Annotated in this window: 54 protein-coding genes; 43 read left to right on the plus strand and 11 right to left on the minus strand. The window is 51.2% G+C overall.

Annotation, left to right across the window (positions count from 1 at the left end):
* Positions 1-470: 470 nt before the first annotated feature.
* The 3 genes from FYJ62_RS04740 to FYJ62_RS04750 all read right to left on the minus strand — a co-directional run bounded on the left by FYJ62_RS04740 (position 471) and on the right by FYJ62_RS04750 (position 4,030).
* Entirely contained in the window at positions 471-1,328 is an 858-nt protein-coding gene (locus FYJ62_RS04740; protein WP_154548251.1) for a GRP family sugar transporter, read from the minus strand.
* Between the two features lie 236 nt (positions 1,329-1,564).
* Positions 1,565-3,028: a cardiolipin synthase gene (gene cls / locus FYJ62_RS04745; protein WP_154548253.1), complete on the minus strand. Its 1,464-nt coding sequence runs from the start codon at positions 3,026-3,028 to the stop codon at positions 1,565-1,567.
* 72 nt (positions 3,029-3,100) lie between these two features.
* Positions 3,101-4,030, minus strand: coding sequence for an alpha/beta hydrolase (locus FYJ62_RS04750; RefSeq protein WP_154548255.1), 930 nt, complete (start codon positions 4,028-4,030; stop codon positions 3,101-3,103).
* Positions 4,031-4,141: 111 nt separating this feature from the next.
* Between FYJ62_RS04750 and FYJ62_RS04755 the strand changes: the two genes are divergently transcribed.
* Positions 4,142-4,942: a ribonuclease H family protein gene (locus FYJ62_RS04755; RefSeq protein WP_154548257.1), complete on the plus strand. Its 801-nt coding sequence runs from the start codon at positions 4,142-4,144 to the stop codon at positions 4,940-4,942.
* A 200-nt stretch (positions 4,943-5,142) separates the two neighbouring features.
* Here FYJ62_RS04755 and FYJ62_RS04760 read toward each other — a convergent pair whose 3' ends face one another.
* Positions 5,143-6,099 carry a DUF1002 domain-containing protein gene (locus tag FYJ62_RS04760; RefSeq protein WP_154548259.1) on the minus strand — a complete coding sequence of 319 codons (957 nt, stop codon included), beginning with the start codon at positions 6,097-6,099 and terminating at the stop codon, positions 5,143-5,145.
* Between the two features lie 208 nt (positions 6,100-6,307).
* On the opposite strand from FYJ62_RS04760, the gene FYJ62_RS04765 reads away from it, so the two are divergent.
* The 5 genes from FYJ62_RS04765 to FYJ62_RS04785 all read left to right on the plus strand — a co-directional run bounded on the left by FYJ62_RS04765 (position 6,308) and on the right by FYJ62_RS04785 (position 10,591).
* Positions 6,308-7,162, plus strand: a complete 855-nt coding sequence (locus FYJ62_RS04765; RefSeq protein ID WP_154548261.1) for a glycosyltransferase family 2 protein — start codon at positions 6,308-6,310, stop codon at positions 7,160-7,162.
* Entirely contained in the window at positions 7,146-7,805 is a 660-nt protein-coding gene (locus FYJ62_RS04770) for an alpha/beta fold hydrolase (protein WP_154548263.1), read from the plus strand. The genes FYJ62_RS04765 and FYJ62_RS04770 overlap by 17 nt, the downstream gene beginning before the upstream one ends.
* A gap of 95 nt (positions 7,806-7,900) precedes the next feature.
* Positions 7,901-8,902 carry a ribose-phosphate diphosphokinase gene (locus FYJ62_RS04775; protein WP_154548265.1) on the plus strand — a complete coding sequence of 334 codons (1,002 nt, stop codon included), beginning with the start codon at positions 7,901-7,903 and terminating at the stop codon, positions 8,900-8,902.
* 153 nt (positions 8,903-9,055) lie between these two features.
* Positions 9,056-9,736, plus strand: a complete 681-nt coding sequence (locus FYJ62_RS04780; RefSeq protein ID WP_154548267.1) for a TetR/AcrR family transcriptional regulator — start codon at positions 9,056-9,058, stop codon at positions 9,734-9,736.
* A gap of 12 nt (positions 9,737-9,748) precedes the next feature.
* Positions 9,749-10,591 (plus strand): hypothetical protein, encoded by an 843-nt coding sequence (locus tag FYJ62_RS04785; protein ID WP_154548269.1) that lies wholly within the window; start codon positions 9,749-9,751, stop codon positions 10,589-10,591.
* Between the two features lie 144 nt (positions 10,592-10,735).
* Here the strand turns inward: FYJ62_RS04785 and FYJ62_RS04790 are convergent, their stop codons facing one another.
* Positions 10,736-11,389 carry a Crp/Fnr family transcriptional regulator gene (locus tag FYJ62_RS04790; protein ID WP_154548271.1) on the minus strand — a complete coding sequence of 218 codons (654 nt, stop codon included), beginning with the start codon at positions 11,387-11,389 and terminating at the stop codon, positions 10,736-10,738.
* Positions 11,390-11,427: 38 nt separating this feature from the next.
* Complete coding sequence (locus FYJ62_RS04795; protein WP_154548273.1) at positions 11,428-12,759, minus strand: CAP domain-containing protein; 1,332 nt, start codon at positions 12,757-12,759, stop codon at positions 11,428-11,430.
* Between the two features lie 164 nt (positions 12,760-12,923).
* On the opposite strand from FYJ62_RS04795, the gene FYJ62_RS04800 reads away from it, so the two are divergent.
* From FYJ62_RS04800 to FYJ62_RS04855, 12 genes are all read left to right on the plus strand, one after another.
* Complete coding sequence (locus FYJ62_RS04800) at positions 12,924-14,012, plus strand: D-alanine--D-alanine ligase family protein (protein WP_154548275.1); 1,089 nt, start codon at positions 12,924-12,926, stop codon at positions 14,010-14,012.
* 30 nt (positions 14,013-14,042) lie between these two features.
* On the plus strand, positions 14,043-14,681 hold the full coding sequence (locus FYJ62_RS04805) for a MerR family transcriptional regulator (protein WP_154548277.1): 639 nt from the start codon (positions 14,043-14,045) through the stop codon (positions 14,679-14,681).
* Positions 14,682-14,814: 133 nt separating this feature from the next.
* Positions 14,815-15,954, plus strand: coding sequence for a YibE/F family protein (locus FYJ62_RS04810; RefSeq protein ID WP_154548279.1), 1,140 nt, complete (start codon positions 14,815-14,817; stop codon positions 15,952-15,954).
* Complete coding sequence (locus FYJ62_RS04815; RefSeq protein WP_154548281.1) at positions 15,951-16,754, plus strand: YibE/F family protein; 804 nt, start codon at positions 15,951-15,953, stop codon at positions 16,752-16,754. The genes FYJ62_RS04810 and FYJ62_RS04815 overlap by 4 nt, the downstream gene beginning before the upstream one ends.
* Entirely contained in the window at positions 16,720-17,625 is a 906-nt protein-coding gene (locus tag FYJ62_RS04820; RefSeq protein ID WP_154548283.1) for an alpha/beta hydrolase, read from the plus strand. Before FYJ62_RS04815 ends, FYJ62_RS04820 begins: the two co-directional genes overlap by 35 nt.
* 176 nt (positions 17,626-17,801) lie before the next feature.
* Entirely contained in the window at positions 17,802-19,430 is a 1,629-nt protein-coding gene (locus FYJ62_RS04825; RefSeq protein ID WP_154548285.1) for a glycoside hydrolase family 13 protein, read from the plus strand.
* A gap of 27 nt (positions 19,431-19,457) precedes the next feature.
* Positions 19,458-20,417: a LacI family DNA-binding transcriptional regulator gene (locus tag FYJ62_RS04830; protein ID WP_206987999.1), complete on the plus strand. Its 960-nt coding sequence runs from the start codon at positions 19,458-19,460 to the stop codon at positions 20,415-20,417.
* A 201-nt stretch (positions 20,418-20,618) separates the two neighbouring features.
* The gene (locus FYJ62_RS04835) at positions 20,619-22,283 is read left to right on the plus strand and encodes an alpha-glucosidase (protein ID WP_154548287.1); all 1,665 of its coding nucleotides are present in this window, start codon (positions 20,619-20,621) and stop codon (positions 22,281-22,283) included.
* Between the two features lie 68 nt (positions 22,284-22,351).
* The gene (locus FYJ62_RS04840; protein ID WP_154548289.1) at positions 22,352-24,055 is read left to right on the plus strand and encodes a glycoside hydrolase family 13 protein; all 1,704 of its coding nucleotides are present in this window, start codon (positions 22,352-22,354) and stop codon (positions 24,053-24,055) included.
* A gap of 96 nt (positions 24,056-24,151) precedes the next feature.
* Complete coding sequence (locus FYJ62_RS04845) at positions 24,152-26,422, plus strand: glycoside hydrolase family 65 protein (RefSeq protein WP_154548291.1); 2,271 nt, start codon at positions 24,152-24,154, stop codon at positions 26,420-26,422.
* Positions 26,407-27,075: a beta-phosphoglucomutase gene (pgmB, locus tag FYJ62_RS04850; RefSeq protein ID WP_154548293.1), complete on the plus strand. Its 669-nt coding sequence runs from the start codon at positions 26,407-26,409 to the stop codon at positions 27,073-27,075. Before FYJ62_RS04845 ends, pgmB begins: the two co-directional genes overlap by 16 nt.
* Positions 27,076-27,101: 26 nt before the next feature.
* A complete protein-coding gene (locus FYJ62_RS04855) occupies positions 27,102-28,208 on the plus strand; it encodes an ABC transporter ATP-binding protein (RefSeq protein WP_154548296.1) in 1,107 nt (368 codons plus the stop codon).
* A gap of 31 nt (positions 28,209-28,239) precedes the next feature.
* Here FYJ62_RS04855 and FYJ62_RS10755 read toward each other — a convergent pair whose 3' ends face one another.
* A complete protein-coding gene (locus FYJ62_RS10755) occupies positions 28,240-28,422 on the minus strand; it encodes a hypothetical protein (protein ID WP_206987989.1) in 183 nt (60 codons plus the stop codon).
* On the opposite strand from FYJ62_RS10755, the gene FYJ62_RS04860 reads away from it, so the two are divergent.
* From FYJ62_RS04860 to FYJ62_RS04875, 4 genes are all read left to right on the plus strand, one after another.
* Complete coding sequence (locus FYJ62_RS04860; RefSeq protein ID WP_229771840.1) at positions 28,334-29,533, plus strand: extracellular solute-binding protein; 1,200 nt, start codon at positions 28,334-28,336, stop codon at positions 29,531-29,533. The genes FYJ62_RS10755 and FYJ62_RS04860 overlap by 89 nt on opposite strands.
* Before the next feature lie 86 nt (positions 29,534-29,619).
* A complete protein-coding gene (locus FYJ62_RS04865; protein ID WP_154548300.1) occupies positions 29,620-30,978 on the plus strand; it encodes a carbohydrate ABC transporter permease in 1,359 nt (452 codons plus the stop codon).
* A 2-nt stretch (positions 30,979-30,980) separates the two neighbouring features.
* Positions 30,981-31,838, plus strand: coding sequence for a sugar ABC transporter permease (locus FYJ62_RS04870; RefSeq protein ID WP_154548302.1), 858 nt, complete (start codon positions 30,981-30,983; stop codon positions 31,836-31,838).
* 229 nt (positions 31,839-32,067) lie between these two features.
* Positions 32,068-32,433: a hypothetical protein gene (locus FYJ62_RS04875; protein WP_154548304.1), complete on the plus strand. Its 366-nt coding sequence runs from the start codon at positions 32,068-32,070 to the stop codon at positions 32,431-32,433.
* 77 nt (positions 32,434-32,510) lie between these two features.
* Here FYJ62_RS04875 and FYJ62_RS04880 read toward each other — a convergent pair whose 3' ends face one another.
* On the minus strand, positions 32,511-35,525 hold the full coding sequence (locus tag FYJ62_RS04880) for a TIM-barrel domain-containing protein (RefSeq protein ID WP_154548306.1): 3,015 nt from the start codon (positions 35,523-35,525) through the stop codon (positions 32,511-32,513).
* Positions 35,526-35,858: 333 nt separating this feature from the next.
* Between FYJ62_RS04880 and FYJ62_RS04885 the strand changes: the two genes are divergently transcribed.
* The 14 genes from FYJ62_RS04885 (at position 35,859) to FYJ62_RS04950 (ending at position 47,932) form a co-directional block, all read left to right on the plus strand.
* Positions 35,859-36,356: a hypothetical protein gene (locus FYJ62_RS04885; protein ID WP_195837393.1), complete on the plus strand. Its 498-nt coding sequence runs from the start codon at positions 35,859-35,861 to the stop codon at positions 36,354-36,356.
* A gap of 119 nt (positions 36,357-36,475) precedes the next feature.
* A complete protein-coding gene (gene nagA / locus FYJ62_RS04890) occupies positions 36,476-37,624 on the plus strand; it encodes an N-acetylglucosamine-6-phosphate deacetylase (RefSeq protein WP_154548310.1) in 1,149 nt (382 codons plus the stop codon).
* A 641-nt stretch (positions 37,625-38,265) separates the two neighbouring features.
* Positions 38,266-39,150, plus strand: a complete 885-nt coding sequence (locus tag FYJ62_RS10760) for a hypothetical protein (RefSeq protein ID WP_229771835.1) — start codon at positions 38,266-38,268, stop codon at positions 39,148-39,150.
* A gap of 8 nt (positions 39,151-39,158) precedes the next feature.
* Positions 39,159-39,539 carry a hypothetical protein gene (locus FYJ62_RS04900; RefSeq protein WP_154548312.1) on the plus strand — a complete coding sequence of 127 codons (381 nt, stop codon included), beginning with the start codon at positions 39,159-39,161 and terminating at the stop codon, positions 39,537-39,539.
* Between the two features lie 271 nt (positions 39,540-39,810).
* Complete coding sequence (locus FYJ62_RS04905; protein WP_229771836.1) at positions 39,811-40,266, plus strand: lactococcin 972 family bacteriocin; 456 nt, start codon at positions 39,811-39,813, stop codon at positions 40,264-40,266.
* A gap of 70 nt (positions 40,267-40,336) precedes the next feature.
* Entirely contained in the window at positions 40,337-40,963 is a 627-nt protein-coding gene (locus FYJ62_RS04910) for an ATP-binding cassette domain-containing protein (RefSeq protein ID WP_154548314.1), read from the plus strand.
* Positions 40,964-41,103: 140 nt separating this feature from the next.
* Positions 41,104-42,474, plus strand: coding sequence for a hypothetical protein (locus FYJ62_RS04915; protein WP_229771837.1), 1,371 nt, complete (start codon positions 41,104-41,106; stop codon positions 42,472-42,474).
* Positions 42,475-42,480: 6 nt separating this feature from the next.
* Positions 42,481-43,200 (plus strand): LytR/AlgR family response regulator transcription factor, encoded by a 720-nt coding sequence (locus FYJ62_RS04920; protein ID WP_154548318.1) that lies wholly within the window; start codon positions 42,481-42,483, stop codon positions 43,198-43,200.
* Between the two features lie 16 nt (positions 43,201-43,216).
* Positions 43,217-44,485: a GHKL domain-containing protein gene (locus FYJ62_RS04925; protein ID WP_229771838.1), complete on the plus strand. Its 1,269-nt coding sequence runs from the start codon at positions 43,217-43,219 to the stop codon at positions 44,483-44,485.
* 282 nt (positions 44,486-44,767) lie between these two features.
* Positions 44,768-45,184 carry a hypothetical protein gene (locus tag FYJ62_RS04930; RefSeq protein WP_195837391.1) on the plus strand — a complete coding sequence of 139 codons (417 nt, stop codon included), beginning with the start codon at positions 44,768-44,770 and terminating at the stop codon, positions 45,182-45,184.
* A gap of 39 nt (positions 45,185-45,223) precedes the next feature.
* A complete protein-coding gene (locus FYJ62_RS04935) occupies positions 45,224-46,006 on the plus strand; it encodes a hypothetical protein (protein WP_154548320.1) in 783 nt (260 codons plus the stop codon).
* Positions 45,993-46,652, plus strand: a complete 660-nt coding sequence (locus tag FYJ62_RS04940; protein WP_154548322.1) for a hypothetical protein — start codon at positions 45,993-45,995, stop codon at positions 46,650-46,652. Before FYJ62_RS04935 ends, FYJ62_RS04940 begins: the two co-directional genes overlap by 14 nt.
* Positions 46,649-47,281, plus strand: coding sequence for a hypothetical protein (locus FYJ62_RS04945; RefSeq protein ID WP_154548324.1), 633 nt, complete (start codon positions 46,649-46,651; stop codon positions 47,279-47,281). The genes FYJ62_RS04940 and FYJ62_RS04945 overlap by 4 nt, the downstream gene beginning before the upstream one ends.
* 21 nt (positions 47,282-47,302) lie before the next feature.
* Positions 47,303-47,932, plus strand: coding sequence for an ABC transporter ATP-binding protein (locus FYJ62_RS04950; RefSeq protein WP_154548326.1), 630 nt, complete (start codon positions 47,303-47,305; stop codon positions 47,930-47,932).
* Here the strand turns inward: FYJ62_RS04950 and FYJ62_RS04955 are convergent.
* A complete protein-coding gene (locus FYJ62_RS04955) occupies positions 47,921-48,403 on the minus strand; it encodes a PTS sugar transporter subunit IIA (protein WP_154548328.1) in 483 nt (160 codons plus the stop codon). The two genes, FYJ62_RS04950 and FYJ62_RS04955, sit on opposite strands and share 12 nt — an antisense overlap.
* A gap of 193 nt (positions 48,404-48,596) precedes the next feature.
* Here FYJ62_RS04955 and FYJ62_RS04960 point away from each other — a divergent pair, with 193 nt between their 5' ends.
* Complete coding sequence (locus FYJ62_RS04960) at positions 48,597-49,070, plus strand: nucleoside 2-deoxyribosyltransferase (protein WP_154548330.1); 474 nt, start codon at positions 48,597-48,599, stop codon at positions 49,068-49,070.
* Between the two features lie 429 nt (positions 49,071-49,499).
* Here the strand turns inward: FYJ62_RS04960 and FYJ62_RS04965 are convergent, their stop codons facing one another.
* The gene (locus tag FYJ62_RS04965) at positions 49,500-50,303 is read right to left on the minus strand and encodes a tyrosine-protein phosphatase (protein ID WP_154548332.1); all 804 of its coding nucleotides are present in this window, start codon (positions 50,301-50,303) and stop codon (positions 49,500-49,502) included.
* 150 nt (positions 50,304-50,453) lie between these two features.
* Here FYJ62_RS04965 and FYJ62_RS04970 point away from each other — a divergent pair, with 150 nt between their 5' ends.
* The 6 genes from FYJ62_RS04970 (at position 50,454) to FYJ62_RS04995 (ending at position 55,345) form a co-directional block, all read left to right on the plus strand.
* Positions 50,454-50,936: a universal stress protein gene (locus tag FYJ62_RS04970; protein ID WP_154548334.1), complete on the plus strand. Its 483-nt coding sequence runs from the start codon at positions 50,454-50,456 to the stop codon at positions 50,934-50,936.
* Positions 50,937-51,430: 494 nt separating this feature from the next.
* Entirely contained in the window at positions 51,431-52,372 is a 942-nt protein-coding gene (locus FYJ62_RS04975; protein WP_154548336.1) for a phosphate/phosphite/phosphonate ABC transporter substrate-binding protein, read from the plus strand.
* 135 nt (positions 52,373-52,507) lie between these two features.
* Positions 52,508-53,278: a phosphonate ABC transporter ATP-binding protein gene (gene phnC / locus FYJ62_RS04980; RefSeq protein ID WP_154548338.1), complete on the plus strand. Its 771-nt coding sequence runs from the start codon at positions 52,508-52,510 to the stop codon at positions 53,276-53,278.
* Positions 53,279-53,281: 3 nt separating this feature from the next.
* Positions 53,282-54,082: a phosphonate ABC transporter, permease protein PhnE gene (gene phnE / locus FYJ62_RS04985; RefSeq protein ID WP_154548340.1), complete on the plus strand. Its 801-nt coding sequence runs from the start codon at positions 53,282-53,284 to the stop codon at positions 54,080-54,082.
* Positions 54,082-54,897 (plus strand): phosphonate ABC transporter, permease protein PhnE, encoded by an 816-nt coding sequence (gene phnE, locus FYJ62_RS04990; protein ID WP_154548342.1) that lies wholly within the window; start codon positions 54,082-54,084, stop codon positions 54,895-54,897. Before phnE (FYJ62_RS04985) ends, phnE (FYJ62_RS04990) begins: the two co-directional genes overlap by 1 nt.
* A 148-nt stretch (positions 54,898-55,045) precedes the next feature.
* Positions 55,046-55,345 (plus strand): hypothetical protein, encoded by a 300-nt coding sequence (locus FYJ62_RS04995; RefSeq protein WP_154548344.1) that lies wholly within the window; start codon positions 55,046-55,048, stop codon positions 55,343-55,345.
* Positions 55,346-55,384: 39 nt separating this feature from the next.
* Here FYJ62_RS04995 and FYJ62_RS05000 read toward each other — a convergent pair whose 3' ends face one another.
* Positions 55,385-57,010 carry a peptide ABC transporter substrate-binding protein gene (locus tag FYJ62_RS05000; protein ID WP_154548346.1) on the minus strand — a complete coding sequence of 542 codons (1,626 nt, stop codon included), beginning with the start codon at positions 57,008-57,010 and terminating at the stop codon, positions 55,385-55,387.
* Positions 57,011-57,347 lie beyond the last annotated feature (337 nt).

Genomic DNA, 57,347 nt, shown 5'->3' on the forward strand with positions numbered 1-57,347 from the left:
CGTCAAGCAGCAGTCAATGCGGCTTGGCGGAATCGTCGGAGGGGGCACTTCCGTGATAAATAGACTGACCTCTGTTTTTGCACTGCTGTTCAGCTTGCTGGACAGAACCAGTAAAAAAGCAGGCTTGGCTTCGGTCAAGCCTGCTTGCAAGAATAAGTTGGTCGTTCTCAGAAGCTGTAGGCTGCGCGTGGGCACTAGCCTATAAAGAAACCCCCGACCTTGGTCGGGGGAGCATGTCATCTTTTTCTTCGATCATTGTTTGTGCTTTTTCTCCAAAATAGTTAAATCAAATGCATTGCTGATTCCAAAAATTGGCCAAAGCACATGGGGCCTTGTTGTGGGGCATGGCAACCGTCTCCTTGCAAATGGTTAAGATTGTCTAAAGATAATGATAATTTTAATATAAAAGATAAATTTATGGAACATGAAAACGCCTCCCAAAGAAAAACTTTGGAAGGCGTTGTTTTTTCTTAGAATTTGGTCAGGCCGATCATGATGGCCCCAGCCACGACCAGCAAGAGGCCGAGCAGGGTGTGGCGCATTTCCTTGTGGGTCTTCATTTCATGCAGGATCCACATGCCGCCAAGGGTGGCAATGACCACGTTCAGCTGGGACAGGGTAAAGCCAACGGCCACCCCGTTGAACTGGTTGGAGAACAGGAGGGCCAGGTTGGCCACCGCGAAGCAGAGCCCGGTCAGGATGTTGGCGAAGGATTCCTTGTTGAAGGTGTCCTTGCGGTCAACGGTCAGGGAGTAGATCAGGCTGCAGAGGAACATGGCCAGACTTTGCGGCAGCAGCATCTCCCACCCGTTCAGGTTGAAGATCCGCGGCAAGACGGCGTAGCCCACGAAGCCAACGGAAGAAATGGTCAGCAAGATCAAGCCTTGCAGGCTGCTGCCAGCCGCGTCCTTATTTTCAGAGTAGGACAGGGAGATGATCCCGAAGATGATCAAAGCGATCGCGGCCGCACCCAGGACCAACTGCCAGGTCTTGGTCCATTCATGGAAGTAGAAGACGGCGAAGAGGGCCGTCCCTACCAGCTGCTGGCCGGTGCTGATCGGCATGGCCTGGGACACGTCAAAGATGTCGAAGGACTTGACCTGCAGCAGCTGGCCGATAGTCCAGGAGATCCCGCAAAGCACGGAACCCAGAAGCAGGTTGCCCGTCAGGTGCTGCGGGGTCTTGATCAAGCTGACGACCACCGCGAAAAGGAAGGTCCCCATGGTCATGCCCACGACCTTGTTGGTGAACTTGCCGCCGATTTTCTGCATTACGATTGATTGGACGCCCCAGGCAAAGGCTGGGACCAGTCCGACAAAAATACCCATATTTACTATTTGCTCCTTATAATCTCGTGAATTGACATCAATAAAAACACGACAAACACATAAAAAAACATTTTAACCGTGGGGTACTATTACTTAGCGCTGGTCGCGGCTAAAATGCTGATTTGTCAATTCTATCATAAGGACCCGGTAAAAAGAAAGTGTTTTCTTGAAAACGGATCAAAAAAATGGGCATTTTTCAAAATGCTATGAAAGTAGTTTCATGTTTTCATATTTTTTCACAAAATTGGCGACAGGAGGCGGGAGAAGCTCTGCAGGGCATGCATGAAGTGGGACTGCTGGTCGAACATCTCTGGCGTCATGTGGGTGCAGGCTTCCAGGTCCTTTTCGAACTGGTCGGCCATCTCTTTATTGAAGCCGCGGTCGTAGACGAAGACGTTGTCCTCAAAGTTCAGGTCATAGGAGCGGTAGTCCTGGTTGACGCTGCCAACCGTGGCGTATTTGTCATCGACGATGATCGTCTTGGCATGCAAAAAGCCATTGTTGTAGGTATAGATCTTGACCCCGATCTTGGACAGCTGGCGGGCGTACCACTGGGTTGCCCGGTAGATGAAGGGGTGGTCCGGCATGCAGGGGATCATGATCCGCAGGTCAACGCCCGAGGCGGTCAGGATCTGCCAGGCGGCCACCATGGCCTCATCCGGAATCAGGTAGGGAGTCTGGATCCAGACCCGCTTGCGGGCCAGCATCATCAAGCGGACCAGGCCGTTGCGCATATAGGGCTCGTCGTTGTCCGGCCCGTCGGAGACGACCTGGACGGCCATGTCGTCTTCATCGATATCCTGCTCATCCAGATCCGGGAACAGCTTCTCGTCAAAAGAGATCAGTTCCGCTTCTCTCGCGGCCGAGGCATTCCAGTCCATGACGAAGCGCTCCTGCAGCAGGAGGGAGGCTGAGCCGACCAGGCGCAGGTGGGTGTCGCGCCAGTAGCCAAACTTCTTCTTGCGGCCCAAGTACTGGTCGCCGACGTTGAAGCCGCCGGTCCAGGCGGTGACCCCGTCGATGACGACGATCTTCCGGTGCAGGTGGTAGTTCATCCGGTTTCTGGAGATCATGTTCCTGGAAGTGATGAACTGCAGGACGTCCCCGCCAGCCTCGGTCAGCTGGTTGAACCAGGCCTTGGAAGCCCCAAAGGAGCCCCAGGCATCGTAAAGAACGCGGACCTGGACCCCTTCTTTGGCCTTTTGGATCAGCAGGTGCAAAAAGTCATTGCCGATCTGGTCGTTATAGATGGTGTAGTACTCGACGTTGATGGAAGACTTGGCGGCCTTGATGTCCTTGAACAAGTCGCGGAACTTGTCGTGACCGTCCGTATAGAGCTTGAGCTTGTTGTTCTTGGTGATGGGCGACTCCCCGTCCTTGTCCAGGTACTTGATCAGGATCTTGGCGCTGGGGGAGCTGTCGGCCCGGTCGATCTTGGCTGGGGCCTTGGTGATCATCTTCTGGACATTGGAGAGGCCAATGTGCTTCTGGCGGTTGATGGCAAAAAGGTTTTCCTGGGAAATTCCCCGGCCGAGGAAGCCGTAGGCAATGAAGCCGCCGATGGGGAAGATCAGGAGAACGATCAGCCAGGCCCAGGAGGTAGCAACCGACCGCTTGCGGTGGAAGACGGTCCAGAGGGCTAGAATCGCGTTGGCGAAGAAAATGATGTGCCAGACGTCGATCCAAGAGAAAGCTGTCATATCTGCTCCTTTCTATATTTCGCGTGATTTTGGTCTTGCTATGGCCTTTCTATTTTTGCGCTTGCCCGTGAATTATTGCAAGCCCAAAAACTTATCCAGGATGCCGATGACGAAGGGCTCATCGTGCATCTGCGAGTGTTCGGCCGTCTCGCCCCGGACCTCGACTTCCTGGTAGAAGCGGGCATTGGGGGCCAGGACGTAGCGGATGCTCTTGGCGGAAACGACCGAGATGAAGCGGTCGGAATTAGTCGCGTCCAGGACGTTCCCGTAGATGTTCAGGACGCGGATGCTGGGACTGAAGTCCTTGCGGTGGCGGAGCATGTAAGAGTAGTGGGGCGTCATCATTGATGGCCGCCCGCTTTCGGTCAGCTGGTTGACGTTGGGGATGTCGCCCAGGTACATGACCCCGTTGAAAGGGCCGGCAATCAAGGCGCAGCTGGCCAGGCGCGGGAAGCCAGGCTTTTGGGCAAAGCGCATCTCCGTGGCGACCACGCAGGGCGAGCCCAGGGAGTGGGCGACGGCGCTGTAGTGGCTGAAGCCGTATTTGTGGGCTAAAAAAGGCAGCACGAAGCTGAGATAGTAGTTGATGCCCTGGTAGCCAACGAAGCGGTCCTTCATGGCCAGCTGGATGATTGGCTGAGAGTCACCGGTATAGGTCCCGGTCAAGCGGATGTTGCCCAAAAGGTCAGCCTCTACCTTTAAAAAGCGGCTGTCCCCCTTGGCTTGACCGGCTGCCTGGACCATGACGTTGGTCGTGTAGTCCCCGCCGCGGAAGCCATGGATGTAGATAATGGGCACCTGCTCGCCGGCCGCGGCAGGCCGCCCTTCAACCGTGGCCTGGTCGGCAATCTTGGGGCGGTGCAGCTTGAGGAAGATCCGGCAGGGCGGAAAGGTGGCCAGCAGGCCTAGGGCAATCATTTGGTTGACGGAGTGGCCGGCCTGGTTCTTGCGCCGTTTCTTTTCAGTTTCTTCAGCGTATTTTCTGGAATTGAAAAAAAGCATGTTTCCTCCTAAACCACTAATGCCATCTTGATACCTAACTATGATAACATGTTCTCGAACAAGACCAGCAAGACAGATTGCTCGAAAAGCAGCAGAGAAAGGATTTTTATCATGAAATTTTACGCAGTACGCAAGGGCCGCGAGCCGGGCATCTACCACTCATGGGAGGAGGCCAAGGCCCAGGTCGATGGCTTTCCGGGGGCAGAGTTCAAGTCCTTTGCCAATCCCATGGATGCCATTGAATTCATGGATTTTAGCGCGGATGAAGCCCTGGATGGGCTGAAAAAGGCTGAAAATACCTTTGAAAATGCCATGGCCAAGATCCAGCGCAAATCGGCCCAATTAGCCAAAAATCCTGCCGGGTCGGCCCAAATCAGGGTCAACCCAGGTGATCCGGCAGTCACGGTGCCGGTGGACGGTCCATACGCGGCTTACGTCTATACCGATGGCGGCTGCCGCAACCATGGGGTTCATAAAGGCGGCCACGTCAAGGAAACCGACCCAGGGGCTTGGGGCTACCTGATCGTCTTGCCGGACGGGCAGAAGTTCGATGGGACAGATGGCGAATTTCAGGCGACCAACAATAAGATGGAAATGACGGCTTTTTTGGAAAGTCTGCGGAAATTAGAGGAATTAGGGCTGCAGGAGCAGGCAGTCCTTTATTCTCTGGATTCGCAATACGTCTTGAATGGCGTCCAGCACTGGATGGCTGGCTGGAAGGCTAAAGGCTGGCGCAAGGCCAAGGGGGAGATTGCCAACCTGGACCTGTGGAAGGCGATTGATGCCGAAGTGGCCAAATTCTCAAACTTGCATTATAAATGGGTTAAGGGGCATGACGTTAATGCCGGCAACATCTATGTTGACCACCTGCTCAACCACACCATGGACAAGATGGAAGCTGAGCAAAAATAATAAAGAGTCTGGGGAAAACTCAATGTCATTATGTTAAGACATTGACGCCGGGCACTTTTGAGCTTCCGCAGCTCTCTGCCGTGATTTGAGATACATAAAAAGGCTTCCAGAAGTTTTATACTTCTAGAAGCCTTTTATATTCGTTAGATTTTTTACCAGACTCTTTGCTTGCCGCCAAGTAAAGCTGGCGGGATTGGTAATTACTTATTCGAGTTAAACAGGCTGGTGAAGAATTCCACGATGGCATCCCAAAGCTTTTGCAAAGCATTGCGGTTCTCTTGAGTATTCAATTTAGAAAAGATGCCTTGGGCATTTTTCTGGATGGAATCCATAGCCTTGGCGGCCTGCTGTTTAAAGGAACCGGACTTCAGGGCGCCTGAGTCGCGGATTTGGATCAAGATATTGACGATCTGGTTCTTCTGTTCATTGGTGATGACATTGCCCAGGTTGTTGTCTTTAATTTCGTTGTTGACGATATTAATGATGTCCTGCTTGGAAAGGTCAGAGCCCTTTTCGGCCATTTCCTTCTTGGCTCCGGCAACGGCATTGTTTAATTGCGCGTCGGAATAGCCATCCTTGCCCTTGTTTTCCTTGGTGATCCCGCTCAGGGTGTCCATTTCGTTCTGAGCGGCATTGATCTGGCTTTGGCTGAGCTTGTTGCCGGCCTTGGCATAGGCCTTGTAGATTCCGGCCAAGGCACCAGACCCGTCGATCGGCACGGCGGAAGTAACATAAATGTTGGCGTCGGTGATCCCGGCAGTCACGGCCGCGTTCTTGTACTGGTCAGCAGTGATAGTCGTAATATTATTGCTTCCATTGTAATCCAGGATCTTGACGTTGATCCCAGAGCCGGAGCTGGTCTTTTCAATGGCCGCGCTGGACCAGACGCCGGAAGCGCTGGTGAAGCTGGAGCCGGACGGGTTCAGGTAGGTCACCAGGTCGCTGCCGGTGACGGTCAGCGTGTTGTAGCTGGAAGAGTCGCTCAAGGCGCCCTTTAATACGTTTAAAGTCCCTTTCTCTTGTGAAGAAGTCAATGACGTCCCTAAGGTAATTACCGGCGCGGCATCGTCAGCAGCAGCGCTGGCGTGGCCGGCAGCAAAGCCAATAAGGCTGAAGCAGGCCAAGACGGCAGTCAAGGCCGTAATTAGTTTTTTCATGATTGGTTCTCCTTTACGCCAATTATTATACTAGATCCGGCTATTTTTGCCCTGACGTTTAGAAAAAATTAACAGTCGCGCCCGCCGTGATCTTTGTCATGTTTGCCCTGGCTGGCGAAAAAATTCTGGCATAGATGTTATAATGGATTCAATTGCTGAAGATCTGATTTAATTGTATGAATGAGCTGAACAAGAAGGAGGGAGACGCTTGAGCCAAACTGGTGAACCTGAATTGACCGTGATCATGACGGTCTACAACCAGGAAAAATACATTGCCAGAGCCTTGGATCACCTGCTGGCACAGAGCAACCGGAATTTTAAGCTCCTGATCATCGACGACGGCTCCACGGACCAAACCGTGGCCATTGCCCAAAAGTACGCGGCCCGCTTTCGCTGCTTTAAGCTGGTGGTCAAGGAGAACAAAGGGGTGGCCGCGGCCCGCAACCTGGGTCTGGACCTGGTCGACACGCCTTACTTTATCTTTCATGATGGCGATGACTGGGTTGATCCGGCCTATACCGACTACTTTATCAAGCAGTTCAGCGAGCACCCGGAATGGGACTATATCGCTTGCGGCTACTACCTGGATTCTGAGAAGATCACGGCCAAGCCGATCGCGCCAAAAGCAGCCGCGGGGATGCTGACCAAGCTGCAGGGGCTGCGCAAGATCCTGGGAACCATCACTTCCTCCGTGCGCGGCTACTCCTGGAACAAGTGCTACAAGACCAGCCTGGTGCGCCAGTACGATATCCGTTTCAACGAGGAGCTGGACTTGATGGAGGACCAGGTCTTCAACGTGGACTATTTGACCAAGGTGCGGAACTTCTACTTTAATACCATCCCGCTCTACCACTACTGGCAAAGACCGGACAGCGCCGTCCACACGGTCAGCTGGTCGCACTCAATGAGCATCGTCCGGGCCAACTGCCTGATGCTCTCCATCGTGGTCAAGAACAGCTGGCACAACTGGAGAAAGAGCCACGAAATTCGCCAGATCCACCCAAAGCGCGAGTATTCGCGCAAATTTTTAAGCGAGGGAATCAAAGATGATCATCAAAGTTAATGGAGTTGACCTCTACTATCAAAAGCTGGGCCAAGGCCGCCCGCTAATCCTGCTGCATGGCCACCACCTGGACGGGGGGATGTACAGCAAGGTCATGGCGCCGCTGTCCCTGTACTACACGGTCTATGCCCTGGACATGCGGGGGCATGGCTTGAGCAGCGGGGAAATCGCCGAGCACTACCAGACTGAAGTGGAAGACCTGGCGGCCTTCATCAAGCAGCTGGGCCTGGAGAAGCCTTACGTCTTTGGCTACGACTCCGGTGGTCTGGTCACCATGATGTTGGCCAGCCAGGAGCCCGACTTGTTGGGCAAGGCGATCGTGGCCGGGGTCTTTATCGACGGGCATGGGATCCACAAGTATCACTACCTGACGGAAGGGGTCAGACGCTTTCTCAAGTTTGACCGCGACAGCCGGGTGGAGCTGACCGAATCCTACATGACGCCGGAATCCCTGGAAAAGATCACGATCCCGCTCTTGTGCGTGGTTGGGGAGAACGACTGGGTAAAAGTCGAACATGTCCGCTGGTACAGCAGCCTGGTGCCAAACGGCCGCCTGGTCTTGATGCCGCGGCAGACGCACGATTCTTACGCGGTTGGCAGCCTGAAGATTTTGGACCTGATAAAAGATTTTTGCAAGGATTAGTCAAAGAAATACTGCTTAAAGGCGAACCTTTGATATAATACTTACGTAGACATAAAATTAGCACGAGTTTAGTGAATGATTCTAAGGGGCTCATGATGACATCATTATCAAAAGAAGAAATCCATAGTTTGCTGCACCCAATGAAGCTGATCGGCCTGGGCGGCAACCCGCAACTGAATGAAAAGGTCGCCAACATTTTGGGCGTGCCGTTGCTGGAAACTTCCGTTCACCACTTTAGTGACGGGGAAATCCAAGTCAACATCGCTGAAACCGTCCGCGGCTGCGACGTCTTCGTCATTCAATCAGTCCAAGACCCAGTCAACGAAAACTTCATGGAATTGGAAATCGTGCTGGACGCCCTGCACCGGGCTTCAGCCCACTCAGTCAACTGTGTCGTTCCTTACCTGGCCTACTCCCGGTCCGACACCAAGACCCGCTCGCGTGAGCCAATCACGGCCAAGCTGATTGCCAACTTGCTGCAATTGACCGGCATTGACCGCCTGCTGACCATCGACCTGCACGCGTCCCAAATCCAAGGCTTCTACGACCTGCCAGTCGACGACCTGCACGCCATTCCAATTTTGGCCCAATACTTCCTGGACAACGGGATCGTTTCCAAGGATGAAGAAGACGTCGTTGTCGTTTCACCAGACCACAGCGGCACCAAGCTGGCCCGGAACTTCGCCCAGTACTTCAACGCGCCAATCGCGATCGTTGACCAGCGCGGGGCAAGATACGACGACAGCGTCCACGACATGATCGGCGACGTTCAAGGCAAGAAGTGCATTATTATCGATGACTTGATCGATACTGGCACCCGTCTGGCTTCATCAACCAGATCCGTCTTCGCGGCCGGCGCGACTAAGGTCTATGCCGCTGCCACTCATGCCTTGCTGTCTCAAGACGCGACTAAGGTTCTGAACGGCTTGCCGCTGGAACAGATCGTGGTAACCGACACCATCAAGCACAGCAAGTATCCGGACCGGATCGTCCGCCTGTCAGTTGACCGCTTGCTGGCCAAGGGGATTGATCACATCTACAACGACCGTTCAATCCACGAAATCTTTGACGAACAAAACAGATTCACCAAAGACTAAAGCAAATTTAGCAACTAAAGGGGAGGCTTGTCAGGGCATTCCCCTTTTTGCTTTTTCTTTGTCTATTTCCTTAAATAAGGTTAAAGTATATGTATTATCGGCCGGAAAGATTGCTATAATTTTAAATAACTTTTGAAGGAAGGACAATTTTAGATGGCTAGAAGAAAAAATATGCAGCGGCGGCGTGAAATTTTAGACAACACCTTCCGCTTAATCAGAATTCAAGGCTTTGATCACGTATCATTGCAGATGATCGCGGAAAAGTCAGGCATTTCCAAATCATTGTTGCAGTCTTATTATCCACATAAGGCCCGCTTGATGAGCGACATCGTCAGAAACCTGTTCAACACGATGTGGGACCAAGTCGACGCCAACTATCACGCGACCACCAAGAACCCTTTTGCCCGGGTCAAGGCTTTGATCTACACCATTGCCTCATTGGGGATGGAAGACAAGGGGCTGGACCGCGTGATTTCCGAGGCCTTCACCAACCAGTCTTCTTTGGACAACTGGAGCAAAATGCTGGATGAATGGATGAAGTCGCATGATGCCTTCGCGGAATACAGCAACTACCAGGAAATCCGGACTGGCATTGCCTTTATCGTTACCGGGGTTGGCCGCCTTTACCGCGACCGCGGCAAGCACCACCTGAACGCGGAGCAGATGGCGGACTACGCGACCAGCTCTTTGATGTTCAGCTTCGTGCACGCTGACAAGGACGCGATCGACGAAGTCCTGGCCGAAGGCCATGGCATCATCAACGATGCAAGCACGGAAGATGTGCGCCATGCCATCGACACCATGTTTGACGAAGGAAAAACCATTTACAGTTAAGGGGTAGTTTAGATGGCAGAAAGTTCCAGAATGATCAGACGCAGGGAAAGCAGCCAGCGGTATAAAGACGACTGGGCACCGTACAAGCGGCCCATGGCCTTCCTAGTCTTCCTGCTGGTCAGCCTGGCCATGGCGATGGGGACTTTTCTCAATCCGGCCTTTATGAAGGGGGCAATCAAGTCTGAGAGCAACACGGTCGTCGTCAGCAAGATGGTCAACAGCCATTTCAACCGCCTGGCCACGATCGTTGGCGGCAGCAGCGATGACGAGAACCTGATCTCTGATGAGCAGGCCAGAGCGGTCGAAGACCTGATTATCGACTACAAGTATGGCTGGCACTTTTTGCATACGGATGATACGCGCCTGGCCAACAGCATCAAGAAGGTGATCCTGGTCAGTGAAAAGACCGACTCCTCGCAAGTGGCCAGCGTCAGAAAGAAGCTGGGCAAGCAGAAGTCTTCCGCCACCTACATTGTGGCCAATGCTTTTGACCTGGCGGGCGTCATGCTTGAAGCCAATATCGTCACGATCGTCCGCATCATCAACCTGCTGGCCATCGCGGTCTGCTTGATCGCCCTGCAGTCGCTTTTGAGCGATGCCTTCGGGCGGATCATCTTTAAGTCGGCCCTGCACGAGGCAATGGCCGGCTTGATGTGGGCTGGTTTCTTCATGATGCTGGTCTATGGACTTTTGGCCATGATTCCGATTTTGATGGATACCTCCGTGATTGCTTTCGCGGACTTTGGCTACTGGCTGGAAATTGCCAGCGGGGTCTTCTTGGACTTCGTCATCGCCGGCGCCATCATCTTCGTGATCAGCGCCATTCCATGGCAGGCTTCAGCGCGCGATAGCTAAGGGAAGCCAGCGGCCAAAAAGGCAGAAAAAAGAAGCAAGACAGAAATAAAGAAAATAAAAACCAGCTCTCTGCTATGGCGGGGAGCTGGTTTTATGTATGTAACTATTTTCGTATGCCCTTGTTTGACTGCTGATTGAAGAAGGTTAGTCCTGTTTCAGGATCGTCACGACCTTGCCGCGCAGGTCGATGATGCCTTCGTGCTTGAGCTTGGCGAATTCCCGGCTTAAGGTTTCAGGGGTGATGCCCAAGAGGCTGGCCAGGTCCTTCTTCTTCAGGGGCAGGGTGAAGGTGGCGCTGCCAGCTTCGTCCGCGTAGTCGCACAGGGTCGCGAAGAGACGGGGGCCGGCTTCCAGGGAATTGCGGCGGACGGCATTTCTTTGGGCAGTGACCAGTCGCTTGCCAAATTCATTAAGCATATGCAGGGACATTTCCGGGGATCGCTTGAGCAGGTTCTGGAAGTCCCGGCTGTTGATTGAGCAGGCCGTGCTGTCTTCCAGGGCCTCAATGAAAAAGTCATCGCCGTGGCTGTCAAAAAGGCTTTCCTCGCCTTTGATGTCGCCCTTCTGCATGACGTCGATGATTTGCTCATCGCCGTCGGCGTTAAGGCTGTAGATCTTGGCCTTGCCCGAATCCAGGGACATGACTGACAGGCGCCCGTCGCCCGGGTAGTGGAGCAGGCTGCCCTTCTTGAAGCGCTCCTGGTGGGTGGAAATCTTGACCAGCTCCTGGCGCAGGTCCAGGGGGAGGTTCTTAAAAATCGGCACGTGGCTGATGCAATTTAGCTTATCGTGAGTCATGAACTTTCTTTCTTTTCTGTCTGCAATAGCGGCAATGGCTATTTTTTCGCTTTCTTGCTGGTCTTCTTGCTTTTCTTGGCTTTTTTGCTGGCCTTGGCTTTCTTCTTGCTGGAAGCCTTTTTCTTGCTGCTCTTGGTCTTTTTCTTGGCAGCTGGCTTCTTGCTTTTCTTGGTCTTTTTCTTGGCGCTGGTCTTCTTGGCGGCCTTCTTGGTCACGGACTTGGTCGTCGTGATCTTGCTGGACTTGATCGTGGAGATGTTCTTGCCGACCTTGTAGAGGTACTTGGCCAGGCCCTTATCGTTCAAGACCTTCTGGGAGACCTTCTTGGACTTGCTGGTGCTTGAGGAGGCAACCTTCCCGGAAGTGGCGTAGGACCGGGTGGCGTCACTTTGCTTGAAGAGCTTGAAGCTGTAAGTGGCCAGCTTGCCGGCCCGGACGGTGTATTGGTGGCCGTCCGTCAATTTTAAGTTGGCCGGGTAGTAGGTGAGCACCGTTTGGAAGTTCCCGAAGCCATAGCTGCTGTAGTTGGCAACCGTCTTGGCCGCGTAGGTCTTGTGGGTGTCATCGTCAGTCACCGTGATCTTTGGGGTCTTGCTGCAGAACTTGGTGGAGAAGTACAGGGACCAGGCGATGTTCTTCCCGTTCAAAAGCTCAATTGGAAAGACCCCGGCGTTGGGGTAGGCCACCATTTCCCGGCTGGGGCTGGCGTAGGCGTCGCCCAGGTTCAGGACCTGGTTGACCGAGTAGCGGTAGCCGTTGGTCCCGTAAGCCGCCCCAACTGAGATCTTGCTCAGGCGGGTGGACAGGAGCCAGGCCCGGTGGCCGGTGTCAGAACCGGAAAGGTTGTAGCGGTCGGTCAATAAGTCCGTGATCACGTCACCGGCGCTTTGGTTTGACGCGTTGAAGTTCAAGTTGGCGGCGCTGGAGACGTCCTGGGCCAGCAGCCAGGTCTTCTTGCTGATGAAGGCCGGCCGCTTGTCCGTTGGCAAGCCGTGCTGGTTGACGAACGGGTTGGCATTGATGGCGGCCATGACCGCCGCGGTCGTCTGCGCGTTCTTGTTGCCGGAGGCCGTGGCCTTGACGGCCTTCAGGCCAAACAGGTCGCGGTAGTAGTTGATATAAGCCAGCTGGGAGGCAACGTAAGCTTGATTTAGGGTCCCAGCCTTGAAGTTCTGTTTGAGCGATGGTTTAACGGCGTAAAGGTTCTGCGCGGAGTAGGCAGTCTTGTCCAGAGCCGCGTATTCGGTCTGGAAGCGTCTGACTTCGGCCAGCTCCTGGGGCGTGAAAGCAGCCGCCTTGACCGGCGTGGCCAAGGCGAAGCCCAGCAAGAGCGGAATGGTAAGCAAAATTGGCTTGCGGCGCATAATCATCAACCCCCTTCTAGCTTATATTATAGCCGATTATGAGTCTTTTTTGCCACTAAGCGCTTTCAATGACGAAACTCTTAAATAATGGTAAGAATTGTCCATTTTCTTGCCCACAATAGGCTAGTTTTACGTATAATATAGAGTTGACAAAAAGGAGACAATCAAACATGACAAACAAGAAACAAGTTGGCTTGATTTTTGGTGGTAGTTCTTCAGAATATGAAGTCTCAATCATCTCGGCAAGCAACATCTACAAGGCAATTGACAAAGACAAGTTCGACGTGCACCCAATTTGGATCACCAATGAAGGGTACCTGACCAGTGAAGAAGACTCATTCAAGGTTCTGGAAGACCACGGCTACACGGTCGCCAAGGGCGACAAGCCAGCCAACCTGGCCAACATTGCTGAATTGGCCAACCGTCCGGAATTGGACGTCCTGTTTCCAATCGTTCACGGGAACCTGGGCGAGGACGGCGTTTTGCAAGGGCTCTTCCGCTTGATCGACAAGCCATTCGTTGGCGTGGACGTCTTGGCGGCTGCCGTGACGATGGACAAGGAATTCACTAAGATTCTGGCGGAAACGGCCGGCGTGCCAGTCGCTAAGTGGGTATCCATCAAGCGCTACGAATACGATGATCCAGACAATGAAAAGCTGAGCTACGACTGGGTAGCAAAGAAGCTGGGCACGACCAACCTCTTCGTTAAGCCATCAAACCAAGGCTCATCAGTCGGCATTACCCACGTGGTTGACGACTCCAACTACGCTGATGCTTTGGCGGAAGCCTTCAAGTACGACGACAAGGTCTTAGTTGAAGAAGGCATCGTCGGGACTGAAGTGGAAACGGCCGTTTTGGGCAACGACCACCCAATCGTTTCTGGCGTCGGCCAAATCATCAACGCCAAGAACACTTGGTACAGCTACGAAAACAAGTACAGCGACGACTCAACCACGACCTTGCAGATTCCAGCCAAGATTCCGGCAGAAACGGCAGAAAAGGTCCGGCAAAACGCCTTGAAGATCTACCAAGTCACTGAATGCAGCGGCATGGCCCGGATCGACTCCATGCTGCGCGAAAGCGACGGGGAAGTCATCTTCAACGAGCTGAACTCGCTGCCAGGCTTTACCAGCATCAGCATGTATCCAAAATTGTTCGAAGAAGCCGGCATCGCGTACGGGGACTTGATTACGCGCTTGATCGACTTTGCTGAAGAACGCTACGCGCACAAGAAGACTTTGTTGCACAAGCACGATTAGGATTGATTTTTGGGGAAACGGGAAATAAAAATGAGTGAGACCAGTGAGCGGAAAAAGACCAGTGAAGCGGCGAAGGAGCTTGGCATTAGTGAAAACACCCTGCGCAAGTATTCCAAGATCGTGGAAGAAGTGACTGGCAACCCGGCTTACTTTGCTCACCAGAAAAACGCCCGTCTCTACAGTCCAGAGGACCTGGAGAAGCTGCGCCAGCTGGTGGCCAAGTCAAAAGAGCCTGGCCAGACCCTGCTGCAGGCAGCCTCGGGGATTTTTGCCAAGGAGAATTCTGAGAAAATAGCCCAGGTGGTGGCGTCTTTGCAAAAGACCATCGAAAGCCAGAACCAGGTGATCGACTCCTTGAAAGAGGAGCTGTCGTCTTTAAAAGAAGCCCAGAAGCCAGCCGCGCCAGCTGACGACGTGCTTGGCTGGGATGACATTCCCGACCTGCCGGCTGATGACGCGGATGAAGAGGCCGACCTGGACCTGCCCCTGACCCCTGAGCAAAAGCGCGAGCGGGTGGTCGCGGACATGCACCGGTCGGATGAAGAGGTGCACCGGGCCTTGATGGACAAGGTCCAAGAACATGCCCAAAAGGCCGCGCCAACCCACCGGACTCTGGCGGACATGCAGCTTAAATCCAAGAAGCGTCCTTGGTGGAAGCGAATTTTTTAATCAGGCTGATTGAGTTTTTTGCTCAAGCTAAGGAATTGCTTAACTAATTCCTAAAAAAACACAGGCGACCGCACGCGGTCGCCTGTTTGTTTTACAATGAAAGCGCGAAAAGAAAACTGGAAAGGATGAAAGCATGAGCTTAAAGAAGCGGCGCCTGCTTTGGGCTGCCTTGGTCCTGCTGGCGGGCTTGCTGGCAACGGGGATCACCTACTTCAAGACCGCCGGCTATGCCAACGACGTGGCCGTGATTATGGATCGCCAGATCAAGGACAAGCTGCTCAAGAAGGAAACCGACATTTACAACAACAAAGATGAGGAGCGGCGCCAGTACCTGCACGTCAAGCTCCTCTCGGGCAAGCACCGGGGACAGGTCTTCAAAACGGTCAATACCTATTATCCCTCCCAGCTGGTCACCCAGAAGTACCGACCGCGGCAGCGGATTTTTGTCCAGATCCACAAGGGAACTTTGGCGATCATCTCGCCCAAGCGGGACTGGACCTTAATGCTGGCTTTGACCGTCACCTTGACCTTGATGATCCTGGTCGTGGGGGTCAAGAGCTGGCATTTGATCCTGTCGATGGCGGTCAGCTGGATCCTGTTCTACCTGCTGATTCTGTGGGACGTCCAAGTCAACGGGGCCTATATCGTCTTGATGTTCTCCCTGGCTGATATCGTCTTCTCCTTCTTCAGCCTGTGGCTGGTGCAGGGTTTTGGCAAAAAAATGCTAGTGACCTGGCTGGCGACGCTTTTGGGAGTCTTTGTCTCCTTTGGCCTCTGCTACTTGATCATTAAGCTGACGGGCGAAAGCTACCTCAACTATGAAATGGGCGACTATGCCACCCAGGACGTGCGGGGAATCTTTATGGCCCAGACCCTTTTAGGGGTGCTGGGGGCCGTTATGGACGAAGCTACGGACATCGTATCGAGTCTGCACGAGCTGATCCAGCACAAGCCAGAGATCACGGTGAAAGAGCTGCTGATTGCTGGCCGGACCATGGGCCAGGAGATCATGGGGCCCTTGATCAACGTCCTGGTCCTGCTTTTTATCTCTGAGGCTTTGCCGGAAAGCATCCTTTACCTGCGGGACAACAATACGATCAGCACCATGTTCAGCTTTACGATGAACCTGGGGGCTACCCAGAGCGCGGTCTCAGCGATCGGGATCGTCTTGACGGTGCCAATCGCGACGGCCTGCTGCCTCTTGTTCCTGAATAAGGAGCAGCGCGCGCGCATCAAGCTGGGCTTTAGCCGGAAAGGAGGGAAAGCGTCATGAGCAGCTTAGGAGCCTTGATTCTATTATTGGCGGTCTTGATGACCATCATTGGCGGGGAAACCGGGATCCGCAGCTTTTTCAGCGTCCTGATCAATACCCTGCTGCTGATCCTGGTCGCCCTCCTGATTTCCTGGGGCTTGAATATTCCCATCATTACCCTGATTTTCGTGCCTTTAAAACTGGTGACGATCATCTTCCTGGGAACCCACGACTATACGGTGGCTAAGAACTCTTTTTACGCCTCTGTCGGCGTTTTGGCCCTAGTCAGTCTCTTTATCACGGGCATCCAGTATCTGGCCCAGGCGGCCGGCTTAGGCCCGGAAGCGGGGGAAATTCTCCTGGGCCACTCCCAGATGCCGGGGATCAGCTATGAAATGATCGCCATCACCGTCGCGGTCTTCTCAGCCTTAGGGGCGGTCGCGGAAGCGGCGGTCTCCATGAGCTCCGGGATTTTGGAGATCAAGAAGGCCAAGCCGGGCATTACTGAGGAAGAATTGCTCAAGAGCGGGAGTGCCATTGGCTACGACGTCCTGGGGACAGCCATGAACACCATCATCTTCGGGATGTTCGGCAGCTTTTTGTCGCTTTTTCTTTGGTATTACAGGCTTCATTACTCCTTTGGAGAGGTAATTAATGATAAACTTTTCGTAAACGAGGCATTGATCATCATGTACTCCCTGATGGGCGTCTTGATGACCGTCCCTCTGGCAACCTTGCTCTTGTCCAGGGGGATGTCCAGGAGAAAAGACGAGGCGAAAAAGAACGATGGAAACCAAGAAGATTCAACTAAAGAACTTTAACGACCGCATATATACGGTCGAAACTTACACGATCAAGTCGGACCGACCGCCTTTGGACAAAAAGCGACCTTTGATGGTCGTCATTCCCGGCGGCAGCTTTACCCACCTGTCAGCCCGGGAAAGCGAGCCAATCGCGATGGCCTACATGGCGCGCGGCTACAATGCCTGCATCGTCAACTACAACCTGCTGCAAGATGAAGGGCAGATCTATCCAGATGCTGGTCTTGACGTCCTGTCAACGATCAAGTACTACCGGGACCATGCCGCGGAATACCAGATTGATCCGCGGCGGATTGTGACGATCGGTTTTTCCGCCGGCGGCCACATCGCGACCGGCGCCAATTACATGGCTGATGAGGCCAAGTACCAAGAAAAGTATGGCTATCAAGGGGATGAGGTCCGGCCGAACGCGACGATTTTGGGCTATCCTTTGACTGACGTCCACAAGGTGGCTTTTGAACTGGGCAGCCAAGCTGAAAGCGCCCTGCCAAAAGACGAGAAGCTGATCGACACTTCTTTGGGCGTGACGGAGAAGACGCCAGCTACCTTTATTTTCCAGTCATGGAATGACCCGATCGTTCTGCCAACCAACACCATGGCCTACGAGTCCGCCCTGTATGCCAACCATGTCCAGTGCGAGGCCCACATGTTTGACATTGGCCTGCACGGCTACTCTTTGGCCACGCCGGAACTGGCCACCGAGGACAACAGCTGGCAGGGCAGCCGGCATACGGCCAAGTGGCTTGAACTCAGTCTGGAATGGCTGGCCCACCGCTTCTCAGGCAAGAACTTTGACAAGAACCTGAAGGAACTGGCTGCCAAGTACGAGCCGGAAGGCTATGGCAAAGACGCTGACGAAGAAGACTATTGATCATTACTTTAAGCCGCCGCGGGAAAGTCCGCGGCGGCTTTTTTGAAGATTAAAAAACAGTGAAGCTTGTCGTCGCTTGAATTCGGGCTTGTGCTTGGTTATACTAGCCTTAATATGTGAGCGTTTTAGAAAAGCGTGTAGGAAAAAGTTATTTAATATGATTAGGTGCAATTAACATGAATGAAAGAAACAGCGTTTCTAAAGTAAAGGAGCCGTGGTGGAAGGACGCGGTCATTTACCAAATCTACCCAAAGTCTTTCCAAGACAGCAACGGGGATGGGGTTGGCGACCTGCAAGGGATCATCAGCCGCCTGGACTACCTGCAGCAGCTTGGCGTTGACGCCATCTGGCTCTGCCCGGTCTACAAGTCTCCAGGCATCGACAATGGCTACGATATCGCCGATTATGAGCAGATCGATCCGAAGTACGGAACCATGGCCGATATGGAAGAATTGATCGCGAAAGGCAAAAAGCGGGGAATCCGGATCGTAATGGACCTGGTGGTTAACCACACGTCTGACCAGCACCCTTGGTTCGTGGAAGCCAGAAAGCATCCTGATTCTCCAGAGCACGACTACTACGTCTGGCGTGAGCGGCCAAATGACTTGAAGTCCGCTTTTTCCGGCAGTGCCTGGGAATACGATGAGCAAGTCGGGCAATACTACCTTCACCTCTTTGCCAAGCAGCAGCCGGATCTGAACTGGACTAACCCCGCCCTGCGGGACAAGATCTATAAGATGATGAATTTCTGGATCGCCAAGGGGATCGGAGGCTTCCGCATGGACGTCATCGAGCTGATCGGCAAGCAGCCGGACGCGGGAGTTACGGCCAACGGTCCCAAGCTGCACGACTACTTGCAGGAAATGCACCGGGAGACTTTTGGCGAAGAAGACTTCCTGACGGTTGGCGAGACCTGGGGGGCAACGCTGGACAACGCGCCGCTTTACAGTGACCCGGACCGCAAGGAACTGTCCATGGTCTTCCAATTTGAATTCACCAACCTGGACAAGCAGGCGGGCAAGGAAAAATGGGACACCCGGCCAGTCGATCCTGGCGAATTGAAGCAGGTTTTGGCCAAGTGGCAGCGCCTGGACTTCAAGCATGCCTGGAACAGCCTCTTCTGGGACAACCATGACCTGCCAAGAATCGTGTCCCGCTTTGGCAACGACGGCAAATACCGGGTCGAAAGCGCCAAGATGCTGGCCATGATCCTGCACTGCCTGCGCGGAACGCCTTATATCTATGAAGGCGAAGAGATCGGCATGACCAACCGACACGTGGATACCATTGATGAGGTTGCCGACATTGAATCAGTCCGCATGTACAATGAGCGGGTGGCCGCTGGGGCCGATCCCAAGCAAGTGATCGCGTCCATCAACTCCCAGGGCCGCGACAATGCCCGGACTCCGATGCAGTGGGATGACAGCCAGAACGCCGGCTTCAGCAGCGCTAAGCCTTGGCTGGCGGTCAACCCCAACTATGCCGCGATCAACGTCAAAGCCGCCCTGGCCGACCCGGACTCCATTTTCTATGTCTACCAAAAGCTGATCGCCTTGCGGCATCACGACCGAATCCTGGTTGACGGTGACTTCAGCCTGCTGGACACCAGCGCTGGCGTGATGGCCTATAAGCGGATCCTAGGCGATGAGCAGCTTTTAGTCGTCGGCAACCTGACAGACCAGGAGCAGGTCTTGGATCTGCCGGACCAAATCGCGTCAGTCCTGGTAGCCAACGCTCCCGTGCCCAAGTCCTTGACTAAGGCGGTCTTAAGCCCGTACCAGGCCTTTGTCGCGCGGATCGCGTAAGCAGATAGATCAGAGGAGGATCACGGCGTGAAAAGAACTACAACCCTTGAGGACGTTGCCCGCAAGGCCCACGTCTCCAAGATGACCGTTTCCCGGGTTATCAATCATCCGGAACTGGTAGCCCCGGAATTGCAGCTGGTAGTCGAGGATGCCATGCACAAGCTCAACTACCACCCCAACCATGCGGCCCGGGCCCTGGCAACCAACCAGACCAATGTCGTCAAGTTTGTTATCTTGGAAGACGTTGACGGCACGGACCCCTACTTCACCAACGTGTTGTTTGGCGTGGCCACCGGCCTGAAAAAGGAAAACTACACGCTCCAGCTTCTGCTGGATGGCAAGCAGATCAACCAGGGCGCGGCAGATGGGGTAATCATCACCGGGGCCAGAACCGGTGAGTATCCAATGCTGAACCAGATCAAGATGCCTTTTGTCCTGTTTGGCGAAAACGGCGGCGGCTACGACTTCGTGGACACCAACAACCTGCAAGGGGAGACGATGGCGGCTGAGTACGCCTTAAAGCGCGGCTACAGCAACATCGTCTTCATCGGGCTCGATGTCAAGGAGGCTTTTGAATTCTCAAGAGAAGCCGGCTACGTCAATACCATGCAGCAGAACAAGAAGATCCCCCGGGTCTTCCGTCTGCCAAACAGTAGCCATGACGGACGCCAGTTCATCGAGGAGCACCTGGACGAATTTCCAAAGAACACCTGTTTCGTCTGTGCCAGCGACCGGATCGCCATGGGCGTGCTGCAGGGACTGGAAGCCCGCGAGGCCAGCGTTCCGGCTGACTTTGGCGTGATCGGCTTTGACGGGGTCCTGTTGAACCGGGTCGCTTCGCCAACGATTACCACCGTCAAGCAGGCCCTCTGGGAGATCGGCGAGAAGCTGGCCTACCTGATCCTGCGCAAGATCCGCCAAGACGGTGCCCCGCAAGGGGAAATGTTCATCGAGCCGACCTTGGACGTGGCGGAGTCGACCAAGTAGGACTTATCATTTTAAAAAAGCACATTGAATTTGTAATATTTTGTAACAACGCCAGTACTTGAAAAATACGCGAAAGCGCGTTAAATCAACCTAAAAGAGCATTCCTGAAGCAGGAATGCTCTTTTGTTAGCGCTAACACGCATCTCTTCGTTGTAAGCGTTCCCTGGTGTCTGCTTTAATTAGAGGCGGAGGATTCAGAACATGAGCAAACATGACGAATGGTTTAAAAATGCAATAATCTATCAGATCTACCCCAAGTCCTTCCAGGACAGCAATGGGGATGGCATCGGTGACTTGAACGGGATTCGCCAGCGCATCCCCTACCTGCGGGACTTGGGGATCAACGCCGTTTGGCTGAATCCGATCTACCAGTCCCCGGGTGTCGACAACGGCTATGATGTCAGCGACTACTACCAAATCGACGGCAAGCTGGGAAGCATGGCTGACTTTGAAGGCATGGTGGCTGACCTGCATCAGGCAGGGATCAAGGTCATCATGGACTTCGTCCTCAACCATACGTCCATCCAGCACCCGTGGTTTAAGGAAGCCGTCAGCGATCCCCACAGCCCTTACCGGGACTACTATATTTTTGCCGGCAAGCAGGGCAAGCGGCCCAACAACTGGGGCAGCTTCTTTGGCGGCAGCGTCTGGGAACCTGACCCGGCGGGGACTGGCCAGTCCTACTTCCATTTGTTTGACAAGCGGATGCCGGACCTGAACTGGGAAAATCCCAAGGTTGCCCAAGAGATGCTCAAGGCCGCGGAATTCTGGCTGGCCAAGGGGGTCGATGGTCTGCGGGTGGATGCCTTCATTCACATTGCCAAGGCTGACCTGCACCAGAGCTACCCATCAACCGGCAAAGAGCCAGTGGTAGCCGAACCCTTCTTCGCCAACCTGCCGGAAGTGCAGGAAAGACTGCGGCCGTTCTGCGCGGCCATCCGCCGGGACTTCCCAGGCACCCTGCTGCTTGGCGAGGCGGCCAGCGCCAACGTCAACCTGGCTTACGACTACACGGCCAAGGATCGCGGCCTGATGGACTCCGTCGTCACTTTCAGATATTTTGCAGAGGACCAGTCCACGGTTGACGAGTCCTACAGCGACCAGTACCAGCCAAAGGGCATGGACTGGTTGGCATTTAAGCAGACGCAGGCGGTTTGGCAGCAGACTTTAAAGGACGGCCTGCCGACCCTGTACTGGAGCAACCATGACATGGCCCGCCTGGGCACCAGATTTGCCAAGACCGCGGTTCAGCAGAAGTCTTTGGCCATGCTGATGTATCTGGAGCACGGGCTGCCGATCATCTACTACGGTGAAGAACTTGGCCTGCACAACCTGCATTTTGAGAAAGCGGCCGACTTCAAGGACATGACGGTTGACGCCTTCATGGCCAGCGCCCAAAAAGCCGGCAAGTCACCAGCCGCGGCTCTTGAAATGGTCAATGCCACCCACAAGCTGCCAGCCAGAGGCCCCATGCCTTGGGATGACAGCCAGTTCAATGGCTTCAGTACCGTCACCCCGTGGCTGACTGGCGAAAGCCAAGACCAGGTGAGCGTCAAGAGCGAGGAAGCAGATCCAGACAGCATGCTGGCCTTCTACAAGGCCTTGCTGAAGCTCAAGCAGGAAGCCCTCTTTACTGACGGGAGCTACTACCTGCTTGACACGGCCCCGGAAATCGTGGCCTACCAGCGGGACTTGGGCCAAGAGCACGCTCTGGTGATCGTCTCCCTCAGCGCCAAGAAGCAGCAGGTCACCTTGCCGGCTGAATTTGCCAAGTCACGGCTAATCCTGCAAGCCGGCAATTGGACGGCCACGGGCCAGGAAGTGACCCTGATGCCGTTTGCCGGCCTCGTTTTAAAAGCCAAATAAGTTAGACGAAAAGGTAAACACAGTAAAGAACGAACAGCAAGCAAAAAATACCTAAGGAGCATAAGCAAATGCAAACTGCAGCATTGAGACACAGACCAGAAAGCGAAGACTGCTTCCTGATCAACAAAGAACAAATGAAGGTTCGTCTCCACACGGGCAAAGACATCAAGGAAGTCCGCGTCTACTACGCTGACGTGCATGAGCCGCTGGAAAAGAAGCGGGAATTGTCTTTGACCCTGGCCGGGCATGGCCAGGTCCAGGACTACTGGGAAGGCACCCTGACCCTGCCTTTGCACCGGGCCCAATACCTGTTTGAGGTCATTGGCCTTGACGGCAGCAAGTGCGTCTATGGCGACCGCGGCCTGCGGGAAGACGAAGAAGCAGCCTACGAGGATCCAAACAATTACTTCAAGCTGCCTTACTTCCACGAAATCGACATGGTCAAGACCCCGGACTGGGTCAAGCACACGGTCTGGTACCAAATCTTCCCTGAGCGCTTCGCCAATGGGGACAAGCAAAACGACCGCCCCGGCACCAAGGCCTGGAATCCTGAAGACCACCCGACTAGAGAAGACTTCTACGGCGGTGACCTGCAAGGGGTGCTGGACCATTTGGACTACCTGAAGCAGCTGGGAGTCAACGGACTCTACTTCTGCCCGATCTTCAAGGCCAGCTCCAATCACAAGTACGACACCATCGACTACTTGGAGATCGACCCTGACTTTGGCGACAAGAAGCTGTTTGCCCAGCTGGTCAACGCGGCGCATGAGCGGGGGATGCACGTCATGCTTGACGCCGTCTTCAACCACATGGGCGACCACTCCCTGCAATGGCAGGACGTAGTCAAAAATGGGGCCAAGTCCCGCTTCGCCGGCTGGTTCCACATCAACCGCTTTCCGGTTGAGCCATATGATCCGGAAGATCCAAGCTACGAGACTTTTGCCTTTGAAAAGCACATGCCAAAACTGAACACCGCCAACCCGGAAGTTCAGGACTACCTGCTGACGATCGCGACCTATTGGGTCAAGGAATTCGATATCGATGCCTGGCGCCTGGATGTGGCGGACGAAGTGGACCACCACTTCTGGAAAGCCTTCCATGACGCGGTCGTGGCTATCAAGCCCGACTTCTACATCTTGGGCGAATCCTGGCACTCCAGCCAGTCCTGGCTTAATGGCGGCGAATTCTCCGGGGTCATGAACTATCCGTTCACCGGCTTGATTTCCGACCACTTCCTGAAGGGGACGCAAGACGCCAAGACCATGACCGAGCTGCTGACCGACCAGCTCTTCTTGTACCGGGACCAGACCAATTCAGTCATGCTGAACGTCCTGGACTCGCACGACACGCCAAGAATCAAGACCGTTGCCGGCGAAGATGAAGACAAGGCCCTGCAGGCTTTGGCCTTCACCTTCCTCCAAACCGGGACTCCATGCATCTACTATGGGACCGAAATGGGGATGAGCGGCGGTGCTGATCCGGACTGCCGCAAGCCAATGGATTGGTCCAAGGCGGGCAGCCCCGTTTGGGAGGCCGTCAGCCGCCTGATCAAGTTCCGCTTGGCCCACGCCAAGACCCTGAGTCAGGGGACGACCCTTTTGGAAGTCGCTGAAAACGGTTTGGTCCACGTCAAGCGCGCCGGCGCTGAAAAGGTCGAAGCCTGGTTCAACACGACTGACCAGCCGGTGGAAGTCAAGGCTGACGCGGCTTTGAGCCAAAAGTACGCTGACGGGAAATTAGCGCCAAAAGGCTACGTGATTGAAACGATGTAAAAAAGCTGTTAACGGTAACATCAAATCAGTCCTTGTTAGCGTTTGCAAGTAACGGCATAATTGAGTCAGAATCAATTGAGCGAGGAAAAAAGAAACATGAAACGCATTTTTGAAATCGATCCCTGGAAATTAACCAGCCACACCTTCAATAAAGAAGACAAGCGGCTGCAAGAAAGCATGACCTCAATCGGCAATGAATATATGGGTTTGCGCGGCAACTTTGAAGAAGGCTACAGCGGCGACAGCCTGAAAGGCACCTACTACGCGGGCGTCTGGTTCCCAGACAAGACTCGGGTCGGCTGGTGGAAGAACGGCTACCCGGACTACTTCGGCAAGACCTTGAACGCGCCAAGCTTCATTGACTTGGGCATCACGATCAACGGCACCAAGCTGGACCTGGCCGTCAACAAGATCAGCGACTTCGAGCTTACCCTGGACATGCATCAAGGCCTGCTGACCCGCTCCTTCATCTATGAAGGCGGCGACGTCCGCGTCAAGTTTGAGTTTACCCGCTTCTTGAGCGTGGTCATCCGCCAGGCTGCCTTGATCAAGGTCAAGGCCACCGTTTTAAGCGGCAGCGCCAAGATTGCGGTAGCCAGCGGCTTGAACGGCCGGGTCTACAATGAAGACTCCAACTATGAAGAAGGCTTCTGGGATGCCTTAGGCGAAGACGCCGGCGCTAGAAGCATTCAGCTGCGGACCAAGGCCAACAACTTCGGCACCCCACAATTCACCGTCCTCCTTAAGGAATCAATGCGGGAAAACAACGAAAAAGTCGAAGGCACGGTCAAGACAGCCGCAGGGCAATTGAGCGAAAGCTTCACCTATGATTTGGGCGAAGGCGAAAGCTTCGAACTGGAAAAGGACGTCATCGTCGTTACCAGCCGGGACGTGGCTGACGCGGAGCAGGCAGCCGAAGCGCAAAAGCTGATGGACCAGCTGCAGGCTAAGTCATTTGACCAAAACCTGGCTGACCACGAGGCGGTTTGGGCTAAGCGCTGGGAATCCTGTGACGTTGCCATTGACGGCGACCCAGATGCCCAACAAGGGATCCGCTTCAACATCCTGCAATTGTTCATGACCTACTATGGTCAAGACCCTCGCTTGAACATCGGGCCAAAGGGCTTCACCGGTGAAAAGTACGGCGGTGCCACTTACTGGGATACGGAAGCCTTCATTATCCCAATGTACTTGGCCGTTGCTCCTAAGGAAGTTACCCACGCGTTACTGGAATACCGGCACGAGCAATTGCCAGGCGCCTTCCACAACGCCCGCCAGCAAGGCTTGAAGGGGGCCCTGTTCCCAATGGTGACCTTCAACGGGATTGAATGCCACAACGAATGGGAAATCACCTTCGAAGAAATCCACAGAAACGCGGACATTCCATTTGCCATCTACCAATACACCCGTTACACGGGCGATGACTCCTACGTTAAGGACGAAGGGATGGACGTCTTGGTATCGACCGCCCGCTTCTGGGCTGACCGGGTCCACTTCTCCAAGCGCAAGGGCAAGTACATGATCCACGGGGTAACCGGTCCTAACGAGTACGAAAACAACGTCAACAACAACTGGTTTACCAACACGATGGCCAGATGGCTGCTCAGCTACACCCTGGAACGTTGGCCACTGGCTGATGAAGCGGCTAAGAAGCGCCTGCAGGTAAGCGACGATGAACTGGCCAAGTGGCAAGACATCGTTGACCGCATGTACCTCCCAGAAGACAAGGAATTAGGCATCTTCGTGCAAAACGATACCTACCTGGACAAGGACCTGCGTCCAGTCTCCAGCATCCCTGCCGACCAATTGCCGTTGAACCAGCACTGGTCATGGGACAAGATCCTGCGTTCCCCATTCATCAAGCAAGCCGACGTTTTGCAAGGGATCTACTTCTTGAATGACCGCTACACCAAGGAACAAAAGGAAAAGAACTTCGACTTCTACGAACCAATGACGGTTCACGAAAGCTCCCTGAGTGCTTCAATCCACGCCATCCTGGCCGCGGAACTGGGCAAGCAGGAAAAGGCCATGGACCTGTACAAGCGGACAGCCCGCCTGGACTTGGACAACTACAACAACGACACCAGCGACGGCCTGCACATCACTTCAATGTCCGGCAGCTGGCTGGCCATCGTGCAAGGCTTTGCCGGCATGCGCTACAACGAAGACGGCGTAAGCTTCGCGCCATTCCTGCCAAAGGGCTGGACGCGCTACAGCTTCAAGATCAACTACCGGGGTCGTATCCTGGCCGTGGAAGTTGCCGACAAGGTCAAGATCAGCCTTCTGTCAGGTGCTGACCTGACGGTCAAGGTTTGGGATCAAGAAGTTGCATTGAAAGAAGGACAGACTAAATGCTTAAAGGATTAATCTTTGACCTGGACGGGGTAATCACCGACTCAGCCGTCTACCACTTGAAAGCTTGGCAAGACCTGGCCAAGAGCATTGGCATTGATCTTCCGGAAGAGTTTGGCGACAAGCTCCGCGGCAGATCAAGAATGGACTCCCTGGAGCTGATTCTGGAATTTGGTCACAAGCAAGACCAATACACGGAAGCAGAGAAGGAAGCCCTGGCCGCCAAGAAGAACGCGGCTTACGTGAACGCGGTCAAGCAGATGACTCGGGCAGACATTTTGCCAAACATGGGCAAGCTTCTTGACGAAGCCAAGCAGCAAGGCTTGAAGCTGGCCCTGGCCTCAGCCTCCAAGAACGCGCCGCTGATTCTGCACCAGCTGGGCTTGGAGGATGCCTTCGAAGCCCGGGTTGACCCAGCGACCTTGAAGCATGGGAAGCCGGATCCGGAAATCTACGTCAAGGCCCAAGAGCTGCTAGGCTTGAAGGCTGACGAGGTAATTTCCTTTGAAGACGCGCCGGCTGGCATCCAGTCAATCAAGGCTGCTGGCCAATTCGCGGTCGGAATCGGGGATCCGGTCGTGCTCAAGGGAGCGGACTACGTGGTTGGCTCCACGAGCGCCCTTGAATTGAGCGAAATCGAAAAAGTGTTTGAAAAGACTGAAAAATAGACAGAAGAGGACTAGGTAGAAGAGCAATGGTAAAAATTGACTTAAATCACATCTATAAGAAATACCCAAATGCCACCGACTACTCCGTGTCTGACTTTGACCTCCACATCGACGATCAAGAATTCATCGTCTTTGTTGGGCCATCTGGCTGCGGCAAGTCCACGACCCTGCGGATGATCGCTGGCTTGGAAGACATTTCCAAGGGGACCTTGGCCATCGACGGCAAGGTCATGAACGATGTTGGCCCACGTGACCGGAACATCGCTATGGTCTTCCAGAACTACGCCCTGTACCCGCACATGTCCGTTTACGACAACATGGCCTTCAGCCTGAAGCTGCGTCACTATGACAAGGGTGAAATCGACAAGCGGGTCAAGAGCGCGGCCCAATCCTTGGGGTTAGCCCACCTGCTAGAACGGCGGCCAGCCGACCTGTCTGGTGGCCAAAGACAGCGGGTTGCCTTAGGGAGAGCGATCGTACGTGATGCGCCAATCTTCCTGATGGACGAACCGCTGTCCAACCTGGACGCCAAGCTGCGGGTCTCCATGAGAGCGGAGATCGCCAAGATTCACCAAAAGCTGAAGACGACCACGATTTACGTTACTCACGACCAAACCGAAGCCATGACTTTGGCCAGCCGGATCGTCGTCATGAACAACGGGCGGATCCAGCAGATCGGGACGCCAAAGGAAGTCTATAACAAGCCTGTCAACCAATTCGTGGCTGGCTTCATCGGGTCACCGCAAATGAACTTTTTCGATATTTCCTTTGACGGGGCCTACATTTCCGATGGCAAGGGCGTAAAGATGCGTCTGCCAGAAGGCCGGGCCAAGGAATTGAACGAGAAGGGCTACAAGGACAAGAAGCTGGTGATGGGCTTGCGTCCTGAAGACATCCACATGGAACAAGCCTTCCTGGACACTTGGCCAGAATCAACGGTTGACGCGGAAGTCGTCGTTTCGGAATTGCTGGGGGCAACAAGCCAGCTTTACATGAACGTCGATGGAACTGAATTCGTCGGCGTGGTAAACGCCCGCGACTTCCACCACCCTGGCGACAACGTCAAGGCGGGCTTCAACCTGAACAGTGCCCACTTCTTCGACAAGGACACGCACGTAACGATCAGCAATTAAGAAGAATTGCTGGAAACTAATTTAATCAAGCTTACCAAGACTTGCGGCAAAGGCCGCAGGCGGTATGAAAACTAACAAATGTTATTTTAGGAGGAAAAAAAATGAGTTTATGGAAGAAAGCTGCCATGAGCAGTGCCGCAGTATTGGCTGCGTTGAGTTTATCAGCTTGCTCAAATGGGAGCAGCAGCAGCAGTTCATCAAATAATTCTAACAAGAAGGCTTCATTGACTTTGTGGGTTGACACCGAACAAGTCGGCTACTACAAGTCAATCGTGAAGGACTTCCACAAGAAGTATCCAAACATTTCCGTTAAGGTTACCCAAAGTCCTAACGGTTCAGCCAACGCCAAGACTGACGTCGGCAAAGACGCATCCAAGGCTGCGGACGTCTTCGAAGTTCCTAACGACCAATTGGGGCAAATGGCCAACGCGGGCTACATCAACCCACTGTCACCAAGCGACACCAAGAAGATCAAGAGCGACTATGTTGCCCAAGCTTACAAGGGCGTAACTTGGAAGGGCAAGGTCTACGCTTACCCATACGCTCAACAAGCCGACACGATCTACTACAACAAGTCCAAGCTGTCAGCTAATGACGTCAAGGACTGGAACACTTTGACCTCTAAGGGCGTGGTTGCCACTGACTTTACCAACGCCTACACCATGTGGCCAATCTTCTTCTCAGCCGGCACCAAGCTTTACGGCGACAACGGCGAAGACCTTAAGGGCTCAACCTTCAACAGCCAAAACGGTGTCAACGCTTTGACCTGGATTGCCAAGCAAAAGAGCAACAAGGGCGTAATGCAGACTTCCAACGCTTTGAACCAATTGAAGAAGGGCAACGCTGACGCCATCATGGATGGTCCTTGGAACGCTGCCAACATCAAGAAGATCTTGGGCAAGAACTTCGGCGTTGCCAAGTACCCAATGGTAACTGTCGGTGGCAAGAAGGCCCAACTCGAAGCGTTCTTGGGGATCGAAGGCTTCGCTGTCAACTCACACACCTCTAACGCTAAGGCCGCTTCACAATTGGCTGCCTACATCACCAACAAGAAGTCACAACTGATCGCCCACAAGGAAGCTGGTCAAATCCCAGTTCTGAAGAGCGCGGTTGCCTCAAGCGCGGTTAAGAGCGACCCAGTTGCTGAAGCCGTAATCGAAATGTCCAAGAGCGGCAACTCAGTTCTGCAGCCAAAGCTGCCACAAATGGCAACCTTCTGGGATGGCGCAGCTCCTTTGATCAGTGGTGCTTACGACGGCAAGATCAAGGCTTCACAATACAAGGCTCAGCTTGCTAAGTTTGACAAGAAGATTTCTAAGAAATAAGTTAGCTTGAATTAGTTTTAGTTAGCGTTTTTAGTCAATTTTTACAGCAATCATCAATCCAATGGTTGAGAAGGAGAGTATAGAAAATGTTTAAGAGAAAAGGACACATTCCTCCTGCAGCCACGTATCGAGAGGTGTGGTCCAAGGGGGATGCTGCTGACAAACTGTCCTTCTTCGTGATGGGGGCCAGTGCCCTCAAGCACAAGCAATGGGCAAAGGGGATCAGTCTGCTGGCAACGGAAATCGTCTTCTTTGTATGGCTGTTCACCAGCGGTCTGCATGCCCTGGGCCAATTGCCAAGCTTAGGCGCGGTTAAGACCAAGAAGGTCGTCTTTGATTCTAGTCAAGGGGTTTATGTCACCAAGCAGCCAGACAACTCAGTCTTGATCCTGCTTTTCGGGGTCCTGGCCGTCTTCCTGGTGATCGGCTTTATCTACCTCTATGTCATCAACTTGCGGTCAGTACGCTACAACTACGTGCTTAAGCGGGAAGGCAAGCGGCTGGCAAGCAACAAGGAAGAGCTGCACAGCCTGCTTGACCAGCGCCTGCACGCGACCTTGATGTTCATTCCTATTCTGGGGATCATCCTCTTTACGGTTTTGCCAACGGTCTTCATGACCCTGCTGGCCTTCACCAACTATGACCGCCAGCACCCAATCGGCTTCTCATGGATCGGCTTCAAGGCCTTTGGCAATGTCTTGAGCGGTGACTTGTCAGGTACTTTCTTCCCAGTTCTGGGCTGGACCCTGATCTGGGCCGTTGCCGCGACGGCAACCACCTTCCTGGGCGGCGTTCTCTTGGCGCTCTTGATTGAATCCAAGGGGATCAAGCACAAGAAGATTTGGCGGACGATCTTCGTCATCGCTTATGCCATCCCACAATTCGTTTCCTTGCTGCTGATCGCCCAATTCCTGGACGCGCAAGGCCCACTGAACACCCTGCTCCAACATTGGGGCTGGATCAGTTCGCCAATTCACTTCATCGACAACGAAGCTTCCCCATGGATGGCCCGCTTGACGGTCATCATCGTCAACATGTGGATCGGGATTCCAGTTTCCATGCTGGTTTCCATGGCCATTATTCAGAACCTGCCGCAAGACCAAATTGAAGCGGCGAAGATCGACGGGGCCAATGCCTTCCAGGTCTTCCACAACATTACTTTCCCGCAGATCCTGTTCGTGATGGGTCCATCCCTGATCCAGCAGTTTATCGGGAACATCAACAACTTCAACGTCATCTTCCTGCTGACTGGCGGTAAGCCAATGAACAACAACTACAACGGTGCTGGTTCAACCGACTTGCTGGTCAACTGGCTGTACAACTTGACCTTCGGTCAGCAGCAGCGCTACAACGCATCAGCGGTTCTGGGCATCTTGATCTTCATCTTGAGTGCAACAGTCTCCTTGATCGCTTACCGGCACACGACTGCCTTTAAGGAGGGTTAGAATTGAAATCTTACGCACATCAAAGAAAGCTATCGCTTTTCTTCAGATATCTCTTGCTGACGATTTTGGCAATTCTGTGGCTGATCCCAATCGTGTGGATCGTTTTGGCCAGTTTCTCCTATAACGATACTGGGTTTATCTCAACTTTCTTCCCTGAAAAATGGACTTTCGCGAACTACATTGGGATCTTTACCAACCCTGAATATCCATATTTGAACTGGATCATCAATACCTTGATCGTCGCGATTATTTCCGCAACTTTGTCAACCTTTATTCAAATCTCCGTAGCTTACGTGCTTTCACGGCTTCGCTTCAAATTCCGGAAGCCATTCCTGCAAATCGCCTTGGTCTTGGGGATGTTCCCGGGCTTCATGTCAATGATCGCCCTCTACTACATCCTGAAGGGCTTCAATATGCTGAACCTGGGCGGCTTGATCCTGGTTTACGTTGGTGGCGCGGGCTTAGGCTTCTACGTTGCCAAGGGCTTCTTCGACACCATTCCCCGGTCGCTTGACGAAGCCGCTGAACTGGACGGCGCGACTAAATGGCAGGTCTTCACCCAGATTGGTTTGCCACTTTCCAAGCCAATGATCGTTTACACGGCTTTGACCACTTTCATGGCTCCATGGGTCGACTTCATCTTCTCCGGGATTATCCTTTCTACCTCCGGGAATGCCAAGACCTACACCATTGCTTATGGTTTGTACAACATGCTTTCCTCAGCAAAAGGCAGCGCGACGACCTACTTTGCACAATTCGTGGCTGGGTGTGTCATCATTGCCATCCCAATCACGATCCTCTTTATCATCATGCAGAAGTTCTACGTCAGTGGGATTACCGCTGGTGCGGACAAGGGTTAAACTTTTATCATTCGCCTTCTCAGCACAAAGAAATCGCTTTGGATTCTTCCAAAGCGATTTTTGCTGTACTCATAAAGCATAAAAAACGAAAATAAATAATAAGGAAAGAAAAGATTGGCCAGAAATCGGAAAAAGCAATATACTAAATCTAAGTATTACAGATAATGTATATTTGTCAAAAAGTTTGGTAAAAGAAAAATCGAGAAAGAAATAGGATAGAGGTAGAAACATGAAAAAGGCGGAAATCATTCATTTCGTCAATTTACTGGCCGGGATTGGCTTGGCCATGAGGATGCTGATTCAAATTATTTTTCTGGCCGGCGGCCCGCCGGACCTGGTAGCCATTCCCTTGATCAACATGAGCTGCAAGCTGATCCTGTGTCTGGCTTTAAGCACTTTGCCAGTCACTAAGATCAATGAGCGGGTTACCTGGGTCTGCGCTGGCCTTTTGGAAGTCACCGTCATCATTGGCTGGATCCGGGCTCCGCACGCTTGGGCAGTGTTTATTTGGTACTTGGTCTACCCGCTTTTGGCCTTGTACGCGGATCACGTGAATGACAAGCCGGTTTGTAAGCACCGGTCAGCATCCGCGTAAAATAAAGCGCAAGCCGAAAATGTAAATTTTGGAAAAATAAAACCGGAAGCATCGTGCTGATGCTTCCGGTTTTTGGCTTAATTTTGGATTGGCCGGTAGAAGTTGATGCTGCTTGCGCCAAGGCCCGTCCCCGTCGCTTCCAGGACTGACAGGCGGATGGCTTGGGCACTGACGCCGCGCAGGCCGATGACCTTGTTCTTGCAGTCGGCGTTGAACTCATAATCGCCGCCGTATGGATTGAAGGTCAGGCCATCGGTAGAGACTTCAACCCGCATCTTCAGCGGCCGTCCCTCCTTGTCCAAGGCTCTTGGAACATAGATCAGCTTGCTCAGCTCCACCTGCTGCGGGAAGGCGAAGGTCAAGGTGACCGGTTCTTCGGCCGTCGGCGTTTGGGCGGTCTGCCAGTCGGTAGCCTCGCGCTTGTCCAAGAGGTACTTGACCGGGTGTCCCGGGCGGCTGGCAGCACTGGCGGCCGCCTTTACGCCAGTAATGATGTAGTCGCTTGGGTCCCGCTTGGTCTTGGCCTGGATGAAGTCGGACCATTCAGAAACCTTGTAGCCGGACTCATAGCGCAGGCGCAACTTGTAGTCCTTGTTGGCGGCCAGGTCGGTGAAGGTGAAGATGTTGCCAGGGATGCCAGTGTAGAGCAGGCCGTTCACTTCGATCTGCACCATTGGCGTTCTTTGGTTCCACTTGACCGTCAGCGAATGGGCGCTGGTCTTGCTGGAGTCCAGCTCAAAGCGGCCGGGCAGGCGCAGGGCCGCGTCAGTGATCTGGTGGACCAGCTGCTCGTTGGCAAAGTGGAAATTGCTGATGCTGAGCTCGATCTTGGACTGCTTGATGTCGCGCTCAGCCAGCTTGATGATCAGGGCCTTGCGCGGACCAGCGCCAAGGTCGGTGAATTCCGGCGTCCAAGAGAACTTGTTGTCGTAGTAGTAGCCTTCCTTGGCTCTGGCCAAAGTTTCAGGGGTGCCGTATTCTTCCAGCTTGCTGCTTTCACCGTCAACGCTGAGGTGGATTTCCTCCGGGTGGTGGTCGCAGAAGACCTTGAGCGTGGCCCCCTGCTTGATGGCCAGGTCTGGGTAATAGCCGGTAGTTGGCTCAATGATGATCTTCAGGCTGCTTTCCGCCAAGTGGGTGCGGATGGTCGTCGTGGCCCAGTTGTGGCGGTAGTCTTGCAGGTCATCGTCATTGTAGGAGACGTAAGTGGAGTCGCCTTGCGGGTAGAAGACGAAGTTGCGGTCGCCCAGGTCAAAAATGGATCCGCCGCGGACGAAGACCGGCAGCTGCCAGAGCGGGTACTTGCGCCGGTTGTAGACCCGGCCGCCCATCAGGCGTTCGCCCGTGAAGAGATCGATCCAGATCGTCTGCTTGTCTGGCAGGTAGATGTGGTCGCGGACGGAGACCCCTTGGCTGTCAGCCTTGCCGCTGACGATTGGGGCAACCAGGATTTGCGGCCCCAGCATGAATTCATCGCCAAAGCTGGATCCGTAGCAGATCTGCTCGTGCGGGAATTCCATGAAGAGGGGCCGGACCAGGCTTTCGCCGTCCTGAGCTTGTCTAGCCAGGTTATAGAGGTAAGGCAGGAGCCGCTTTCTCAGGCGCAGGTAAGCCTGCATGATTTTGCTTATCTTATTGTTATAGGCAAATGGGGTCTTGCTGAAGCGGCTTTGGTCATCCATGACGAAGAGCAGGGGGGTAAAGACCTTCCATTCCAGATCGCGGATGGCCATTTGGGCATTGTCGCCGCCAATCTTGCCATTAACGGCCGCGCCTAAGAAGGGCAGGCCAGACAGGCCAGCCCCCAAAAGGGTGGCTACTTGGGTCTTGATGGCCGTCCAGTCGCCGCCAATGTCGCCGTAAGCCAGCACGGCCTCGCTTTGGAAGGGGCGCAGGCTGTCTCTGACCAGGACCAGGGGCTTTTGCTTGGGGTTTTCCTTGACCAGGTTTTCCCGGGCTTCATTCAGGTCAGCTTCCGGATTGTCGATAGCCAGGCTTTCGCTATGGTTAGGCGGAGTCAGGTCGTCTTCAGTCCAAAAGCCAGGGTGAACGCCTTGTTCCTTAGCATAGCTGGCAAAAGCGGCATAGCTGTCATGGTCAGCCTCCTGCTTGGCTTCATAGTTGGGGATCAGCCAGTCCAGCGGAAAATCCCAGCGATGATAGCGGTCGATCATGGCTCTGGCGGAGAACTGGTACTTGTCTTCCCCGTTGAGGGAAGCGTGGTAGGTCAGCTCTTTTCCATCAGCATCGCCGCGGGAGTAGTAGCTGTTGTCCTCAAAGCGGATCGCGTCGTGCTTCTTGCCTTTAGCAGCCGTCCAGATTGGGTCGATGAAGTTGCCGAGGTGACCGAGTCCCAGGGCATATTTTGGCAGCATCAGTGGCTTGCCCGTCAAAGAGTAGTACTTGTTCAGAATTTCTTGTGGAGAATTGCCAATGATGTAAAAAGCGTCAAAGACCGGCGACCGGTGGCGCAGGAGGGCAGCTTGTCCATGACTGGCGCTGAAGTCATAGATCCCCTTGGACTTGGTGTTGCGCAATTCCCCAAAGCCCGCGTTGGTCCAGAAGAAAGGCACGCCGGCTAAGACGCCGTCTTTTCCAGTGATCCCATCGGTCTTGACCAGCAGCTTGTCGCCCTTGTGGCAGAAGTGGCCATTTTGTACCCCGCCACCGTAATAATATTCATTTTGATTCTGCTTGAGCACTTCAATGGCATGCTTGCCGCTCAGTTCCAGCGGGGCCGCCTGGGCTAGCCGGGTCCGGTGGACCGCTTCGTCAAAAATGCTGAAGAGAGACGTCTTCTGCTGGAAAATCAACTTGCAGCTGCCAGCGTTAATGATGAACATGTCGCTGGTCGCGTGGGCCGTAGCCCGGGCAAAGCATTGCGGGTCGGGCTGAATCCCGTGGACAAGCATGTCGTCAGTCTCGGCAAATTCTTGACTTGGATCCAACCAGTAGCGGAAGATGCCGTTGGCGATCAGGTAAACGCGGGCAATTTCGCCGGTCGCGTAGTGAAGCTCATAATAATTTTCGCGCTTATTGACGCCAACCAGTCGCCCTAATTGATGTCTTGAATTTTGCAGGTCTGCAGTCATAATTCTTTTCCTTTATATCATGAAATATCTAATCTAATTATAGCCAAAAAGGCGGTAAATTGGAAAAAATAGCCAATACCAGTTTGGGTGCCGAAAGCAAGCAGATTGGAACGGAAGCTTAAATATGTTTCTTTTAATTAATATAAGCTAATGCTTTATTAATATTGACAAGCGGGGGCTTTGAGCCAACAATATAGGAAAAACATTCACAGGGTGGACATACTATGAGAAAAAGTTAGTTTCCACATTTAATAACAACTATCTTCTTTTCGGTAACTCTATACTTATGGAGACTCGTTCTGCCTGATAGCTTAGCAGGAGATGGCCGAATTGTTGGAAAATAAACTAGATAATATTTTGGCGAAAGATGACGAAGAGAATGAAGGCAAATGGTATTACCTTGATTTTTTCCCCGTAACCTTTCAAGCTGGAAATGATAGATTCGATGAGTTTGAGTCATTTATCCAAGAAAAGTACTATAAATCTTTTTCTAAAAAGCTTTCTTTCATTATTTTGGGCTTGGTCAGCTATTATGACGCAGAAATCTATTTGTATGATGTGGATTACGGTGATGACCGGCTGAACTCCTTGCGTCATCAAGATCTTCTAAGCCAATTAGAATACCCAGACTTGAGCAAGCTCATCAAGCGCTTTTGCGTGAACGAAACACTTGGTTTAAAAATTGCCTTGCAGGATCATGACAATTTAGCATTGATGCTCTTTGAAGGCGGTTTGCGGCTAAGTTTTTACAATTTGACGGATGAGCAGAAGAGAGTTGCTGAAGACCTGGTCCGGTCGCAGGGCTTTTTCTTCAAAGAATCCAATAGCTGATCTTTAACTGCCTGAAACGGGCAGTTTTATTTTTGCTCATTTTTTAGCAAAGCATTGACTAAAAGGCTTACAGAGTTAAGAATAATAGAAGGAAAAGATTGTTTTACTAAGGAGAAAAAATGCGCTATTACATTCATGCTGATCAGTTTTACCTGCCAAATGGCCGGGAAAAAGGCGGCTATTTAGAGATTGTTGATGGTAAATTCGGGGCCTACCTGCCAGAAGGAAGCCAAGTGCCGGACGCGGTGGACTACACTGGCTTCAGTGTGGCACCGGGCTATGTCGACACCCACATCCACGGTTCTGTTAAGGAAGACGTGATGAAGAGCGACTGGGAGGGGATCAACCGCCTGTCTGAAGCCCTGCTGAGCGCCGGGGTAACCAGCTGGCTGCCAACGACGGTGACTGCGTCCAGTGAACAATTGACTGAGGTTTGCCGAATGCTGGCTGCTCACCAGGGAGAAGAAAGCGGAGCTAAGATTCAGGGAATCCACTTTGAAGGCCCATTTTTCACGGAAGAACACGCGGGGGCGGAAAATCCAAAATACATGATGGATCCAAGCCCGGCAGAACTGGACAAGTGGCTGGAAGCATCAAAGGGGATGCTGAAGAAAATTTCTCTTGCGCCAGAACGTCCAGGAACGCCAGCTTTCGTAAGCTATGCCGTCAGCCGGGGAGTTAAGGTAGCCTTGGGCCACTCTAGTGCCAGCTACGACCAGACTAAGGCAGCCGCGCAGGCTGGGGCAACGATTTTTACCCACACCTTTAACGGGATGCCGGACTTCTCCCACAACCGGCCAAACATCGCTAACGCAGCCATGGCACTGGAGAACATGGACAACGAACTGATTGCTGATGGTCACCACGTCACGCCTAGCGCCATCAAGGCCCTGCTGGCGGCTAAAGGCAAGGACCATATCGTTTTGATCACTGACTGCATGGAAGCTGGGATGATGCCGGATGGCGACTACATGCTGGGTGAACTGCCCGTATACGTCAAAGACGGGATGGCCCGCTTGAAGAAGGGCGACAACCTGGCCGGCAGCGTCTTGCAGCTGAAGGACGGAGTGAAGAACCTGGTTGACTGGGGGCTGGCTGGTAAGGAAGAGGCCGTGTTGATGGCCAGCTACAATCCGGCCCGCAGCCAAGGCCTGCTGGACAAGTGCGGGGCAATTCGTCCGGGCCTGCCAGCTGACTTTTTGATTTTGAAAGATGACATGTCCCTGGCGAAGACCTACTTGAATGGGGAAGTTCGCTGGGAAGAATAATATCGAAGCTCGCTGCTGGTCAGCGGGCTTTTTTGCTGCCATTCACCGGCGCAGATGACCATTCATCGGCATTTGCACTTTTGAAACTACTTTTGGGGATAGAATTGTGGTGTTGAAACAAAGGAGCTACTTTTCTAAGTATGTATACTGTGCATGGTATTATGGTACGACTAAGGATTCTGTAAAGCATTACAATACAAGACATTATGTTTTGCCTCACAGTTTTATTGGCAATTGGCGGAAGATATTCTCTGGCATGAGCATATTCAATGTAGGTAGTTTTACTGCGCTTGTTTCTGGGAATTTTACCAGTGTTTTTAGGAATATCAACCAAGCAGTTGGAGTACATAAGACACCTTTTTGAGTATGATATCATGCTCAAGTGATGACGTAGAAAAGCACATCAATGCAAGCAAAGATGTGCCAAAAATGTAGTATTTTCGCGGGTTTAGGGCGATTATTTAGCTAGCTTGAGTTTGATTGCCATGGGAAGTTAGCACAATATATGTTCAGTTGATGTGTTATAGATAATGAAAGGGAGTAAGGAAAGGTTGTCACAGCTATTATTTACTATGACTCAAGCTAATTGAGAATATATGGTCGATGATAATTACGAACCTAATTTGATAGGAGTTAGAGTTATGAATTTTAAGAAGATCTGCATGACAGGAGCTGCTTGTTTAGCCATTGGCATTTTACCTATGCCATCAGTTGCTTCAGCCTCTTCAAACAATTCAGATAATTCTGATGAACAAAGTGAGTTCATCAAGGCGTATGATACAGGTAAAGAGAAAGGTATTTTGACTGATCAAAATATGACGCAGTCTGAATTCCTTTCATTGTGCAAAGAATCTGTTTTTCCGGCGTATCTGGAATATCAACAGACGCATCCAACGGTTTCTTTTGCGCAATATGTAGAAGAAGATAACTATGAGGTCCCTCGTCAACAAGCGGGGGACAATCCGATCACGGTATCAGCTACTGGGACAAAAAGTAATAGCTCTATTTTCCCTTTTACTAGCTTTGCATCTGTATCGGCTAGGAAGGGTTATAGTATGAAAGCAGGTGATATTCTTATTTGTTACGGGAGAAATATTACAAGTAAGTATATTGGCCACGCTGCAATCGCATCTTCATCAAAGTACATCATGGAAATGCCAGGGCCTGGCAAGCATGCAACACATACGCCAAAAGCAACTTTCTTTAAGAGAAACTCCGGGAACGGAAAGTATGTTGCGGTTTATCGAATTAGGAAGCATCCACACTACGCTGATGACGCAAGTACGTACGCATATAAGCATATGTATTTGAAAACCAATCCCTCATACTTCTTCCCAAGTAGTATGTATGTAAAGTCACCAAGCTATTGCTCAAAGTATGTATATTTGGCTTATGAATGGGGAGCAACTAAACGTGCTCTTTACCCGATTCCAGGACCAAGTGCCGTTGTTCTGCCTCATGGATTAGAGAATTGGTTTAAGGGGGACTTTACGCCATCGTATGTTTATAAGGTGACTAGCTATTAATAGAGGTGATGATCAGAGTGTTTACACAGAAGCAAAAGACAATTGCCTATCGGGTTTTGATGGTAATTTACCTAGTCGCTTTGGGGCCAAACTATACTTTTGGCTACGCAACGCAAGACAATCCCACTAACCGCTTTTTCTTGATTGCTAATTTGCTTTCGATTGTTGCACTTGTTCTGGCCGCCGTTTGGATTGACCGGCCGCGCTTTTTTAAAGCAGTATCTGCTATGATGGTGATTGTGGCTATCTTGGCAGTAGTTCAGCTTGTTTTTCCAAGGCAGTCAGCTTATGCTAGATACAGCAACATATGGGCAATCATTAACATTATCTGGGCCGTTTTGACTGTACTTTACCAAAAGCATCAACTTCAGCTCAAGAATAAAGGTTAATATTTTTTACTTAAAACGAAGATAATAAAAGGCTGAAACTCAGTGCGATATCTAGAGTTTCAGCTTTTTTCATCTAACCGTCGCATTTATCGACACAGATAGTCAAAATTTACCAGATGTTATTGGCAAGTGTTCAATTTATTATTGCAATTGGTGTTTTTGTTTTTTGCTGCCATTCGTCGGCGCAGACGACCGCTCATCGGCATTTGCACTTTTGAAACTACTTTTAGGGATAGAATTGTGGTGTTGAAACAAAGGAGGATTCAACATAATGAAGAAAAAGTTTTTTGTAAGTACTGTGTTGGTCAGCGCAATTTCCTTTATGTCAGTATCGCCGGTATTCGCTGCTACGGCTGTCGACAGCGATGTAATCAAGGAGAATATTTCGGCCGACAATGAGAATTGGACTCAGGGAATGATTGAAGAGCAATGGACAGCAACTCATTCATCACCATTATTTTCTGCATTTTATTTGTCCAGTGGTAAGCATGTTCGCCATCCTGCTGAAGGTGGTAAGTGGACGTATGGATTTTGGAATGCCAAAGTGCACTCTGAATACAAGGTAAACAAGAAGCATGGGTCAACGGTTGTGTATATCGATATAAAGGGAAAAAAGCATAAGCAGCGGTCTATTGATACTGCTGCTGGTAAAACTTCAATTGCTGAAGTTTGGGCAATTAATTTGCCAAAGACCGTTGATCGATACTATTACCGAGTAGTCAAATAACATAAATTTGGAAACATCTTTTTAAAGTAATCAGATGGTTCTAGTTTTTATTTAAGAGGAAGGTAGCGCAATGCAAGGAATAAGCGTTTCTGCCGATCAGCTTGCGGCGCAAGCAGGAGGTAAATTGCTTTTTCAAAATTTGTCCTTTCAAGCCAATGGCGGGCAAACAGTTGCCTTGATTGGCCAGTCCGGTGCTGGCAAAACCACTCTGCTCAACTTGCTCGGCTTGCTGGATCAACCAAGCAAAGGAAAAATTTTGATCAATGGTGAGAATGCTAACAGCTGGCCAACAAGAAAAAGGGAGAAATTTTGGCGGGAAAAGGCAGCCTTTCTCTATCAAGATGCTGGAATTATCGATGGAGAAAGCCTGCTGTACAATGTCTCGCTGACTAAGGAAAAAAAGAGTCAGGAACAAGCCTTGCATTACTTAAAAATGCTTGGTTTAGCGCAAGCTCATGAAAAAGCAGCCGTGCTGTCTGGCGGGGAAAAGCGACGTCTGGGCCTGGCCCGCCTTTTATATAAAGGAGGACGGGTAATCTATGCAGATGAGCCGACCGCTTCTTTGGACGCGGCCAACCGGCAGCTGGTTACCGACTTGCTTTTAAAACAGGCACAGGCAGGCGCGCTTGTCTTCATCGCTACTCACGATGAAGCCCTAGCGAAAAAATGCGATACGCGGATTTGTTTGGGGGAATGACCATGCGCAATAAAATAAGCCTTGCTGTCTCTAGCTTGACCCTAGCCCTTATTTTCTTATATTCTCTTGGTCCTGGCCGCGATGCAGTCGATCGGCTGCCCTTGATCTGCAGCTTGCTTTTATATACTACGAGCCTGCTTTTGCCTTTGCAGCTTGGCTATCGCCAAGATGCCATTCGCCTGCTGGCTGGAATCAGCAGGTTGGAAATTTGGCGGGACAATTTTGCCTGCCTCTTTGTTTGGAGCCTTGCCGGCAGCTTGCTCGGCACTTTGCTGTTTGCGCTGCTTTTTCGTGAACAAGCTGGCTTGGATAATTTGGCCTTTTTATTGCTTGTTGAATTGTCTTTGATCTGTTTTTCACTGCTGCTGATGAAGTTGCCAAGAAAATTCTACGTCAGCCGTGGCTCTGGAAAAAAGCAAGGGAAAATTGCCTTGCGCTGCCTGCAGGTCTCAGCCTTGCTGCTTTTAGCCTGGTCCCTGCCGCAAGCGGCCTTGCTAGCTAAAAGTTCCTATGAAAATTACCAGTCAAAGGAGAAATGGCAGTCAACTCCAGCGGCCGTCAGTTTTGATGATGACGGGCGTTTGGACCGGCAGGCTTATTATCCAGCTGAGTTGGCTTTGATCAAGGATGAGGAAGGGGAGGACAACGCAGTTTTGTCCTTGATCATGGATGACCAGATGCAAACGTCGCCAGCTGAATTAGGCGGCTATGACCACATTGTTTTCGTCAACGATCAAGCCTTGAAGCTGGCCGGTGTCAGCCAGCAGGACCTAAAGGAAGTTGCCTTGACTGATCTATCGGCAGAATGCCGGAATTTTTTGCGCAGAATCCTGCCGCTTAATACTGCAAAGCGGCAAACCGTGCCGAAAGGGATGCACTTATTGACTAGCCGGAAAAAGCTGGCCGCTTTAAATGAAACGCAAGATTTTCAGCTTTGCCGCCACCCCTTGCTCATCTACAGCAAACGGCCCAGCCAGGTTTATGACATGCATGACTTTTTATACCCAGCCTTGTCAACTGGCAACCTTTTCTTTATCCGGTCAGCTAAGCTTATTCCTGCCTTAAAGCGGCGCGGCCTGGCCAAAGCTTACTCGCCAGAGCCATTCCGCTTGAAGCTGATCGCCCAAAGCAAGCTGGACCTGGCCAAGCTCTACTTAAAAAGCTGCTTGTGGCAGCTGCTGAACTGCATCTTGCTCTTGTTTTTGCTAGCCAGCATCTTAAACTATCAAGCTGGCGCCTGGGTTCAGCTCAACCGGTCCAAGGTTTTCGCCTTGTTTACCAGCGGGCATAAGTGGAGCATCATTTTTCCGCAGGCGGCAGAGGCGGCTGCCTTAGCACTGCTTGTTTGTTTTCTGGTCACGGCCATCTTGCTTGTCCTTTACGCAGCAAGTCCTGCCGGCCTGCTGATCTGCCAGTTTTCTTTTATCCTGCTGTATACTTTGGTATATGGAAAGCTTTTAAGCAAAAAGAGCAAAACAGAAGTCAAACGGATGATTGGCCGGAAAGGATAGATGGGGATGAAAGAGGAACTGGGCCTGCGGATAGCGGTTTGCGACGATGAAGAAAAAGAACGCGCGAGTTTGCGGCAATTGCTGGTGATGGAGTTAAACGCCGCGCGCGTCGATTGCTACGCTAGTGGGGATGACCTGCTTGAAGCAGGAAAAAGCTACAACTTAATCTTCCTGGATATTGAAATGCCGGGCACAAGCGGCATGGAGACGGCCCGCCGCCTGCGCCGTGACAAGCGGAGTGACTTGCTGGTCTTTTTAACTGCTTATGACCGCTATATGCCTTCCGCCTTTGAGGTCCGGGCCTTCCGCTACCTGCTCAAGCCCTGGAAAAAGGAGGATATCAGCTCGGTTTTGCAGGCAGCCTACCAGGAAATCCTGGCCAGGCAACTGCTGGCAGTTCCTCTGCCAGATAAGGCAATGACCGCTCTGCCTTTAAATGAAATCCGGCTATTGGAAAGTCTGGGTGACCAGAGCTGTATTTATACGGCTGATAAAAAAGTAATCAGTCCTGAGCCCTTAAAGTACTGGGAAGATCAGCTTGACAGTAGCCTGTTTGGCCGGGTGAGCCGGCAATACATCGTGGCTTACCAGCATATCAGCGATCTAAAGCATAACCAGCTCTACCTTGCTGGCCTAAAGCAGCCGATTCTGCTTCCTCGCCGCCAGGTCAAGGCTGTAGAAGCTGCCTGGCTTGACTACTTGCGCTTTTATGCTCAGCCGCTGTGATTTTGGAGGAAAAAATTTGTCTATTGATGTCGAGACGATTTTGAACACAGCTTTTATCTTGCTGCAGTTCAGCAAATTTTACCTGGCTTTCACTTATCTTTTTAAGGAGAAAATCAAGCCGGTCTGGCTGCTGGGGATTTATGTTTTTGGTCTGTTAATCTGCGGCCTAGCTGGTCCTTTGCTGGGCCTTTTAAATGAAGCTTTGATCTACGCCCTGCTTGCTCTGGGGCGGACTTTGCTGGGGTCTTTAAAGGAAGAAGACCTCCGCCAGCTGGGCAGCTATGCGGTTTTAAGCCTGCTGGATCTGAGCTTGAAGCAGCTGGTCGGTCAAGCAGTGGTCGCGGCTGATCTTGTTTTTGAAGCTGCTGTGGCCTTGACTTTCGTTTACCTGCTTTTGGCGCCTAAGGTCAAAAATCTTTTTGGCAACTGGCCAGAAAAGGCCAAGTGGCTGCTGATCTTACTGGAGATACTGGCTTTGGGGGCAACGGGTCTGACGGCCGGCCGCTTTCAGGCCTTCTTGGGCCGGCCCTTGCTGGAGGCCACTTTAGCTGGGGCCGCCGTCTGGCTGGACATGGCTCTTTTGCAAGACCAGTTCCAGGTTTGGGAATTAAAAGGCGCGATGAGTGAACAAGAGCAGCTGCTCCAGGCTGAGGAAAACTACTATGAATCGCTTTTGGCCCGAGAGAAGGAAACCAAGAAGTTTCGCCATGATGCCCGCCAGCACCTGGTCAGCCTGCAGGGCCTGGCTCATGCTGGCCAGTACCAGGAACTGACCGCCTATATCGACGACCTGGTTGGAAACAGCCAGATAACCCGGCAATTGACTGATACTGGCAACAGCGGAATCAATGCCGTGATTGGTGACCTGGCCGCCCGGTATCCGCAGGTTGAAATCAGCTGGACCGGGGTGATTCCTGGCAACTTAGCCTTGCGGCAGCTGGATCTGTGCATCATTGCCGGCAATCTTTTGAAAAATGCCTGCCAGGCAGCCTCACTGGCCACGGACCACCAGGTTAAGGCGGTGCTGAAGTTTTCTGGGAAAACCATGCTTTTGACCGTGCTTAACCAAACAGAGAAGAGGGTCAAGATCGGGTCAGAAGGAGATAATGTTGTAGCAAACGGCCGGGTAGGGATTGGCTTAGGCAAGGTCAAATCCTTTCTTGAGCCTTACCATGGCCGCCTGCGGTTAACTTTTAGTCCGAAAACCGCGCTGGCCAGCGGCGGGGGAGAATTCAGAGCAGAGGTCTTGGTGCCGAATGCCTTGGCAGCACCCCGGCAGTTTTAGTGCTAATTTCCCAGGATTTTACAACTCAATGTCTAAGAAGCCTACTATTACGGCCTTTTTCGAAGTTTAAGATAATATTTTTTGAGTTGTAACTTAAATTCAACGAAATCCTCTAAAAGGTTGATATATCAAGTGATAGAGCACTTTGAGTAGTAATTTATGGTAAATCATCATTATTATAAATAAATAACATCCGTTTGCTAATGAAGGCGCTTGACTGCCTTTCGCTTGCAACTATAATATTGAGTTAAAGAATTATATTGATTCTTTAGGAGGAAATTTATGAATAACAAAATTTCAAAGTTTATCCTTGCTGCATTAGCAGTTGGAATGATTTCACTAGGTTCCGTTGGTATTGTCAATGCCAATAACCATACAGATACATCTTGGGATATTATCCTTCCACGCTACCGCGGAAATGCTTATACTAATCCACGCCTTAAAACTGATAAATCTAGAACCTATGTTAAATGCTCACAAGTTGGCAAAGGTCATATAAATGTTTGGGCGCAAAAGAGTGATGGTGTTGAAATTTCAAACCCTAAATATCGACTAGGACCTAATCAATCTGTGCGTATGTATAATCGTGCCTACGAAATTTATGGCAGAGTTAAAATTCGTCTTGCGATTGAAAGTCAGGAAGGCTATTTTGTTCACGTCCACGCAAACGGTAAATGGAGTCCTGATTCCGTAAAGTAATAAAAAGATATTTTCGTTGTATACAGGAGGAATTTGACAATGATCCGGCAGCAGCTCATCAGGATCAGCAGGCGTTGGCAGACTTGGATCGCCTTGCTGATTGGCCTGGCAATGATCGTTATTCAAGCAATGACGATTTCAAAAGCGAATACCAACTTTATCAACAGTGCCTATGTTCATCTCACCGGCTTTGACTATACCGGCATGGGAAGCAGGAGCTATTTCGTGATCCTGCCGCTCTTATCTGCCCTAGCGGCCGGCAGCACTAATTCCGAAGACAAAAAGCAGCGTTTCCTTAGCATGCAACTGAGTCGCGAAACGCCACAAAAATATTTAGCTGATATCAATCTTAGCGCCTTCATCGCCGGCGGATTGCTTGGAATTATCCCTTTAATCTTGGAAGGTTGCTATTATTTCAGCAAATATTCACTTAGGCCCTTGCCTAAGCACTACGAACTCTCTCCCATCGCTTCTAACGGTTGGGGCGCGGGCCTTTTCTTCTCCCATCCATTTTTGTTCTGGCTGCTGTGTCTTTTAATCATTTTCGTCTTTTCTGGCCTTTTCAGCTTAATTGCCACAGCATCAGCTGCCTTCCGCATCCCTTACGGCATGGAAATTGTCATTCCGTTTTTAATTTCAATTGCTTCTAGCCTCGCGCGCGACTTAACCGGCTTCGAAGGTTTATCGATTCCGAGCATTATCACTCCTACTTTTAGCAATAATTACCGCAGTACATTTCCAAGCCTGTTCATTTATCCAGCTTTGATCTTGCTCGGCGTGATCTTGGTTGACCACTGGAGGGTTCACCATGATCTTCTTTAGGAAAATTTGGCAGCTCAACCGCAAAATGATCTGCCTTGTCTTTTTCTTGGCGCTTGCAGCCGCGAGCTTGATTATTTGGACTGGCAACTATACCAGCAGCGCGAGTGGCCTGCTGCAGCTGCTGGAAGCAAACTTATTGCTGCCAGTTTTCGCTTTATCCGCTGGCTTTCTGGCAGCTTTCTTTCCTTCTTTTGCCAATCCCTGCTTGCGAACGAGAATCACCCGCGATAAATGGCTTATTGACCGTTTCTATTGGCTTGCGTTGACGGCAGTTGCTGCTAGCGGCATTTTTTCTTTATTAGGAGAAATATTGTTTGCTCTGCAAGGCCAGGTCAATCCTCTATCAACCTATTTTTTGACTGCTTTGCTCTTGTTTCAGGCAATCATGGCGATCCAGACCGTCATCTTTTTGATCAGCTTGCTTTTGCCAATGCTTAGCTTTCGCCTGATCAATTGCTTGGCCTGCATCCTGGCTTGGCTGTACTTCATGTCGGCTTTCTCCAAAAACTACCTTGAAATTTTGACAGGCTGGGCCTTCGTCAATTCGCCGCTAAAACTGGCTTGCTACCTGCTAATCGCTTGGGGAAGCATTTTATTGCTCTGGCTATTAGCAAGTCAACTTATCAGAGAAAAGGAACTGTTATGAAATTCATTGCTAACGCTCGCTTAGCCAAACGAGGGGGCTTGGCCCTGATAGGACTTGTTTGGCTGGCTTGGCTGATGCGTCCTTGCTCTTGGCAGCAAAATCCGTTCAATACGCTGCAGCTGAACGACTTTTCAATCCTTTGGTTCAACTTTGCCTGGCTTTGGTATTACTTTTTGGCACAATATCTAATTCTGCCGCTGATGCAAGATCTTTTGCTCAAAGTCAATCCAATGGTATACATTCGGCGCCCTTCTAGGGACCGGCTTTTCCTCACAGCACTCGGCTGGCTGGCCCTATTCTTGCTGCTTTATACTGGACTGTTAGCCATTTTGAGCAGCCTGTTCAATTTCGCCAGCAGCTTGTCCACAATCGGTAAAATCCTTCTTCCAGCTGCTTTCAGCCTGTTTACGCTCACCCTGTTCTTGCTGGCAATTTCCTTGATCAGCCGGGATTGTGGCTTTGCCTGGGCCTTTGGCTTTATTTGGGCAATTATTGCATTATTTTCCAAGAGCAACTACCTCTTGATGATCACGAATCTTACAAGCTTTCCTTACCTATATGAAGTTATATGTTGCGTCTTACTGGTATTCATAGATTTCGCCCTTAATAGACGGACGGAATTGCGCTGACAATCAAGAAAGGGAAAAATTATGGCTTATCTCAGTTTAAAAAACGTTTCTAAAATCATCAAACATCAGCCTGTCCTGCACGAGATCAACCTTGATGTTGAAAAAGGCGAAATCGTTGCCTTGGCTGGAGAAAATGGCTCAGGCAAGACCATGCTGTGCCGTGCTGTATTGGCCTTCATCAAGACTAGCGGCACCATCACCTTAGATGGAAAAAAGGTTGTCTTCAATGAACAATTGCCGGTTTCCGCGGGAACGATTATTGAAACGCCCAACTTTATTCCCAACTACACGGCTTTGGACAATCTAAAGTACCTCGCGGCAATTAGACACCAAATCGGTGAAGCTGAAATCATTGAAGCCATGCAGGTCTTTGGCTTAGACAAGAAAAAAGACCAAAAGGTCCGTGACTTTTCATTGGGCATGCGCCAAAAATTGGCAATTGTACAAGCCTTCATGGAAAAACCGGATCTGCTGGTCCTCGATGAGCCAACCAATGCACTGGATGCAAAAGCAGTTGGAACTTTCATTAATTTAATCAAGCAATTGCAAAAAGCGGGCACCACGACTCTCTTCACGACTCACGACCCACAGCTCTTGAGCCAGCTGCCGGATCGTTGCTACCACTTAGTCGACGGCGGCTTAGAAGCTTAGCCGGCCAGCCAAGAAATCGTAGATTTCCTGTGGCTTAGTCAGGGCAAAGAGCTCCTTTAATTCACTGACTCCAGCCTGACTAAGGTATGTCATGGTTTGCGACAAGAGCTTTGCCTGGCCGTCGGCCTTATCATCTAAAAGCATGAAGCAAAAACCGACTGGCAGCTCTTGCTCAGGATTGACCATGCTTTTGAAAACAATCGGCTCAAGCAGTCTAATCGGTACGATGCGCTGCTTTTTGACGAAACAGCCTTCTGTATGCGAAAAAGCCAAGTTAGGCAGGCCGGCACCCAAATTGCGGCTGTCCAAGCCGGTTGGATAGTCTTCCTCCCTTTGAATAACTTCTTCTAAGAAGCCATTGGCAACCAGTCCTTGCTCAAAGAGCTGCTGGTAAACTTTCGTAAACATTTCCGTCCGGTCGGTGGCTTGGACGACAAAGCAAGTTGCTGGATCCAGAACGCGTTCAGTCATTTTCCGTTCCTCTCTAGTCAAAAAGATGGTAATCATTTATATTATAAGCTTTCTGTAAGTGGTCAAAGCAAGAAACAAGCGATTTTTAATTTTTCTTGCCGCATTTGCTAGCCAGCAGTCCAGCAAAATGGTAAAGTTATTCTAGAAAAAAATAATACAATATCTGGCGACAGATATGAAAGGAATACAAGATATGCCAAAGAAGACCATCTACTTCGGGGCCGGCTGGTTCACTGACCGCCAAAATAAGGCCTACAAGGAAGCCATGGAAGCCCTTAAGGACAACCCAACGGTTGACATGGAAAACAGCTACGTCCCCCTGGACAACCAGTACAAGGGCATCCGGGTTGACGAACATCCGGAATACCTGCACGACAAGGTTTGGGCTACGGCCACCTACAACAACGACTTGAACGGGATCAAGACCAACGACGTCATGCTGGGCGTCTATATTCCTGATGAAGAAGACGTCGGTCTGGGCATGGAATTGGGCTACGCCTTGAGCCAAGGCAAGTACGTCCTTTTGGTCATCCCAGACGAAGACTACGGCAAGCCGATCAACCTCATGAGCTGGGGCGTCAGCGACAACGTGATCAAGATGAGCCAGCTGAAGGACTTCAACTTCAACAAGCTGCGCTTCGACTTCTACGAAGGTGCCGTATACTAAAAAAGACTACAGCTGACAAAAAGCCTAGCTTCCTTATTTTGGAAGCTAGGCTTTTATTTTGCACTTTTTCTAAATGCTCATTTCCCATAAATTACTACTCAAAGTGCTCTATCAGTTGATATATCAACTGATAGAGGATTTCGCTGAGTTTAAGTTACAACTCAAAAAATAATATCTTAAACTTTGAAAAAGGCCGTAATAGTAGGCTCCTTAGACATTGAGTTGTAAAATCCTGGGAAATTAGCAAATAAAGAAACAAACGTGAAGCGCTAAAATAATTAGCAATTTTAGCAACGAATTTAAATTAAACTGTCGATGTCCAGGTGGGGGGTTCAGCTTTTGAACAAGCCGAAAAAGCAGAAGTTTTTTCTCCAACCACAGCACAAAAATCCCCTGCAATCGTTTGTCGGATTGCAGGGGATTTTTAGCCTAGTATTCCAAATAGATCGCCCGCAAATCCAGCAGGTCGCTGCTGGAGAGGCCAATCTGCTGGTGCAGGTAGGCATTGATTGATCCGTAGCTTGCATTGATGGTCTTGAACAAGTGCTTGAAGTAGGCGGGCTTGACCGTCTGCAAGTCGCGGAAGGTGTTCAAGAGATCCGGTCCGGCTCCCTTGGCTTGCTCGCGGGCCAGCTTTTCCTTGACGAAGTCAGCAACGACTTCATTGGTAAACAGGTAGTCCCGCTCGATGGTTTTCATGGGCACGCCCAGGGCACTCAAGATCAAGATCGCGCCAAATCCGGTCCGGTCCTTGCCAGCCGTACAGTGGAAGAGGACTGCTTCATGATCCTTTTCATTTTGGAGCAGGAGCTCAAACAAGTGGCGGTATGCCTTGCTGGCATTTTGGCCGGTGGCCATGTTCTCGTAGGCGCTAAGCATGCGCTTGAAGCCCCAGGAGGCGTTCTCGCCGCCAGCCCTGGCCATGTCGGAGATGCTCATCGTGGAATCGGTCAAGTCTTCGTCAAAGACGGGATCCGCAAAGTAGTTCAGCCCGCTCCAGACCTTGTCTGGCTGGTGCTCGCGCTCATAGCTGGTCCGCAGGTCTACGTCGTACTTAAGGCCATAGCCGGCCAGGTAGCGCTCGTCGCTCTTGGTTAAGTCGGCCAGATGCCCGCTTCTAATCAGTTTATGGGTCTTGATCTTGCGGCCGGAGTTGGTCCGGTAGCCGCCTAGTTCGCGGAAATTGCGGCCATCCTTGACGTCGAGCAGGTGGCGGTAGAGTTGGTTTTGCATGGAATCGTCCTTTCTAAAACTTGCTTAAGACAGTATTGTATCAAGCTTTAAAGCGATTAACAATTTTTTGATGCTTTTATATAAAAAATGGAGTTTATGCTAAAATAAGGGTACAAGGAAATACGTGTTAAATAACAGGAGATGAGCACTATGACTGAAGACACAATCAAAATTTTGGTACCCGTTGACGGCTCAGAATCAGCTGAGCGCGCGTTTGACAAGGCAGTCAAGATCGCGGCCAACAATGGCTACCATGTCGACGTTTTGAACGTTATCGACACCCGCCAGTTCATGGGCGAAATGCAAGACACCCTGATTTCCGGCGACACGATCTACCAAATGACCCAAGACTCTGAAGAATACTTGAAGAGCTTGAAGCAATGGGCCCACGACAACCTGGCCTTTGATGACCTGGACTACCACATCCGCTATGGCAGCCCAAAGAGAATTATTTCTTACGACTTCATCAAGGACCACCACAACAACTTGATCGTGATGGGCGCCACTGGCTTGAACGCCGTTGAACGGATGCTGATGGGGTCTGTCACTGAATACGTCAACCAGCACGCGATGGCCGATGTCTTGATCGTCAGAACCGATATCGACAACATGCCTGCCAAATCCAATAAATAGTATAAGCTGGCTTAAGGAGCGTTTGGAAGAAGATCCAAGCGCTTCTTTTATTTTTGCCTGGAATTTTACCTGGATTTAATTTTGTTCGGATTTAGCCCAAAAATCACCCGGTCAGCCGTGATTATTTCTGTATTATTGGCTGATACTATAGTAAATAAGTGCAAAGCAGTTAAAATCTTAACAAATTATGGAAAAAGTTCGAAAACATCTTGCTAAAACACGAATGTTTCTGGTAGAATACTCGATGAACGCAGAAGCAGACAAGGAGGGAGACGCATGATGCGCAATTCAATTTCAAACATGTTGCTTGTGCCATCGGCTCTCTCTTTGGAGGGCCTTGCTGTAGTTCAATTTATGAAGACATTTACGTGTGACTAGTCGATGTGAATGGGTGTCTTTGACGCCTACTGACATGGACTAGTTTTTTGTATCTGTCCTCATATTGTTATGTCGCTGTTGTTACTTTGTACTTTTAACTTTTTTCAGGGGGAAACATGAAAAAGTTTAAGAAGGTTTTGCTTGGTGCCGTGACTGTAGCTGCTGCCGTTTTGGCAACTGCCTGCTCATCAAGCAAGTCATCATCATCAGCCAATGGCTACACTCCATCAAAGAGCCACCCATTGACGATCCAATTCGTACCTAGCCAAGCCGCTTCAACGTTGGAAGCCAAGGCTAAGCCATTGGAAAAGATCCTTTCCAAGAAGCTGGGCGTGCCAGTTAAGATCTCAATGTCAACTGACTACAACACGGTTGTTGAAGCCATGAAGTCAAAGAAGGTTGACGTTGGCTTCCTGCCACCTGATGGCTACGTCCTGGCCCACAAGCAAAAGGCCGCTGACGTTTTGCTGCAAGCTTTGCGCTACGGCATCAAGCAACCAGGCGGCAAGCTGACCAACAAGCTGGTTAGATCATACCGTTCAGAAATCCTGGTTAAGAAGGGCTCAAAGATCAAGAGCTGGAAGGACTTGAAGGGCAAGAAGATTGCCGTTCAATCATCAACTTCATCAGCCGGCTACATTTTCCCAATCGCTGAATTGAAGGAAAAGGGCCTGGACCTTACCAAGAAGGGCAACGCCAACCTGGTTACGGTTACTGGCCACGACCAAGCCGTACTTGACGTTTTGAGCGGTGACGTAGACGCAGCCTTTGTCTTCGAAGACGCACGTAACACTGTTAAGGCCGATAAGCCTGACATCATGAGCAAGGTTGTGCCAATCTACTTCACTAAGGCCATTCCTAACGACACCATCTCAGTTCGTTCTGACATGAGCAAGTCATTCCGGAAGAAGCTTACCAAGGCCTTTGAATCACTGCGCAAGGACAAGAAGAGTCTGAAAATTATCGAAAGCATCTACAGCCACGAAGGCTACACTCCTGCCAAGGACTCAGACTTCAACATTGTCCGCAAGTACGACAAGATGGCTACTGACAAGTAATCCAGATTCAATCGAATATAATTGTGAAAATCGTGCCCCACAGTCTTTGTAGGACACGATTTTCAATGATCAGCCTTTAGCGGGCCAAACAAGAATTTCAGTTTATATAATCAGTTTTTTAAGGAGTTATTATTCATGGCAGAACAGCCGATGATCGAGTTAAAGAATGTGACCAAGGTTTACCCGAACGGAACTGTGGGCTTGAAGGACATCAACCTCAAGATCAACAAGGGTGAATTCGTTGTTATTGTTGGGCTTTCTGGGGCCGGCAAATCAACTCTGCTGCGGGCCATCAACCGCCTGCATGATATTTCTGAAGGCGACATCTTGATTGATGGCGAATCAATTACCAAGGCCAAGGGCAAGCAGCTGCGCTTAATGCGGCGCAAGATCGGGATGATCTTCCAAAGCTTCAACCTGGTTAAGCGCTCAAGCGTCCTGCGCAACGTTCTGGCTGGCCGCTTGGCTTACTACCCAACTTGGAAGACGACCTTCAACATGTTCACTGCCGAAGACAAGCAGCGCGCGTACGAAGCCCTGCAAAGCGTTGACATGGCTGACAAGGTCTACACCCGTGCCGACCAGCTGTCAGGTGGTCAGCAGCAGCGGGTAGCGATTGCCCGCGTGCTGACCCAAGACCCAGAAATCATTCTGGCCGATGAGCCAACCGCGTCTTTGGACCCCAAGACTTCCCACCAAGTAATGGAAGACTTGAAGATGCTGAATGAAAAATACGGCATGACGGTTGTAGCCAACCTGCACTCAATTGACCTGGCCAAGGAATTCGGTCACCGGGTCATCGGCGTCCGTGCCGGGCAGATCGTTTACGACGGGAAGATGGAAGACACTCCAGAAAGCGTCTTTAACGATATCTACAACGGCGGCAATGGTAAGGGGGAAGAATAAAAGATGTCTGCAACTGATCGCGACATGTTAAAGCTTCCTAAGAAGAAGTTCAGCATGTGGAACTGGGCTTGGGCAATCTTTATGGTTGTCGGCCTGATCCTCTCTGTTCAGGAAACCAATACCAGCTTGAGCCAATTTTTCGCCAACTTTGGTCAATTCGGCGAAATCTTCGTTGCGATGGCCCAGCCTGACTGGTCATACGCTGGTACGGCCATCCCGTACTTGGTTGAAACCATTAAGATGGCCATCATCAGTACGGTTATCGGTTCTGCCCTGGCTTTCGTCTATTCGCTTTTGATCGCGAGAAACATCATTCACAACAAGGTTGTGACTGGCGTTTTGCGCTTCATCATGAACATCATCAGAACGATTCCCGACCTGCTGCTGGGTTCAATCTTCGTTGCCATCGTGGGCATCGGGCCAGTTGCTGGTATCTGCGCTTTGACGGTCTTCACCTTCGGCGTTGTCGTCAAGCTGTTCTACGAAGCCATCGAAACCATCGATCCAGGTCCAAGTGAAGCAATTAAGGCAGTTGGCGGCAACAACATGAACAACGTCATGTTTGCCGTTATGCCGCAAATCCTGCCTTACTTCGTCAGCTACGCCCTCTACGCCTTTGAAATCAATGTCCGGGCCTCAACCGTCCTGGGCTACATTGGTGCCGGCGGGATTGGTCTGCAACTGAAGAACACTTTGGACATGTTCCAATACAACCAAACTGGGATGATCATTTTGGTTGTCTTCATCGTCGTTTTGATCATCGACTTCGTTTCAACTAAGGCACGGGAGGCGTTGATGCGCTAATGAATACTACTACAATGAAAAAACTGCCGCCAAAGCCAGTCACGACCAAGCAGCGCGTGGTGAAGTGGGGAACTTGGATCCTTTCGATCGCCATTGTGATCTGGTCCTGTACTGGGATTGACTTTGGGGGGATCAAGGACACTGCTGCTGAAATCAGTGGGGCCATCTTCTACGGCTTGTTCCACCCAGACTGGTCATACGTTTACAATGGCTCAGGCGAAGATCTGGTTTCACAATTGTGGGAAACCCTGTGCATTGCCTTTTTAGGGACCTTCATTTCTGCCGTCATCTCTATTCCTTTTGCTTTCTGGGCTGCCAACACCCGGCACAAGAAGTTCTGGGTTTCAGAAACTGGCAAGATCGTTTTGACTTTCATCCGTTCTTTCCCAGAAATCGTGCTGGCCTTAATGTTCATTAAGGCTGTAGGGCCAGGTGCCCCAGCCGGTGTATTGGCCTTGGGCTTCCACTCAGTTGGGATGCTGGCCATGCTTTTCTCAGAAGCAATTGAAAGCTTGGATGATGGTCCAAGCGAAGCCATTACGTCTGTTGGTGGCTCTAAGTTCAACGTGGCCGTCTTCGCGACGATGCCAGACTTGATGCCAGCCATCATCTCCAACACCCTTTACCGCTTTGACGTGTCACTGCGTTCAGCTTCCGTTTTGGGTTTGGTTGGGGCCGGTGGTATCGGCTACCCATTGATCATTGCCTTGAACTACCGGCAATGGAGCCGGGTCGGGATTATCCTGCTCGGGATCATCGTTATGGTTGTTTTGATCGACTGGATCTCCGGTGCAATCCGGAAGAAGCTGGTCTAAGCTGATTTGAATGATAACTCTTTTAAAAGCCACGGCAGCTGCCGTGGCTTTTTTTTATCAAAATACAATATTCACATTGCCTTCTTGGAGGAAAAAGCTATCCAGCTTACATTGCCTGCAGCTCTTGCTGCTCCTTCAGCTGGCCAGCTTGACGGAACTTATTGCCAAAATCATCCGCGACAAGTTCCCGACTTTACTGATCGTGCTCTTGTTGACGGTCGGCTTGAACCTGTGCGTATATGTTATTGTACCGGTGACCAAAATTGCCCAGTGGCTGCCAAGCACCTGCCTTAACTGCTTGAGCGTCAGCTTAAACAGCCTGGCCCAGCAGGTCAACAATCAAGCCATTGACTTTAATCATGGCGTCATTACTTTAACAGTGACAATCATCATTACTTGCTTTTTGCTTTTACTGCCTTCTTTAGGCAAAAGAAAGAGACTCGCGTAAGCCGCGAGTCTCTTTTGTTAGCTGCTAATGCTTTCCTAATTATTTTACGTAAGCGTACTTGAAGCTGTAGTTAGCCCCGGCACCGTTGTAGATGACGCCCTTAACGCTAGGCTTGATCATCCAGGCTTCGATTGGGTGGTACAGTGGAGTAACCCCTTGTTCTGCCAGCAGGACTTGTTCAGCCTTGGCCAGATCCTTGAAGCGGTCGCTGGTTGAACTGGTCGTCTTAGAAGCGGCAACGTACTTGTCGTATTCCTTGTTTGACCAGTCGCCGTAGTTGTATGAAGCCCCGGTAGTCTGCAGGTCAAGGAAGGAAATTGGGTCGGAGAAGTCCGCGTTCCAGCCAGTTGAAACGACATCGAAGTTGCCGCTCATCATTCTGGTCAAGCGGGTCTTCTTCGGGATACTTTGAACTTGCACGTCAATGCCCAGGTTGTTTTCCAGCTGGCTTTGAACGAATTCTGCCGCCTTCTTGGCCGTGTCATCGTCGTCGCCAAGCAGGGTGAAGGAGATCTTCTTCTTGCCGGTTTCCTTCAAAGCCTGCTTGTAAAGCTTCTTGGCTTCCTTAACGTTGTAAGTCGTGGCCTTTTCGGTGGCCGCGTTCTTGACGGTGGCGGTGTAGTCTTCGCCACCAACGGTCGTCATGCCTTCTGGGTCAAAGGTCGTGGCCGGCGTTGCGGCCCCGCCGAGAGTTGAAGCCAATTCCTTGCGGTTGATGGCCATGGAGATTGCCAAGCGCAGGTTCTTGTTCTTGAATTCCGGGTGCTTCTTGAGGTTGTAGGACAGGTATTGGGTCGTGGACATCTTGCGCTGGGTGTAGCCGGTCTTGCCCTTCAAAGACTTGGTAGCTTGCGCGTCCAGGAAGGCAGCGTCAAGCTTGCCTGATTGATACAGGTTGTAGTCGGTTGAAGGGGTCTTTTGCACGCTGAACTTGACCGTGTCCAGCTTGACGGCCTTCTTGTCCCAGTAGTCAGGGTTCTTGACCAATTTCCAGGTCAGGTTGGAGCCGGTCCAGCCGACTTGCTTGAATGGCCCGTTGTAGACCATGTACTTGGATGAGGTCGCGTACTTGGAGCCGAACTTCTTGACGGCATGTTCGTTTTGCGGGAAGAAGAGCGGGAAGGCCATCAGCAGCTTGAAGTATGGGATCCGCTTTTCCAAAGTCACAGTCAGCTTGTACTTGCCATCAGCCTTGATCCCTAAAGCACTAGGCTGCTTCTTGCCCTTGACGATCGCGTCGGCGTTCTTGATGCCGCTGAACAGGTAGGCATATTCAGAAGCAGTCTTCGGGTCGATGGTTCTGCGCCATGAATAGACGAAGTCCTGGGCGGTAACGGGGTCCCCGTTGGACCACTTGGCGTTCTTCCGGATGGTGAAGGTCCAGGTCTTGCCGTCAGCGCTGTTCTTGGTGGAAGTAGCCAGGGCATTTTGCACCTTGGCGTTCTTGCCCAAGAGATACAGCCCTTCTTCAACGTTGTTGATTTGTTCATATGATGCCTGGTCGGTCGCCTTGGATGCATCCAAGGTGGTCATTTCCGCAGTGTTCATCCAAGTCATCGATTGGGGCTTGGAACTGGAAGCAGACTTATTTGAACCACAAGCGGACAAAACGGCCGCACAAGCCAAGGCAACCGCACCGCCAGCAAAAAATTTACCTTTCTTCATATTTGAATCCTCCTGCTGATACGAAACAACACAATAAATAATAACGAGATAAATTGAAAACAAGAGCAATAATCACTTTATTGCTTTTTTGAATGTATGACTCCATTATAACCACAAAAATAAAAATTACCAGAGAAAATTAATTTTGATTTAATCTTGTTTTTTGACGGCAACTTGACCAGCAGCAGAAAAATTAGCTGAATATCTGATGTTGCCTGTCATACATGCTAAAATTGAAATTGGAAAGTTCCCGATTTGATTGGCGGAAAAACGATGCACAAATAGCAAAGGCAAGGTAGAAGAAGACGGGGAAATCACGTCTTTCGAGGTAAATTTA

The organism is Lactobacillus porci, assembly GCF_009695985.1.
Lineage (GTDB): Bacteria > Bacillota > Bacilli > Lactobacillales > Lactobacillaceae > Lactobacillus > Lactobacillus absianus.

Coding starts and splice junctions, on each gene's coding strand:
- FYJ62_RS04740 (WP_154548251.1), bottom strand. CDS start 1,328: ATGGGTATTTTTGTCGGACTGGTCCCAGCCTTTGCCTGGGGCGTCCAA.
- cls (WP_154548253.1), bottom strand. CDS start 3,028: ATGACAGCTTTCTCTTGGATCGACGTCTGGCACATCATTTTCTTCGCC.
- FYJ62_RS04750 (WP_154548255.1), bottom strand. CDS start 4,030: ATGCTTTTTTTCAATTCCAGAAAATACGCTGAAGAAACTGAAAAGAAA.
- FYJ62_RS04755 (WP_154548257.1), top strand. CDS start 4,142: ATGAAATTTTACGCAGTACGCAAGGGCCGCGAGCCGGGCATCTACCAC.
- FYJ62_RS04760 (WP_154548259.1), bottom strand. CDS start 6,099: ATGAAAAAACTAATTACGGCCTTGACTGCCGTCTTGGCCTGCTTCAGC.
- FYJ62_RS04770 (WP_154548263.1), top strand. CDS start 7,146: ATGATCATCAAAGTTAATGGAGTTGACCTCTACTATCAAAAGCTGGGC.
- FYJ62_RS04775 (WP_154548265.1), top strand. CDS start 7,901: ATGACATCATTATCAAAAGAAGAAATCCATAGTTTGCTGCACCCAATG.
- FYJ62_RS04780 (WP_154548267.1), top strand. CDS start 9,056: ATGGCTAGAAGAAAAAATATGCAGCGGCGGCGTGAAATTTTAGACAAC.
- FYJ62_RS04785 (WP_154548269.1), top strand. CDS start 9,749: ATGGCAGAAAGTTCCAGAATGATCAGACGCAGGGAAAGCAGCCAGCGG.
- FYJ62_RS04790 (WP_154548271.1), bottom strand. CDS start 11,389: ATGACTCACGATAAGCTAAATTGCATCAGCCACGTGCCGATTTTTAAG.
- FYJ62_RS04795 (WP_154548273.1), bottom strand. CDS start 12,759: ATGATTATGCGCCGCAAGCCAATTTTGCTTACCATTCCGCTCTTGCTG.
- FYJ62_RS04800 (WP_154548275.1), top strand. CDS start 12,924: ATGACAAACAAGAAACAAGTTGGCTTGATTTTTGGTGGTAGTTCTTCA.
- FYJ62_RS04805 (WP_154548277.1), top strand. CDS start 14,043: ATGAGTGAGACCAGTGAGCGGAAAAAGACCAGTGAAGCGGCGAAGGAG.
- FYJ62_RS04810 (WP_154548279.1), top strand. CDS start 14,815: ATGAGCTTAAAGAAGCGGCGCCTGCTTTGGGCTGCCTTGGTCCTGCTG.
- FYJ62_RS04815 (WP_154548281.1), top strand. CDS start 15,951: ATGAGCAGCTTAGGAGCCTTGATTCTATTATTGGCGGTCTTGATGACC.
- FYJ62_RS04820 (WP_154548283.1), top strand. CDS start 16,720: ATGGAAACCAAGAAGATTCAACTAAAGAACTTTAACGACCGCATATAT.
- FYJ62_RS04825 (WP_154548285.1), top strand. CDS start 17,802: ATGAATGAAAGAAACAGCGTTTCTAAAGTAAAGGAGCCGTGGTGGAAG.
- FYJ62_RS04835 (WP_154548287.1), top strand. CDS start 20,619: ATGAGCAAACATGACGAATGGTTTAAAAATGCAATAATCTATCAGATC.
- FYJ62_RS04840 (WP_154548289.1), top strand. CDS start 22,352: ATGCAAACTGCAGCATTGAGACACAGACCAGAAAGCGAAGACTGCTTC.
- FYJ62_RS04845 (WP_154548291.1), top strand. CDS start 24,152: ATGAAACGCATTTTTGAAATCGATCCCTGGAAATTAACCAGCCACACC.
- pgmB (WP_154548293.1), top strand. CDS start 26,407: ATGCTTAAAGGATTAATCTTTGACCTGGACGGGGTAATCACCGACTCA.
- FYJ62_RS04855 (WP_154548296.1), top strand. CDS start 27,102: ATGGTAAAAATTGACTTAAATCACATCTATAAGAAATACCCAAATGCC.
- FYJ62_RS04860 (WP_229771840.1), top strand. CDS start 28,334: ATGAGCAGTGCCGCAGTATTGGCTGCGTTGAGTTTATCAGCTTGCTCA.
- FYJ62_RS04865 (WP_154548300.1), top strand. CDS start 29,620: ATGTTTAAGAGAAAAGGACACATTCCTCCTGCAGCCACGTATCGAGAG.
- FYJ62_RS04875 (WP_154548304.1), top strand. CDS start 32,068: ATGAAAAAGGCGGAAATCATTCATTTCGTCAATTTACTGGCCGGGATT.
- FYJ62_RS04880 (WP_154548306.1), bottom strand. CDS start 35,525: ATGACTGCAGACCTGCAAAATTCAAGACATCAATTAGGGCGACTGGTT.
- nagA (WP_154548310.1), top strand. CDS start 36,476: ATGCGCTATTACATTCATGCTGATCAGTTTTACCTGCCAAATGGCCGG.
- FYJ62_RS10760 (WP_229771835.1), top strand. CDS start 38,266: ATGAATTTTAAGAAGATCTGCATGACAGGAGCTGCTTGTTTAGCCATT.
- FYJ62_RS04900 (WP_154548312.1), top strand. CDS start 39,159: ATGATCAGAGTGTTTACACAGAAGCAAAAGACAATTGCCTATCGGGTT.
- FYJ62_RS04905 (WP_229771836.1), top strand. CDS start 39,811: ATGAAGAAAAAGTTTTTTGTAAGTACTGTGTTGGTCAGCGCAATTTCC.
- FYJ62_RS04910 (WP_154548314.1), top strand. CDS start 40,337: ATGCAAGGAATAAGCGTTTCTGCCGATCAGCTTGCGGCGCAAGCAGGA.
- FYJ62_RS04920 (WP_154548318.1), top strand. CDS start 42,481: ATGAAAGAGGAACTGGGCCTGCGGATAGCGGTTTGCGACGATGAAGAA.
- FYJ62_RS04930 (WP_195837391.1), top strand. CDS start 44,768: ATGAATAACAAAATTTCAAAGTTTATCCTTGCTGCATTAGCAGTTGGA.
- FYJ62_RS04935 (WP_154548320.1), top strand. CDS start 45,224: ATGATCCGGCAGCAGCTCATCAGGATCAGCAGGCGTTGGCAGACTTGG.
- FYJ62_RS04940 (WP_154548322.1), top strand. CDS start 45,993: ATGATCTTCTTTAGGAAAATTTGGCAGCTCAACCGCAAAATGATCTGC.
- FYJ62_RS04945 (WP_154548324.1), top strand. CDS start 46,649: ATGAAATTCATTGCTAACGCTCGCTTAGCCAAACGAGGGGGCTTGGCC.
- FYJ62_RS04950 (WP_154548326.1), top strand. CDS start 47,303: ATGGCTTATCTCAGTTTAAAAAACGTTTCTAAAATCATCAAACATCAG.
- FYJ62_RS04955 (WP_154548328.1), bottom strand. CDS start 48,403: ATGACTGAACGCGTTCTGGATCCAGCAACTTGCTTTGTCGTCCAAGCC.
- FYJ62_RS04960 (WP_154548330.1), top strand. CDS start 48,597: ATGCCAAAGAAGACCATCTACTTCGGGGCCGGCTGGTTCACTGACCGC.
- FYJ62_RS04965 (WP_154548332.1), bottom strand. CDS start 50,303: ATGCAAAACCAACTCTACCGCCACCTGCTCGACGTCAAGGATGGCCGC.
- FYJ62_RS04970 (WP_154548334.1), top strand. CDS start 50,454: ATGACTGAAGACACAATCAAAATTTTGGTACCCGTTGACGGCTCAGAA.
- FYJ62_RS04975 (WP_154548336.1), top strand. CDS start 51,431: ATGAAAAAGTTTAAGAAGGTTTTGCTTGGTGCCGTGACTGTAGCTGCT.
- phnC (WP_154548338.1), top strand. CDS start 52,508: ATGGCAGAACAGCCGATGATCGAGTTAAAGAATGTGACCAAGGTTTAC.
- phnE (WP_154548340.1), top strand. CDS start 53,282: ATGTCTGCAACTGATCGCGACATGTTAAAGCTTCCTAAGAAGAAGTTC.
- phnE (WP_154548342.1), top strand. CDS start 54,082: ATGAATACTACTACAATGAAAAAACTGCCGCCAAAGCCAGTCACGACC.
- FYJ62_RS05000 (WP_154548346.1), bottom strand. CDS start 57,010: ATGAAGAAAGGTAAATTTTTTGCTGGCGGTGCGGTTGCCTTGGCTTGT.